Raw genomic sequence first — 45,085 nt, forward strand, 5'->3', positions numbered from 1 at the left:
GGCGGTGGGGTTTGGGGTGGGCGCGGCCGGCCGCCAGCGCGGGCCCGCCTATATCACAACCCTTGGGGGGGGTGGGGGGGGCCCGCGCCCCCCACCACCCACCCGTTCACCTGAAGGACGAGGAATGACCACCACCACGACCACTGACACTCCCGCGCTCTCCCAGCGCCTGCGCCAGGTCTCCTTTGGAGGCCACACCGACTCGGGCGACTCAGGACCCTCGCACTACTACGACGCGTACACGCGCGGCGGGCTCACCCCCGAGGGCGCCGCGGCGCAGGCCGTGCATCACTACTACATCTACCGCTCCCTGGAGCAGACGGCCGAGAAACAGCGCGAACGTCTCGGCGACGACTTCGCCTTCTGGCTTCCTGAACTGCATCGTCTGCCTTCGCTCCGAGCAGATCTGGAGCACTGGCTCGGAGACGGCGCCGTTGACCGCATCGAATTCCCGGAGGGCCTGCGCCCGTACACCGATCGCATCGACGAGAACGCCGGCGACTCTCTGCCGCACTACGTCGCACACCAGTACACCCGCTACCTGGCCGACCTCTCGGGCGGGCAGCAGATCGGCGAGATGCACCGCCGCGCATACGGCCTCGAACGAGGTGCCGGAGCGACGTTCTACGAGTTCTCCGAGATCCCCGACCCCGCCGCCTTCAAAGTGCGCTACCGAGAGCTGCTGGATGCCGCATCGTTCAGCGAGGACGAGATCCGTCTCATCGAAGACGAGGTCCGACTTGCGTACCGGATGAACAATCAGGTGTTCGCCGATCTCGACGCACGCTTCGAGGAGTACCGGGCATGACGCGCCTGCGCCCAGCAGCAGCCGCTTCCCTTGTCGTCCTGCTCGCGCTGACCGGTCTCCTCAGCGCCTGTGCACCGGGCGATGACGCATCGACCGCGTCGCCGACGGCATCCGAATCCGTCGAGACTCCCGGCATCTCTCTCGCGGAGCTCGAAGTCGCTGAGGTGGATCTCGCCGTCGGCGATGTGCTGACCGTGCTGGTGGACACTCCCGGTGTGTCATGGCGCGCGGAGAGCTCCGATCCGCTGGTGCTCGAGGTCGATGACCCGGGCAGCGGTGACGCGACCAGGAACGTATCGATCACCGCCGTCGCCGAGGGAAGCGCATCGCTCGTCTTCACCGGCGATGGCGATGAGGCGTACGAGGTCATTCGCGAGCTGGACGTCTCGGAATGAGACGCGGTGGGATGCTGGGGGCGGCAGCACTCGCGGTCGTGCTGATGCTGTCGCCCTCGGCGGCCTTCGCAGCGGATGACGGGGCGGCTGATGACGGGGTGACTGAGGCGATCGGCACGGGGGTCCAGGTGGCGTTCCCGGTGCAGGGCGACACCGCCGTCTACCTGCTCGGCCGGGCTGCTCCGGTCTCGGCGACGGTCACGCCGGCAGGGGCGACCGGAATAGTTGAGTTCTACGACGGCGAAGTGCTGCTGGGATCGGCCCAGGTCGACGGCGAAGGGCGCGCCGCGATCGAGACCGATGACTGGGCCGGTTCCGGCGCGAGGTCGGTGACGGCGCGCTTCCTGCCCGATTCGAGCACCCACCTCCCGTCGGCATCCGCATCGATGACCTACCGTGTCGTCGACACGGATCGCATGGTGCCGGATGTTGTCGTGGGGGAGCCCGTCGCCGAGATCACCGGCGCGACCCTCGATTGGAGCATCGCGAACATCTGGTTCAGCAATTTCTCGGTGGGCTTCGAGCGCCAGGTCCTCTCCGGCGACATCACGCTCCCCGAGTCGTCACCCGGCAGCACCCTCGACGAGCTTCGCGCGTACTACAGCCGGCCGTTCACCTTCCATGGCGGCATCGGGAGCACGGATGCCGCCGGCGCCAGCACCATCTCCTTCAGCGGATCCGCGCAGCTGACCAGCGGATCCGCGAACACCTGGGTCTTCACCGATCCCCAGGTGCTCATCGGCGCCGACGGCGACGGGTACATCACCGCAGAGTTCTCCGGCTTCTACCGGATCGGCAGCCTCGATCAGGCCTACGGTCCCGTGCGAGTTGCGATCGCCACCTTCTCGGGCGCGACCTCGCACCCCGGGGCGGACGGAACGACGGTGCTGCAGACACCCCTGAACTGGGAGGGGCAGGCAGGCGGAGCGGGAACGTGGGCCAACGGCTTCGACTCATCGTTCCCGAACGAGTTCGTCGCGCTGCTGAACCCCGGCATCAACCTGTTCTTCGCGGGCAGCGGGGTCTCCACCGATTCCTCGAAGGAGCCGTTGCCGATCACACTGTCGTACCTGTCGGAACAGATCACGGCTGCGCCGGTCATCGCCTCTTCTCCGCAGAGCATCCATGTCGCCGAGGGCGCGGATGCCGCGTTCACGGTTGATGTCGCAGCGAGCGCGCCGTACTCGGTGCGCTGGCAGCGGTTCAGCGACGGCGACTGGGCCGATATTCCCGGTGCCATCGGAGAGCGTCTGGTGATCGCGGAGGTCAACGCCGTCCAGGATGGCGAGAGGTATCGGGCCGTGGTCACCGGAGACGGATTCGAGCTGTTCTCGGAGCCGGCGGTTCTCACCGTCGCCCTCGCGGCCGAACCGCCCGTGTCCTCCGACGAAGACGGCGGTGACGCCATCGAGGTCGCCACGGGAGGCGCCGCGGATCCTGCTGGCCATGCTTCGGGCTCACGCGACGCGGCTCTCGCGACGACGGGGGCGGAGCCCGCGACGGCGCTGATCGTGGCGGGGATCCTCGGTCTCATCGCAGGAGGCGTTCTTCTCATGCGCCGACGCTCCGCACGAGGATGACGGCACGATGACGACGGCACGATGATGACGGAGGGCGCTCTGATGACAGGCATCCGGGAGGATGACGAGTTCACCGCACTGTGGGAGAGCGCCCCCGATGCCGCGCAGGAGGAGGACCTCCTGCCTCCTGTGCCGGGTCGTCGCAGTGCGGGGCTGATGGCACTCGTGGTGCTCTGCGGATGCGGCGGATTCATCACCATCGCCCTGGCCGTACTCCTTCTCGTCACTGGCCAGGACTCACCGGCGCCGGCCGTCGATCCGTCTCCGGCCATCATCAGCGTCCCCGTCGAGTCGGCACCGACCGATGCACCGTCACCGACCCCGGATCCGGCATCCATGACACCTGCCCCCGTCACCGGGCTGGCGGATCCGCGCTGGGTCGCGCGAGTGTCCGATGCCTCCGGCATCCCGGCACGCGCGCTCGACGCGTATGCGGGAGCCGCGATCGCCGTCTCCGACGTGTACCCGCGGTGCGGACTCGGCTGGAACACGCTCGCCGCGATCGGACTGGTGGAGTCCGACCACGGCGCCGCGCAGGGCGCGGTGCTGGGCGGCGACGGCGTCGTGTCTCCGTCGATCGTGGGCATCGCGCTGGACGGCACGGCGAGCGCGCACATCGCCGACACGGACGGCGGTCGCCTCGATGGCGACCAGGTCTGGGACAGAGCCGTTGGTCCGATGCAGTTCATCCCCGGCACCTGGGAGATCTACGGGCGGGACGGCAACGCGGATGGACGGCGCGACCCCGATCAGATCGACGATGCGGCACTGGCCGCCGCTCACTATCTGTGCGATGTGGGCGGCGACCTCACCGTTGCGCAGAACTGGATCACGGCCGTCGCCGACTACAACCCGAACATCGACTACAACCATCGTGTCGCCGAAGCCGCCGACGTGTACGCCGCGTACGGCTGAGCCTCGCGCGGGGTCGCCCTTCCCGCTGGATCAGAGCGCCCGGCGGGGAATGATGATCGGACGCCCGGTGTCCTCGTCGCGGAACACGCGGACGGGCGTGTCATAGACGTCCTCGACGCGTTCCGCAGTGAGCACCTCGTCCGGGCTGCCGTGGGCGACCAGGCGGCCGTCCGCGAGGATCGCCACCACGTCGGCGTACGCGGCGGCGAGCGACAGATCGTGCAGCACGACGATCACGGCGCGCCCCTCGATCGCGAGGCCCCGCGCGATGCGCAGCACGTCCTCCTGGTGCCGCAGGTCGAGCGCGGCCGTCGGCTCGTCGAGCAGGACGATGCGGGAGTCCTGTGCGAGCACGCGGGCGAGCGAGACTCGTGCCTTCTCGCCTCCGGACAGCGTCGGAAACGCCCGCGAGGCCAGGTGCCGCACGTCCGTGGCGGCGATCGCGTCTTCGATGGCGCGTGGATCGTCATCCGAGCGATCGGTGCCGATCCACGGAGCCCTTCCCATCTCGATCACCTGCTGCGCGGTGAACGAGAACGCGACCTGGTTCGACTGCAGCAGGACGGCCCTGGCTCGGGCGAGTTCCTTCGGGTTCCACTCGCCGAGAGCGCGGTCGTCCAGATTCACGACCCCTGCTGTCGGCGCCAGGTCGCCCGCGAGCAGCCCCAGAAGCGTTGATTTGCCGGCGCCGTTGGGTCCCACGAGAGCGAGCACCTCGCCATAGCGGACGTCCATGCCGACGTCCTCCACGAGGGTGACGCCGCCTACTCGATAGCTCACGGATTCGAGACGCTGGGCGCACCCCAGGCTCAGCTGACGGGTCATCCCCAACCTCCGGCCTGGCGCCGGCTGCGCCGGATCAGCCAGTAGAAGAACGGTCCTCCGATGAGCGAGGTGAGCATGCCGATCGGCAGATCGGATGCGACCACGAGTGTCCGGGCGAGCAGATCGGCCCACACGAGCAGAGCAGCGCCGCCGAGTACTGACACCGTGAGCAGCCAGCGATGGGAGGGGCCGAGGAGCATGCGCACGAGATGGGGCACGACGAGTCCGACGAATGCGATGATGCCGACGAAGGCGACGCCGACGCCGGTCATGAGCGCGACGATCACGACCGAGACGATCCGCAGGCGCTCCACCTTGATCCCGAGGTGGGCCGCGGTGCGGTCGCCGAGCGAGAGCAGGTCGTACTGCGGCGCCAGCAGGAGGGCGACCGCGATCGCCGCGAGTCCGACGACGGCGACGATGAAGACCTCGTCCCAGCGGGATCCGTTGAGGGAGCCGAGCTGCCAGAAGACGATCTGCTCACGACTCTGCGTGTCGCCGAGGAAGGTGATGAGGGCGAGACCCGCACCCGCGAAGGCGTTGATCGCGATGCCCGTGAGCAGCAGTGTGACGACCTCGGTGCGTCCTTGCGCGCGGGCGGTCGCGTACACGACGAAAGTCGCGGCGAGTCCTCCGAGGAAGGCGAAGGCAGCGACGGTCCAGCCGCCGAGGAATGACAGCCCGAAGGTGATCGCCGTGGCAGCGCCCAGCGCCGCACCGGAGGACACTCCGACCACACCCGGCTCGGCGAGGGGGTTGCCGAACACCGCCTGCATCACGCCTCCGGCGACGGCGAGGGCTGCGCCGACGAGCAACGACATGATCACGCGGGGGAAGCGGATCTGCCACAGGGTCTGCTCGATGAGCGGGTCCTCCGGCGCCCACGCGTTATCGATCCCGACGCCGCGCAGGAGAGATCCGATCACCTGGCCCGGGCCGATCGGCAGCTGCCCGAGGCTCGCGGACAGCAGGATGCCGACGGCGAGCAGCACGATCATCACCACGATGACGATGACACGTCTGCTCCAGCGCGATCGGACGCTCGGCCCAGCTTCGATCTGGGTGAGGTCGCGGTTCATTCGTCGTCGGTGCCGGCCGAGTCGGTGCCGACGGAGTCCGGTGCATAGATCGCTCGCGCGAGTGCGTCGACCACCGCTGCCGAACGGGGGCCGAAGGAGAGGATCGCGCCGTCTTCCATATCGACGATGCGGCGTTTCTCACCTGCCGTTGTGAGAGCGACGGCAGGTTTCTCCTGCAGCAGGCCGTCTACGCCGCCGACGGACTCGATGCCGCCCGTCATGGTGAGGATCAGATCGGGGTCGGCTGCGACGAGCGCCTCATCGGTCATCGGCCGCATACCCTCCCAGCCGAGCTCGCCTGCGACGTCCACGCCGCCGAGCGCGGAGATGAGATCGTCCGCCCCGGATTCGGAGCCGAACAGGTAATAGACGCCGGCGTTGCCGCGCAGGTAGAGGAACAGGATCCGCAGGCGGTCCGCCTCGTCGTCGGGGACGAGTTCGGCCACCTCGGCGATGGTCGCATCGATCTCCTGCCCGATCCGTTCGGCCAATTTCTCGCCGGCCTCGGGCGCACCGTAAACGCCTGCCACCTGGCGCACCAGATCCTGGGCGCCCTGGAACGAGGGGTCGTTGTCCACGAACACGACAGTGATGCCGACATCCCGCAACTGCTCGATGACATCGCGCGGGCCGACGGTGCCGTCGGTGATGACGACGTCGGGAGCGAGGGCGATGATCGATTCGGCGTTGACTGTGTGGCCACCGGAGGTGACCCGTTCGAGGTCCTCCGTGCCGGAGAACGTCGTCGACTGGTCGACGCCGACAAGAGTCTCGCCGAAGCCCAGCGCCCAAACGCTCGCCGCTATCGACCCGGCGAGATCCACGGCGACCACGCGCTCGGTCTCGGTGATCTCGAACTGCTCTTCGTCGCCCGTCTGGGTGTAGGAGGTGACGGTCGTGGGCAGCTGCTGCTCAGGATCCGCGGTGATCGGCTCGATCGCCGCGTCGAGCAGCACAGCCGTGGAGGGGCCCTCGTGGGCATGCGGATCCTCGAGCGCCGTGATCTCCGACAGTGCAGGCTGCTGTGACGTGCCCTCTTCGACGGAGCCGTGCACGGTGCCGGAGCATCCGGCCATCAGCACCAGGACGGCGGCGAGGCCTGCGACCAGCGCGACGCGACGCCGCCGGGGCATGACAGTCACTGCGCGTCCGCCGGAGGATCGACGGGGGTGCGGTCCGCGTCCGAAGCCGACTCTGGGGCAGGCCGGGGCCGGCGACCGCCGAGCAGCAGCCCGGTGGTCAGCCCGATGACGATGAGGGCCACGCCGCCGATCACGATCGGCAGCCACGGGATGTCGGTCTCCTCTTCGGCGATCGGTGCGGCAGCGACGGGCTCCTCGGCAACGGGCTCCTCGGAGATCGTCGACACCCCGGTGTCGCAGCCGTCGAGCTCGAGCGTGACGCTCACGGGATCGAGCTCGACCCCGGCCTCGTAGAAGCCCGCGAAGGCCGCAGCGCCTGAGTTCGTCAGCGTCGTCGGCTGCTCGGCGATATCGAGCACGCCGTCTGAAGGGATGAGATCCCCGTCGAGGGTGATATCGCCGACCCACTCCTGGGCGGTGTCGACGGCGACCTCGCCCTCCATGTCGGTGCTGCGGGCGTCGAGCAGGAGAGCGGCGCTGCCGCCGCTCTCGAACTCCACGGTGGGGTTCGCCAGCGTGAGGTCGAGAACGCCGTCGTGTCCCGTGAAGTGCACGGTTCCCACGAAGGACACTGATCCCGTTCCCGTCTCGGGATCGAAGGTTCCGGTGCCGCCGGTCCACACGAACTCGGGCGTCTCGTAGTCGGCGCCGTCAGACGTCTCCCACGACCCGTTCGCGATCGATCCGCTGATGTAGGCCCGGAAACTCTCCTTCACGCCCCAGCTCAGCGTGCTGCCGGTCACCTCGCACGCGGCATCGGAGGTCTGAGCGGATGCTGCGGTCGGAGCGACCAGCAGCGCCGAACCCGCAAGGGCGGCCGCGGCCGCCAGTACGCCGATGCGGGAGACGAGATTCGAGTTCATGCGAAGTCCTTCTGCTGTGTCTGGTTGGAGCGCCGTTGCCGGATCGCCAGCACGCTGGTGCATCCGGCGATGGAGACGAGGCTCAGCGCGATCACCCACCACTCCCAGAGCGCCATGCCGCCCGATGGCAGAGGAAGCAGCGCGGCCGCGGCGGGCGTGGCCACCTCGGGAGCGGCGGAGGAGAACGTCGTCGACGCGGACTTCTTCTCCAGGATGTCGATCTCGGCCCCGGCATCCGCACTTCCCTGCAGAGTGAGGACATGGTCGCCCGTGCCCGAGTCGGGGAGCGTGCCGGACCAGTGCACCTGGCCGTCCTCATCGGCGCTCGCGGCGTCGTCGAGCACGATGGGCTCCGCGTCGGCGCCGCTCGGGTAGAGGACGACGAGTACGCCGCTGTCACCGGGGTCGAAGCCCGACGCCTGCACCTGGATGCGCCCGCCCTCGCGGATCCGGTCGGCGGGCGTGAGCACTTCGAGACCGTCCGTGCTCGGCGGCGTCGCCGCGGCTTCGTAACCGCTCTCGGAGTCGCCCGCCGAGGTGGTGCCGAACGTCTGGCTGCTCGGGGTGCCCACGGTGAAGCTGAGGTCGTTGAAGGTGATGCTGTTCTGGCTGCCGCCTCCGGGGCCGCCGGTGAGCGATCCGCGGACGGCGACTCCCGACCAGGTGACCTCGCCGTTCTCGCCGACCGACTTCGTCGCCGACGACAGGTCCAACGCGTAGGACGAAGAGCCGAAGCTCGCCGTGTTCCCGGTGTGGAGCGTGGCGGAGCCGGGGCCAGATACCGTGATCGACGGATTCGACACGCTGAACATCGTCATGCCGTAGCCCTGGAAGCTGACCACGCCCGAGTAGTTCACGGTCCCCGTCTGCGTCTCGGCGTTCCAATCGCCGCCTTCAGCCTGCGGGAACAGGTAGCCGTCCCCCACGCCGCTGGAGGAGATGGATCCCTTCGCGCAGTGCGAGTATCCGAAACGCTCGATGCCGGCGCAGGTCGTGTAGGCGACGAACGCGCTGGAGACGCCCCAGGTCAGTGAACCGGCGGATGCTGTGCTTCTGGCGCTCGCGGGTGCTGCCTGCTGCTGCGAATCGTTCGTCTCGTTCCCCGCTGGTGTGGTCGGAGGCTCGCTGGTGTCGATGTCGCTCGGCGCGCCGATCGTGAACGTGACGCGATCCAGCGCTTCGCCGGGACTGTAGAACTCGTGCCCCTGATAGGAGAAGAACTGCGCACCGGCACTGGTCAGCGTCGTGGCGGCGCTGCTGAATCGCACGGCGTCCCCGTCCAGCTGCTGCTTCGTGGCGGTGGACAGGTCGATGGTCGCGAACGTGATGGTGGAGCCTCGGTAGTCGATCCGCAGGTCGGCACTGGATGCGCTCGTCACCCGGATCTGCGGGTTCGCGACAGTGTGGTTCAGTGCGCCGCTGTGTCCGTAGAAGGTCGCCTGTCCGGCGTACTGCACGGTGCCGGTCTGCCCGTTCCAGTCGGTGCCGGATGAGGCCTGCGGGAAGGTGAAGACACCGTTGCCGGCAGCCTGCTGCGCTCCTTCGGCCACCGTGATGCGGCCGTTCGCGATGTTCCCGGTGACATAGCTGCGGAAGTTGCTCTTCACGCCCCACTGCAGGCTGCCTTCGGTCGATCGCTCCGTCACGGTGATCGCCACCGGATCGGATGTCGAGTCCGCATACGCTTGGTCATCGGGTGCGAAGTACGCGGTGATGCGGTGGTCGCCGACCGGCAGTTTCGTCCGTAGCGCGGCAGTGCCGTCGGCCGTGCGCACGGCGGCGTCGAGGGGGTCGGCGCCGCGCAGGAACGTGACCGTGCCTGCGATGTCCGGGGTGACCGTCGCGGTCAGCGTGATCTCCTGGTCCGCATATGCCGAGGCGGTGTCGGCGGAGAGCGTGACGATGGCCCTGTCCGGCGCGCCGGTGGGGAACAGCGCATCCCAGTCGATCACGATGTCGGCACGCGCATACAGATTCTCGTCGGTCGGGAACGACCGCGACGGCCATGAGATGACCTCGTACTCGGTCCCGGTGTTCAGATCGGCGGCGGGGACGGCCAGCGTTTCGCTGACCCTGCCGTCGGCGTCGATGTTCGCCGAGATCGCGGCCTGTGTGTCCTCCACTGCCGCCAGATCCGACCCCTTCTCGATCACCGTGAAGTACGCGTGCGGGCCGTCCTGGCCGGGCAGCGCCTCCACATCGCCGTATCCGGCGCCCTCGATCGCGATGTCGATCCGCTCGTTCGGAACCTCGGTCACCCCGGTGGTGAACGACGGGGTCTCGGCCGCACTGGCCGCCGGTGCGGAGGTGATCGGGATGCCGATCGCGACGGCTGTCGCGATGACGAGGGCGAGGGTCTTGCGGGACCACGCGGATCGGGCCACGGAAATCACTTCCTACGGTTCTCGGGGACGTTCTCTCGTACAGCGGGTCGGATGCCTCTCCTCGCGATGAGAGAGGCATCCGACCCTTGGATCACAGCTCGCGTCAGACCTGATCGGCCGTCGCTGAGCGGCGTCGCGCCATCACGAGCACTCCCGCGCCCAACAGCATCAGCAGTGCCGCGGCCGAGAGTGCGATACCTGCTCCGTCGGTGCCGGTCACGGCGAGCTGGCCGTTCGCGGACCCGCCGTCGCCCGTCGCTGCGGTGTCGTTGCCGCCTGCGGTGCTGTTGCCGCCTGCGGTGCTGCCGTTGTCGTCCGCACCGTCGCCGTTGTCGTCGCCGCCTGCGCCGTTGTCGTCGCCTTCGTCGTCGGACCCGCCGGACTCTCCGTCCGCGGCGAGCACCTCGAAGACCGCGCTGTACGACGCGGAGGCGGATGCGAAGGTCACGGTGTGCTCACCGGGCTCGAAGTCCTCGGCGACGGTCCAGGTCGCCTGGGCGATGCCGTCCGCGTCGGCGACCGCAAGGTCCGGGAGCGTGATCGGGTCGGACTCGATCGTGACCTCGAACTCCGTGCCGGCCTCGACAGGGCTCAGCGAGAAGGTGACCTCGTCGCCCTGCGTGACCGAAGTGAGGGCCTCGCCGTCAGCACCGGTCACCGTCAAGACCGGCTCCTCCGGCTGCGGCGCCTCGGGGAAGAGGGCGTCCCAGTCGATGGTGATGTCGGCGCGGGCGTAGAGGTTGGCGTCGGTTGGGAAGGAGCGTGAGGGCCAGGAGATGACCTCGTAGCTCTTCGTCTGGTCGAGCTCCTCAGAGGGGATCGGCAGGACGTCGCTGACGTTGCCGTCTGCGTCGATCGTCGCGGAGATCGCCGACTGGGTGTCGGTCACATCCGAGAGGTCTGCGTCCTTCTCGATCAGCGTGAAGTACGCGTGCGGCTCGCTCTGACCGGGCAGCGCCACGACGTCGCCGTACCCGGAGCCTTCGATCGCGATGTCGATCCGGTCGTTCGCGACCTCGGTCACATCGGTCGTGAACGACGGGACGGCGGGCTGCGGCTCGACCGGCTCGGCGAACGCGAGGGTCGCCTTGGCATCCTGCGTGCGATCGGTCTGCGCCGTGTGGTTCGCTGCCGTGTACACGGCGGTAGCGCCATCGTTCAGCTGCTTGACGGTGTACTCGAGCTCGAAGGTGCCGTCCTCAGACGGCGTCACCAGCGCGGCGCCGTCGCGGCAGCCCAGAGCGAGCTGCCACAGGTCTGCGGGAAGATCGACATCCTCGCAGAGGAACACGTAGAGACCCTGCGCCGGGTTGTAGCCCTCGCCCGAGACGGTGACCGTGTCACCCTCCGGGTCCAGGTCCGTCGCGGGGGCGACGCTCAGCTGCGGGTCCCAGGTCGGCTCTTCCTCGGGGAAGAGTGCCGCCCAGTCGATCGTGATGTCGGCGCGGGCGTAGAGGGTCGCCTCGGTGGGGAAGGAGCGTGAGGGCCAGGAGATGATTTCGTACTCGGCTGTCGCGTCGAGCTCGTCGGCGGGAACGGAGAGCGTGTCGCTGACCGTGCCGTCCTCTGCGATGGAAGCCGAGATGGCGGTGTCGGCCTGGCCGACGTCGGCGAGATCCGAGCCCTTCTCGATCAGGGTGAAGTATGCGTGCGGCTCAGACTGGCCCGGCAGCGCCGGGACATCCTCGTAGCCGCTGCCCTCGATCGCGACATCGATCCGCTCATCGGGGACCTCGGTCACCTCGGCCGTGAACGACGGCACAGCGGGTGCCGGCGGCGCCTCGGGGAAGAGGGCGTCCCAGTCGATGGTGATGTCGGCGCGGGCGTAGAGGTTGGCGTCGGTTGGGAAGGAGCGTGAGGGCCAGGAGATGACCTCGTAGCTCTTCGTCTGGTCGAGCTCCTCAGAGGGGATCGGCAGGACGTCGCTGACGTTGCCGTCTGCGTCGATCGTCGCGGAGATCGCCGACTGGGTGTCGGTCACATCCGAGAGGTCTGCGTCCTTCTCGATCAGCGTGAAGTACGCGTGCGGCTCGCTCTGACCGGGCAGCGCCACGACGTCGCCGTACCCGGAGCCTTCGATCGCGATGTCGATCCGGTCGTTCGCGACCTCGGTCACATCGGTCGTGAACGACGGTGATTCCGCAGCCTGCGCGACAACCGGCAACGCCACACTTCCGAGTGCGAGTGCCGTTGTCGCGACGAGACTGAGAAGACGCCTTCTACCGCGTGCGCTGCGCGCCCGGGCGGGCACCGCCGCAACTGATGATTTTGCCATGTGATTGGTGATCCTTGCCGAGTAGACTCAGCGTGGCCGCACGGCCGCGCTGTTTTCAGGCGCGCCAATGGCGCGTGTCAGCCCGAGGCCGGCGGCCGGGAGCGGGCGCTGCTTCTTGGTAGGGAGGGCGCTCGCTCCGTCACACGACTCTGGGTAGAGTCTCGATCTCGGGTGGTCGGTGGGCCCGCATCCGCTCCTGTCTGAGCACGTTCACGGCTAAGGCCTACCTAACTTAGGCAATACTAAGCCATGCCGGTTGAATCTCACAACAGCGCACATGCCATACGGAACGAAGGAAACACATGACCAGCCCAGAGCGTCCCCGCCGCCCCCAACGCCCGCAGATCGTGCTCGAGGTCATCGAGCGCATCCGGCTCACCCCGCACCTGGTGCGGATCGTCGCCGGCGGCCCCGGCATCGCCGCCGTCGAGGAGAACGGCTTCACCGATGCGTACACGAAGATGCTGTTCGCGCCGGCCGAGGCAGGGCTCACGCCGCCGTACGACATGGAGCAACTGCGCGAAGAACTGCCGATCGAACTGCTGCCCTCGACGCGCACGTATTCGATCCGCCGGTTCGAGCTCGATGCCGGCCGGGTCTGGATCGACTTCGTCACCCACGGGGACGAGGGCGTCGCCGGGCCCTGGGCGACGAACGCACAGCCCGGTGATCCGGTCGTGCTCGGCGGGATCGGCGGCGGTTACGCTCCGGATGCCGCGGCCGACTGGCACCTGCTCGTCGGCGACGAGTCATCGATCCCGGCGATCGCGGCGGCTCTGGAGGCGATGCCGGCGGATGCCGTCGGCACGGCGCTCCTCGAGGTGCAGAACGAGTCCGAGCAGCTCGATCTGGTCGCCCCGGACGGGATCGAGGTGCGCTGGCTGCACCGCGGTGACAGCCAGGCGGGCACGACCGATCTGCTGGTCGACGCGGTGCGCGCACTGGACTGGCGAGACGGGCGGGTGCAGGTCTTCGCGCACGGCGAGCGCGGCGCGATGAAACAGTTGCGTCCGCACCTGACCGAGGAGCGCGGTCTCGACCGCACGCAGCTGTCGCTGTCGGCGTACTGGGCGCACGGGCGTCGTGAGGATGCGTTCCAGGCTGAGAAGCGCGAGACCGTCGGGCAGATCTGAGAGCGTGGGACAATGGAGGCATGTCCTCCCCCGAACCCCGTGAGACCGTCGAAGCGACCGTGCGGCGCGTGCCGCGCTACGGCGTGCTCATGGCGATCGGGGTCGTGCTGGGCATCATCGCTGCCGGCATCCTGACGATGGTCGGCAGCTACGAGCCGTCCGCGACGCTCGACGTCGTCTACCCGCCCGGGCAGGTCTTCGGGTTCACGCTGCTGTGGACGGCTCCGATCGGCCTGGCGCTCGGCGGCGTCGTGGCCATGGTGCTCGAGCGCATCGCCCGTCGGCACGACCGCGTCGTGCGCGTCGACCACGAGACGATCATCCCCGAGGACTGACCCGCTGCGGCATCCGTCGTTTCGGCTCGCCTCCGGCTCGCTCAACGCGTTTCGTCTCGCTTCGCTCGCTCAACGACCCGCAGGGAGTGCCACCGCTGGTCGTTGAGCGTAGGCGGCGAAGCCGCCGAAGACGAAACGCACTGAGCGAGCGAAGCGAGTCGAAGTGTCCACGCGGCCGCTCAGGCGAGCTCACCGATGATCGGGCGGATGGCGCCGTCGAACGCGACGACATCTCGCCGCAGACCGTCGGTCACGGCCACCGTCAGCGCGCCGATCCACCAGATCCCGCGCTGCGAGAACGGCAGCACCTGCACGTTCAGCTCGAAGGAGTGCGCGCGCCGGCCGACTTCCCGCTCGAACTCGGCGATCGCGCTGGCGTAGGCGCGGTACGCCCCACCACCGGTCGCCGTCTTCATGGCCTCGAAGTAGCGGTTGCGTGCCGCCTTCGCATAGGCCATCGCCGATGCCGCGAGCGGTGAGATCGCAGCACGCAGCTCTTCGGCGCCGCTGGCCGGCAGGGCGACGAGGGTCTCGAAGCCGTCGATGAGTTCCAGCGGACCCTCCGCCGGGTGCGTGCGCGGTTCGATCGTCATGTCCCAGTAGTTCCGCCACTGCTGCTCGAGCGCGGGGGTGGCGTCCACAGCATCCGGAGCGCGCACGTCCAGTTCGCGCAGCGCAGGCAGGTCGTCGGGCTCACGGATGCCGAGCATCTGCCGCAGCGCGAGCGCGACCAGCACCGGCACTGCGGCGTCCTCACGGATCAACCACTGGGGCTTGTCGGCCATGGCCCCATCCTAGGGAGGTCCTGCGAGCGGGGCAGGAACCGGATATCCGACTGTCCGCGCGGCGGTAGTCTTGTCTGGTGGCTGCCTCCTCCACCAATCCCTATTCCGAAGCCGGTGTCGACACCGCTGCCGGTGACCTCGCTGTCGAACTGATGAAGTCGTCCGTGCGCTCGACGCATGGCCCCGAAGTGCTCGGCGGTTTCGGCGGTTTCGCCGGACTGTTCGACGCCTCGTCGCTGCTCGGCTACACCAAGCCGCTGCTGGCGACCAGCACCGACGGCGTCGGCACGAAGGTCGCGATCGCGCAGGCCATCGACAAGCACGACACGATCGGTCAGGACCTCGTGGGCATGGTCGTCGACGACATCGTCGTGGTCGGGGCGAAGCCGCTGTTCATGACCGACTACATCGCCTGCGGCAAGGTCGTCCCCGAGCGCATCGCCGACATCGTCCGCGGCGTCGCCGACGCCTGCGCCGCCACTGGGACGGCCCTCGTCGGCGGCGAGACCGCAGAGCACCCGGGTCTGCTCGGACCGCGCGATTACGACGTCGCCGGCGCCGCCACCGGTGTCGTCGAGGCGGATGCTGTGCTGGGCTCCCACCGCGTCCAGGACGGCGATGTCGTGCTAGCCCTGGCATCGAGCGGCCTGCACTCCAACGGCTACTCGCTCGTGCGCCACATCGTCACGAACGCGGGCATCGGCTACGGCGACGCCGCAGCAGAATTGGGCACCACCTGGGGCGAGGCGCTCCTCGAGCCGACTCGTCTGTACACGCAGCCGCTGCTGCGTCTGATCGACGCGCTCGCCGATGGCAGCATCCATTCGCTCAGCCACGTCACCGGCGGCGGTATCGCCGCCAACCTCGCCCGCGTGCTGCCCGTCGGCAGTTGGGCAGAGGTCGACCGCTCGACCTGGTCGCCGAGCACGGTCTTCCGGGTGCTCGGCGACATCGCCGGCACCCCCCTCGAAGACACCGAAGGCACCTGGAACCTCGGCATCGGCTTCCTCGCCGTGATCGACCAGACCCAGAAAGATGCCGCGATCGCCGCTCTCGCGGTCGAGGGCATCGACGCCTGGCAGGTCGCGACGGTCTCCACCGGCGCGCGCCCCGCCGGCGAGTTCGAAGAGGGCGCCAAGGGCGTCGACGGCGGTGCGGTGCGCCTGGTCGGCGCATATGCGAACGGAGCGAAGTAACACCCCATGTGCGGAATCGTCGGAGTGGTCGCAGGCGGCCCGGTCAACCAGGACATCTACGACGCCCTCCTGCTTCTGCAGCACCGCGGGCAGGATGCCACGGGCATGGCGACCGCGGAGGCCAATGGCGTCATGCATATGGCCAAAGCCGAGGGCCAGGTGCGCGAGGCGTTCCGCACCCGCGACATGCGGTCCCTACTTGGCAACGTCGGTCTCGGGCATGTCCGCTACGCCACCAAGGGCACGGCATCCAGTGAGGAGGAGATGCAGCCGTTCTATGTGAACGCACCGTACGGCATCGTTCTCATTCACAACGGCAACCTCACGAACACACGCGAGCTCACCGCCGAGATGGCCAAGCGCGACCGGCGCCACCTGAACTCCTCCAGTGACACCGAGCTGCTCTTGAACGTGCTCGCCGGCGAGCTGCAGGCGACGACCTCCGATGTCGACCTCGACCCCGAGCGCATCTTCGAGGCGGTCAGCCGGACGCATGAGCGCATCGAGGGCGCGTATGCGACCATCGCCGTGATCGCCGGGTACGGTCTGTTGGCGTTCCGCGATCCCCATGGCATCCGCCCCCTGATCCTCGGCCGGCGCGACGGTGTCGAGCACGATGAATGGGTCGTCGCCAGTGAGTCGCTCGTCCTCGAGAACGGCGACTACGAGGTGGTCCGCGAGGTCGCACCCGGCGAGGCGGTGTTCATCACCGACACGGGCGAGCTGTTCACGCAGCAGTGCGCCGCGAACCCGACGCTCACCCCCTGCGCCTTCGAATACGTCTACCTCGCCCGCCCCGACTCGACCATGAACGGCATCGCCGTCTACGAGTCGCGTCTGCGGATGGGGGAGCGCCTGGCCGACACGATCGCCAAGCACGTGCCGCGCGAGAAGATCGACGTGGTCATGCCGATCCCCGACTCCGCCCGGCCCTCGGCGATGGAGGTCGCCCGCAAGCTCGGCATCGAGTACCGCGAGGGCTTCTACAAGAACCGCTACGTCGGTCGCACCTTCATCATGCCGGGCCAGGCCGTGCGCAAGAAGAGCGTTCGTCAGAAGCTCAACGCGATGTCGACCGAGTTCCGCGGCAAGAACGTGCTGCTGATCGACGACTCGATCGTGCGCGGCACGACGAGCAAGCAGATCATCCAGATGGCGCGGGATGCCGGTGCCCTCTCCGTCACGTTCGCATCCGCTGCACCGCCCGTGCGGTACCCGCACGTGTACGGCATTAACATGCCCTCCAAGCACGAGCTCATCGCGCACGGCCGGACGATCCCCGAGATCGCTCAGGAGCTCGGCGTCGACTACCTCGTGTACCAGGAGGTCGAGGATCTCAAGGCGTCCATTGTCGAGGGCTCCGACATCACCGACCTCGACATGAGCTGCTTCGACGGCCGCTACGTCACCGGCACCGTCACCGAGGAGTACCTCGACTGGGTGGAGAGCTCGCAGACGTCGTGACTGCCCCGCAGCCGCTCTGGCGAGGACGCGTGCTCGCCGTCCTCGGCATCCTGCTGTGCGCGTTCTCGCTGCGCTCGGCCGTCGCGTCGCTGTCGCCGCTGCTCGACTACGTTGCCGCAGACTTCGCGGTGCCCACGGCGATCGTCGGGCTCATCGGGACGGCCCCTCCGGTGTGCTTCGCGATCTTCGGACTGGCGACGCCGCTGTTCGAGCGACGATTCGGCATCGAACGCGTCACGGCAGTCGCGCTTCTCGTGATCACCGCAGGGCTCGTGCTGCGTGGGGTCTCCTTCGGAGCCGTCCCGCTGCTGCTCACGTCGGCGCTGATCTTCGCGGGCGTGGGGATGGGGAACATCCTCGTTCCGCCCCTGGTGAAGAAATACTTCCCCGATCGCATCGGCATGATGCTCACGCTGTACACGACGGCGATGGCGCTGTCGACGTTCCTGCCTCCGCTGGTCGCGGTGCCGATCGCGGATGCCGCCGGATGGCGCCTGTCGCTCGGGTTCTGGGGTGTGTTCGCGCTCGCTGGGGCGCTGCCGTGGATCCTGATGCTTGTGACCGGTCGGACCGCGGCGCAACCGGTTCCCTCCGCCCGGCCGACCGAGCCCGCATACCGCGACGCTGCGGACAGTGCCGACCCCGCTGAGCTGTCCACCGGACCGATCGTGACGACACCGGCGAGCTCGCGCGTGTTCGCCCGGCTGGTGCGGCTGCCGCTCGCGTGGGCGATCGCCGTCGTCTTCGGCACGTCGTCGACGATGGCCTACGTCTCGTTCGCGTGGCTCCCGGCTATCGTCACCGATGCCGCCGGGGTGTCACCCGCTGTGGCAGGGCTCCTGCTCTCGCTGTTCGCAGTCATGGGGCTGCCAGCCTCGCTGCTCGTGCCGGTGCTGGTGGTGCGCTTCCAGGCGACGCGCGCGCTGTTCGCGGTAGCCGTGTCCTGCGGTCTCATCGGGGTCGCCGGGCTGCTGTTCTGGTCCGACGCGGTCACGATCTGGCTGTGGACCGGACTCTTCGGGCTCGTCGGCATCCTGTTCCCGCTCGCGCTCGTGCTCATCAGCATCCGTGCCCGCACCCCCGAGAGTGCCGTGGCGCTGAGCAGCTTCGTGCAGAGCTCCGGCTACGTCTTCGCCGCGGTGTTCCCGCTGCTGATGGGCGTGCTGCACGAGACCACCGGCGGATGGACGATTCCGCTCCTCGTCATCGCAGCCGTCCTCGTGGTGGCGATCCCGTTCGGCCTGGTCGCCGGTCGACGGCGCACGGTCGAAGACGAGTGGGAGCGTCGACACGGGCGCTGGTGACGGCTGACCGTCGCCGGCACTTCCTCGTAGGTCCTACGAGGAGAAGTCAGGCCGTTTCGAGTTCGTCCTCGTCTTCGTCTGCGTATTCGTCGGCCCACTTGTCGACGTAGGCGTCCTCGTCATCTGACGGGTGAGCCAACTCTCGCTCAAGTGCGGACGTGTTCAAGGACGGACTGTATGCCTTGAGTTCGCGGGCGATTTTGGTGTGCTTCGCTTTTTGACGGCCACGGCCCATGCGCGAGACCCCCTTACGAGTTGGGCCCCGGGGTTTGGAAGCCCGGAGCATTTCACGACACCGGCGTGCGGCCGGTAAGAGTAGCATTTAGAATAGCACGAGGGCCAGGTCCTCTGGCCTTCGCCGGCAGGTGAAGGGAACGAAATCCATGACTGACCAGGCCTCCTCCTCGTCCGACGAATCGGCCCAGAACGCCGCACTCCAGAAGGCCGTGATCGTGGGCATGCAACCCGAACAGTCTTCTCACGTGTTGGAGGAGGCCGCGCGCTACGCGAAGCTGCTGAGCGCTCCGTTGATCGTCGTCCACGTCGATGTGACGCGCTTCGTGACGTACGAGGATCCGGACGGCTACGTGCACTCCGCCCCGATCGATCTGAACGTCGAGGCCGGGGCCGCCGAGTTCGACGAGGTGCAGGCCGCCGCAGCATCCGCCCTCGAGGGGAGCGGGCTCGAATGGACGGCCCGCCAGCTGGTCGGAGACCCGGCCCTGGCGATCAAGCAGCTCGCGAACAAGGTCGACGCGCGGCTCATCGTCGTCGGTACCCGCAAGCGGGGTCTCGGCGAGTCCATCCGCGAGTTCTTCACCGGCTCGGTGGCCGCCCGGCTCGCCCACCGTCAGCACCGTTCCGTGCTGGTGGTGCCGCTGGAGGAGGCCGTCTCCGACGACCAGTCCGAGATCTGGACGGAGTAGCCAGCGCGGCTTCGTCTCGCCGCGCTCGCTCAACGACCCGCGGATTCTCCTGAGTCAGTCGTCCTTCGAACTCAGAGCGCGTGTCACGGCGCGGGCCGCTGTATCCAGAGCTGACTCGAGTTCTGTCACAACAGATTCCGCGAGCACCCCGCCACGGGCGACGTGAGTCCGCAGATCCGTCCGCACCCTGGCGCGGAACGCGTTGACGGCGGCATCCGCCCGGTGCAGTTGCTCACGACTGGAGACCCGTTCGTCGGGCACGGGTCGCGCGGTCGACGGGCGAGCCTTGGCGGCCGTGCGTTCGTCGTTCGCGGCGGCGGCGAGATCGGCGCGCAGGCTCTTCATGGCGTCCTGCACGCTCTGGCGCACCTCGTTCGCGATGAGCCGCACCGAATCGGCGAGGCCGGACTCGATGCCGGCGAGGTCGCCCTCGCGGCCGGCGAGCTCTGCGCGCCCGGCATCCGTGATCGCGTAGATCGTGGTGCGGCCGTCGACGGTCTTTGTGACCAGGCCCTCCTCTTCGAGCTTCGCGAGTCGCGGATAGATCGTGCCGGCGCTCGGCGTGTACGTTCCGCCGGTACGGTCGGTGAGCGCCTGGATGATGCCGTAGCCGTGCTGCGGCGTCTCGGCGAGCAGCGACAGCAGGTACAGGCGCAGGTCGCCGTGCGAGAAGACGGCGGGGGTCATGAGTCCCACTCCTCATCGTCGGCAACGGTGGTCAGCGGCCGGCGCAGCACCGTGGTGTCGCCGGAGACCGAGTTGGTGCGCACGTCGACGAATGAGCCCGCGAGTTCACCCGTCGAGCCGGTGTAGTTGGTCGGCCCGGAGTTGCGCCGATCGATGCCGTCGATCATGACGCCGCCGCTCATCGAGCGCACGACGTAGTTCGCCGGCAGCGTCTCCTCCAGGCGGATCGTGCTGTTGCCCGAGACGGTGTTGAGGTTGATCGTGTTCAGGGCGCCGGTGGCGTCCACCCAGATGCTGCCCGAGACCGTGTCGACGGTGGCCTTGCGCACCGAACCGGTGAGCGCGACGTCTCCCGAGACGCTGTTGGCGTGCGCCGATCCCGTGAGGGCGCGCACCTGCACATCTCCGGAGACCGAGTTCAGCGTCAGGTCACCGGTGTGGGTGTCGACGATCACGTCGCCCGAGACGGTGTTGAGTCGGGCGTCGTTCGTGAGGCCCGAGATGAGGGCGCCGGCGCTGACGACGCCGAGGTTGAGGGCGATGCTGCGGGGGACGGCGACGCTGACTTCGGCACGGGGGCCGCCAGAGCCGAAGTTGCGGAACACCTCGAGGAAGTTGTCCCACCCGAGCTGCGGGTGGTCGATCTCGATCTGCGTTCCGTCGGATTCGACACGCAGGTCTTTCACGGTCACGCCGCTCACTTCGATGCGGATGCCGGGTTCGTCGTGGGCGATGACGTCGACCTGTCCGCCGACGAGGCCGATTTTGAGTCGGGTCGCCTGGGCGATGTCGATGACGCGTTCCTCGCCGGGGGCGATGAGCCACTTCTCGGTCATGAGGTTCTCCTTATAGATGGGTCGCGATATATCGCGTTGGAACGAGAGTAACACGATATATCGCGAGATGATCAAGAACGTTTTCAGAATCGGCTTGACCTTGACGTAACGTCAACTTTTACGGTGGAGAAATCGAGAACGGAAGGAGGATGCCGTGAGTGCACACGACTGGTCGATCCAAGAGATCGCACGGTTGGCGGGAACCACGAGCAGAACGCTGCGTCACTACGACGACATCGGGCTGCTCGCCCCGTCGCGCATCGCGCACAACGGCTACCGGCACTACGACCAGGCGGCCCTCGTGCGACTGCAGCGGATCCTTCTGCTGCGGGAGCTCGGACTCGGGCTGCCGCAGATCGGTGAAGTGCTCTCCCGCGAGGGAGCGCACGAAGCATCCGCTCTCGAGACGCACCTCGCGTACCTGCGCGAGGAGCAGAACAGGCTGACGCGGCAGATCGCGTCGGTCGAGACAACCATCAACGCATTGAAAGCAGGTGAATCTCTCATGGCAGAGAACATGTTGGACGGGTTCGATCACACTCAGTACAAGGACGAGGTCGAAGAGCGCTGGGGTAAGAAGGCGTACGCCGACGGCGACCGCTGGTGGCGGAACCTTTCCGCCGCCGAGAAGGCCGAGTGGCAGCAGCGCGTCACCGATCTCTCCAGCGACTGGGTGGCCGCCGCCGAAAGCGGCGTCGCTCCGGAATCCGATGAGGGTCAGGCTCTCGCCAAGCGCCACGTGGACTGGCTGACCGGAGTGCCCGGCACGCCGGCATCCGTCCCCGGCGGCGACGCGAAGGCTTACGTGCTCGGGATCGGCGACATGTACGTCGCCGACACGCGCTTCGGCGCCAACTACGCCACGGCCGATGGCGGCACCCGCGGCGCGGAGTTCGTCCGCGACGCGCTGCGCATCTACGCCGAGGCGAACCTCTGATAGCGGGTGAAACCGCCCCACCGATGGGCGGAGTTCTCGCCGATGGGCGAAGGGATGATCAGCATCCCTCCGCCCATCGCTGTTTTCTCCGCCCGAATGGATGCCGCGGCTAGAGTTGCCGCGTGACATTCCGCCGCCTGATTCTCGTCGTGCTGGGCGGGATGCTGGGCACCGCCGCTCGACTCGGCATCGGGCTGCTTGTGCCCGATGCGGGCGGCTTTCCCCTGGCGACACTCATCGTCAATGTCGCCGGTGCTCTGCTCATCGGGGTGCTGGCCGCACGGCTTCCGAGGTCTTCTGAGGTGCGTGTGTTCCTCGGCACCGGCATCTTGGGCGGGTTCACCACTTACAGTGCGTTCGCGGTCGGGTCGGTCGAGCTGTGGGCGGATGTTCCGCTCCTCGCCGCGATCTACGCTGCGCTGACCCTGGGGCTCGGCATCGCTGCGGCCGTGCTCGGCCTGCGGCTGGGCAGGAGGCGCCGCGCATGACGCCGCTCCTCTTTCTGCTCGCGTCTGTCGCCGGCGGCATCGGCGCCGGTCTGCGCTACGTCGTCGACGCCGGAGTTATGACGCTGACACGGGGTCGATTCCCGTGGGGGATCGTCGTCGTGAACGTCACAGGCGCGTTCGCACTCGGGGTGCTAACGGCATCCATCCCCGATGCGGTGACCATCGTCGGCGCGGGTCTCCTCGGCGGGTACACGACCTTCAGCACGGCGATGCTCGACGCTCTCGCGCTGTGGCGGGATGGCGAGCGACCGGCCTCGATCGGGCATGTGATCGGGACCTTCGCGGCATCCATCCTCGCCGCGATCGGCGGGCTCGGCGTCGGCATGATGCTCTGACGACGACGTCGTTCAGCCGCCCCACAGCAAGCATTCTGTACAAATGTACATGTACAGATGTCCAGGAGGATCATGTCGGATTCCCCGCGACGCCGCCGCGATCCGGAGGCTCGCCGCAACGCGATCGTGCGCGCGGCCGCCGAACTGATCGTCGAGGTCGGCGTCAACGCGATCACGCACCGCATGGTTGCCGCGCGCGCCGAGGTGCCGCTCGGGGCGACGACACAGTACTTCGACACGCTCGATGACCTGCGCGAGGCCGCCGTGCAGCTGCTCGTCGCACACGTCGATGTTCAGCTGCAGCGGATGCGCGACACTCTCGCCGCTGAGGGCGCGACACCGGCGGCGATCGCCGCCTTCCTGGCAGAGGCTCTGAGCGATGCGCCAGCGGCGCAGGCCGACCGAGCCGTCGTCACCGCTGCGGTGCACGATCCGAAGATCCGTGAGCTCGCCCGCACGATGTCACGCGATCTCGTCGCCGTGCTCGAGCCGGTGCACGGCGCGGAACGGGCAACGGCAGCGGCCGTCTTCATTGACGGCGTACTCTGGCACTCGCAGATCAATGACGTTCCGCTGCCTCGCCACATCATCGAAACAGCACTCGCCGGGATCCTCGGCGACGACAGCCGCAACACCTGATCCGAGAGAGAACAATCGTGTCGAACCTCGCCGTCCTGAGTCTGCGCAACCGTGCGTTGATCGCCCTCATCACGATCGTTGCCGCCATCTTCGGCGGGCTCGCTCTGACGAACCTCAAGCAGGAGCTCATTCCGTCGCTCGAGCTCCCCTCGCTCGTGGTGATGACCAACTACCCTGGCGCTTCGCCCGAGGTCGTCGAGAACGACGTCTCCACGCCGATCGAGACCGCGATCCAGGGGGTTCCGGGGCTCGAGTCGACGAGTGCGACGAGCACGACGAATGCGTCGATCATCCAGGCGACGTTCGCCTATGGTGAGAACCTCGCCACCGCCGAGCAGAAGATGCAGCAGTCGATCAACCGGATCTCTTCCGAGCTGCCCGACGACGTCGAGCCGCAGGTGCTGTCGGTGTCGATCGACGACTTCCCCGTCATCCAGGTCGCCGTGACCGGCTTCGACGATGCCGAGACCGCGCAGGCAGACCTCGAGAACGTCGCCGTGCCGGATCTGGAGGATGTCGACGGCGTCAACGCCGCCGAGATCGTCGGCGGGCTCGGTCAGCAGATCACCATCACGCCCGACCAGGCGGATCTGACCGCGGCCGGAGCCAGCAACCAGTCGATACGTGACGCGCTGGAACAGAACGGCACGCTGTTCCCGGGCGGTGACATCACTGAGAACGATGAGACGCTCACGGTCCAGACCGGGGCGAAGATCACTTCCGTCGATGAGATCGCCGCCCTCCCCTTGGTCGGAACGGATGCCACGATCGGCGACGTCGCGACCGTGTCGCTGGATTCCGAACCGGTCTCGTCGATCTCTCGCGTCAACGGCGAGGACGCCCTGTCGATCTCGATCACCAAACTTCCCGCCGCCAACACCGTCGAGGTGTCGAACGGCGTCATCGCGGCGATCGATGAGCTCAGAGAGAGCTTCCCCGACGCGGAGTTCACGATCGTGTTCGATCAGGCGCCGTTCATCGAGCAGTCGATCGAGACGCTCGCCACCGAGGGTCTGCTCGGCCTCGTCTTCGCGGTGCTCGTCATCCTCGTCTTCCTGCTTTCGATCCGTTCGACTCTGGTCACGGCGATCTCGATCCCGACCAGTGTGCTCATCACGTTCATCGGGCTGCAGGCGTTCGGCTACTCGCTGAACGTACTCACCCTTGGCGCGCTGACGATCGCGATCGGGCGCGTGGTCGACGACTCGATCGTCGTGATCGAGAACATCAAGAGACACTATGTCGGCGATGCCGACAAGGGGGATGCGATCCGGCTCGCGGTGCGCGAGGTGGCCGCGGCAATCACGGCATCCACGATCACGACGGTCGCGGTATTCCTGCCGATCGTCTTCGTCGGAGACATGGTCGGCGAGCTGTTCCGACCGTTCGCGATGACCGTGACGATCGCCATGGTCGCTTCGCTCCTGGTGGCGCTGACGATCGTGCCAGTGCTGGCGTACTGGTTCCTCAAGCCCGGCAAGGAGCTGAAGAACGCCGACGGCGAAGTCATCGATCCCGAGCACCCGGATGCTCCGCCCACTCCGCTGCAGCGCGGATACCGCCCGATCCTGAACTGGACGCTCAAGCACTCGGGCCTCACCGTGATCCTCGCCGTCGTCGTGCTCGGCGGCACGCTCGCGGCGGCACCGCTGATGAAGATCAACTTCCTCAGCGACACCGGCCAGAACACCATGACCGTCACACAGGACCTCGGCCCGACCGCGAGCCTGGAGGCGAAGGATGCCGCGGCCGCCGTCGTCGAAGATGCCATCGAGGGCATCGATGGCATCGAGAACGTGCAGGTGTCGATCGGATCCAGCGGATCATCCCTGATGGACGCTTTCTCCGGCGGAGCGGGTGTGACGTACTCGATCATGACCTCGGCCGACGTCGACCAGGAGCAGCTGCGCGCCGATGTGCTGGATGCCACCGACGACCTCGAAGATGTCGGGGAGATCAGCGTGAACGCCGCCGCCGGGTTCGGCTCGACCGACATCGAGGTGAACATCACCGCCCCGAACGGCGAGGCACTCACCGAAGCGACCGCGGCCGTGAGCGACGAGCTCGACGGACGGGACGGCATCGGTCAGGTCACCGACAATCTGGCAGCATCCCTGCCCTACATCGCCGTGGTCGTCGACCGTGAGGCCGCCGCAGAGCGCGGGCTTTCGGAAGTCGCAGTCGGCACGCTCGTCTCGAGCACGATGCGGCCGCAGCAGATCGGCTCGGTCGAGCTCGATGACACCGCGCTGACGGTGAACCTCGCAGCATCCGAGCCGCCGGCCACCGTCGACGAGCTGCGTGCGCTGGAGATCCCGACCGCTGCGGGAATCATTCAGCTCGAGGATGTCGCGACCGTCGAACAGGCCGAGGGGCCGACCTCGGTCACGACCGAGCAGGGTCGACGCACGGCGACCGTCACGGTGCCGCCCTCGTCGGACAACCTCGCCACCGCGACCGCCTCGGTGACGGCGGCCCTTGAGGCCGTCGACCTGCCCGATGGCGCCTCGGCCGAGGTCGGCGGCGTCGCATCGCAGCAGGCGGACTCGTTCTCGCAGCTCGGGCTCGCGATGCTCGCGGCGATCCTGATCGTCTACGTCGTCATGGTCGCGACCTTCAAGTCGCTGCGGCAGCCGCTGCTGCTGCTGGTGTCGGTGCCGTTCGCGGCGACCGGGGCGATTCTGCTGCAGATCGCGACGGGCGTCCCGCTCGGCGTCGCATCGCTCATCGGCGTGCTGATGCTCATCGGCATCGTGGTCACGAACGCGATCGTGCTCGTCGACCTGGTGAACCAGTATCGCGCGAAGGGACTGCCGACTGCCGAAGCCGTGATGGCCGGTGGCGAGAAGCGTCTGCGGCCGATCCTCATGACAGCTCTCGCGACGATCTTCGCGCTCACACCGATGGCGCTGGGCATCACCGGTCATGGCGGGTTCATCTCGCAGCCGCTCGCGATCGTCGTGATCGGCGGATTGGTGTCGTCCACTGTGCTGACGCTGGTGGTGCTGCCGACGCTGTACAACCTCGTCGAGGGGGCGCGCGAGCGTCGTCGGGCACGCAAGGCTGGGCCGGATGCTGGGAATGCCGGGGACGCTGGGGGCACGGACACGCCGCCGCGCACACCGGACGGCGATTCCGGTCCTGCCGAGGCGTTGCCTGCACCGGTCGCGTTCGTTGATGCGCCTTCGGATGAAGCTGAGGCACCGTCGACGGCGGGTACCGGGACGACCGTCGAGCGCAGGGAGAACATGCGGGACGCGGAACTGGTCTACGAGGCGGAGTCGCGGATGCGGGACAACAGCTCGGCTGCGCTCGCCGCGGCGGCTGCCGCGGCCTCGGCCGCAGCTTCGGCAGCAGCGGCGGCGGCAGCGGCCGTCGCGACCTCGAACGACCATGCCCTGACTCGCCGCGAGATCAGGGAACGCGGGCTGGGGCCGGACAACGACTGACGCTCCCGCAGTCGCCGCAGAGCTGTTGCCGTGCGGTGTTCTGCGGGGCGTTGAGTGAGGCGCAGTTCTGCGGGGCGTTGAGCGAGCGCAGTTCCGCGGGGCGTTGAGCGAGCGCAGCGAGACGAAACGGGTTGAGCGAGCCGCAGGCGAGTCGAAACCTCGAGACTCGAGACCCTCGAAACCAGCGCTAGTCAGCCGAGCTCGATCCCCCAGGACAGCGTCCACGTCTCACCGGTTGCGAGGCGGCGCAGGCCGAGGCGGCTGTTGAACGCGTCGGCCGGTGCCGTCATGGGTTCGATCGCGACCGCGAGCTGCTGACCGGGATAGTTCGTCGTCGTGTAGACCTGCACGAAGTCGAATCCCTCGCCCTGCCACAGCGTGACGCGTCGGCCGTCCGGCGCGGTGAGCGTGTGTCGCACGCGGCCGTCCGTGTCGCGGGTGAGCCTGGTGAATCCCGTGTCGAGGGTGATGCCGCCCAGGCGCACTCCGCTGCGCAGCTCTTCGGGGGCCGCGACGGCTTCAGTCGGCAGCATCCGCTCGTCTGTCTCGAACTGGGCGGCGGCAGGAATCCGCAGCACGAGATTTCGAGGGTCCACATCGCCGATGGTGACGAAGGGGTGCGTTCCGAGGGCGACGGGGGCCGCGGCATCCGACCGGTTCGTCAGCGTGTGGGTGACCTCGATGCCGGTGTCCGTCAGCGTGTATGTCACCGCTGTCGCGATCTCGTACGGGTAGCCGGTCTGCGGGTGGATCGTCGCGCAGAGGGTGGCCGCGGCACCCGTCTGCTCGATCTCGTACGCCGTGAACCGCAGCAGTCCGTGGCTGGCATTGCGCAGCTTCGGCTCGGTGATCGCGAGCTGGCGGACGTCGTCACCGTCGCGCCAGGCGCCGTCGCGGATCCGATTCGGCCACGGCGCGAGCACGACCCCGGAGCAAGACGGCGCCGGGATCTCCTCCGGGTAGCGGGCGACGAGATCGACACCGCCGACGGTGAGGCCGCGGAGGGATGCGCCGACCTGGGCGATCTGCGCCGTGACGCCGCCGCGCGTCAGATGGGTCTGGATGCCGGTGGGGGAAGGAGAGGTCACAGTGCCATGTTACGAGGCCCATCGCGGCTCTCTCCCAGGCGTCTCGGGTAGAATCGTCGGGTCGGCTTCGGGCACCCGCGATGTGCGGGATGAGCGTGAGTGTGAGCCCAGGGCCGATGGTTCATAAACCATCACATGAATGGCCCCGGCCGACGGATGCTCGGGTATGACTGCCGCGCGCTGATCTCTGTGCGCGCGAGCGGCGCTGTTCTCGTGTCAGAGACAGTCAGGAAACACCATGCCCAAGAATGGCAAGCCCAAGGGCGGTCGTCCGTCCCGTAACTTCGAGCCGCGCTACGCGAAGAAGACGTCGTTCCACGACCGTCACGCCGGTGGCCGGCCCGGTGCCGGTCGCCCGGAGGGCGGTCGCAACGAGCGATCGGATGCTGGCGAGCGCGGCTTCTCATCGGATCGGCCCCGCACGTCGGACCGCTCCCGCACGTCGGACCGCGGCTACGACCGTCGCCCGGGCAGCAAGAGCCCGAACCATCGCGGCTATCGCCCCGCCGAAGAGGGAACCGGCGCGCCCAAGCGGCGCTGGACCGACCAGGAGCGTGCCGGTCGTGACGAGGCCCGCGGCATCCGTGGTCGTGCCGAGTCCGGCCGTCGGGAAGCGCCCCATCACCGCGACGAGCGCGGCTCGTACGGGGAGCGTTCGCGCTCCGGTGGCGATCGTCCTGCCGGTGAGCGTCGCTACGGTGAGCGGCGTTACGACGACCGTCCGCGTCGCGACGAGCGCGGCGGGGATCGTCCTCGGTTCCAGGGCGACCGTCCGCGGTTCAACCGTGACGAGCGTCCGAACCGCGACGACCGTGGGGGCGAGCGTCCTCGCTTTGATCGTGACGAGCGTCCGCGTCGGGATGACCGTGCGAGTGAGCGCCCGAACCGCGACGACCGTGGAGGCGAGCGTCCTCGCTTCGATCGTGACGCGCGTCCGCGTCGGGATGACCGTGGAAGTGACCGTCCGCGTCGGGATGACCGTGGAGGCGACCGTCCTCGGTTCAATCGTGACGAGCGTCCGCGTCGGGACGACCGTGGGGGTGACCGTCCACGGTTCAACCGTGACGAGCGTCCGCGTCGAGATGATCGTCCCTCGTACGGTGACCGCCCCCGGCGTGACGACCGTCCGCGACGCGACGATCGCGCCCAGCGTCCGAGCCGCGACGACTGGAACAAGACCGCCCCGGCAGGCCGTTTCGAACCGACCGAAGACGTCGTGCACGAGCGGCTCGAGGCGAAGGTCGTCGCCGCCCCCGAGGTCGAGGGCACCACGTTCGCTGATCTCGGGCTCGGCTCGAACATCGTTGAGACGCTGAAGAGCCTCGGAGCCGAGTCTCCGTTCCCGATCCAGGGGGCGACGATCCCGTCGATCCTCGAGGGCCGCGACGTGCTCGGCCGTGGACGCACCGGATCCGGCAAGACCATCGCGTTCGGAGCTCCGCTCGTCGAAAGCATCCTGAAGTCGCAGGCCGGCAAACGGCGGGAGTTCGGGCGCTCTCCGCGTGCGCTCATCCTTGCCCCGACGCGCGAGCTCGCGCTGCAGATCGACCGCACTGTGCAGCCGATCGCCCGCAGCGTCGGACTGTTCACCACACAGATCTACGGCGGCGTTCCGCAGGGGCGTCAGGTCGGTGCGCTCAAGAAGGGCGTCGACATCGTGATCGGCACCCCCGGTCGCGTCGAGGACCTGATCAACCAGGGCAAGCTCGACCTGTCGGACTGCCGCATCGCCGTGCTCGACGAGGCCGACCACATGTGCGAGCTCGGCTTCGTCGAGCCCGTGCAGCGCATCCTGCGGCACACGGCCGACGGCAGCCAGAAGCTGCTGTTCTCGGCGACACTCGACCGCGAGGTCGCAGCCCTCGTCGAGGAGTTCCTCGTCGACCCGGCCGTCTACGAAGTCGCCGGGGAAGACCAGGAGTCGAGCACGATCGACCACCGCGTGCTCGTGATCGACCACCGCGACAAGGCCGAGATCCTCACCTCGATGGTTGACCGTGCGGGCAAGACGCTCGTGTTCGCGCGCACGCGTGCGTACGCGGAGATGCTCGCCGAGCAGTTCGACGACGCCGGCATCCCGGCCGTTTCGCTGCATGGCGATCTGAACCAGGCCAAGCGCACACGCAACCTGCAGCGCATGGCGTCGGGTCGCGTGAACGTGCTGGTGGCGACGGATGTGGCTGCCCGCGGCATCCACGTCGACGACATCGATCTGGTGATCCAGGCCGACGCTCCCGACGAGTACAAGACGTATATGCACCGCTCCGGGCGCACCGGCCGCGCGGGTCGTGCGGGCCGCGTCGTCACACTCATCACGCGGCAGCGGCAGCGGCGGATGACCGAGCTGCTCGACCGCGCCGAGATCGACGCGCCGTTCGAACAGGCCCGCGTCGGCGACGACATCATCGAGGAGGTCGCCGGCCGGATGCCGAGTGCGGCCGAGCTCACGGCCTGATCGAGCGGCTCACACGGCGGGCTGTGCGTGCACGGTCGAGGTCAGGGTCGTGCCGTTCAGATCGAGGTACAGCTGCCCCTCGGTGACGGTCAGCGTGACGGTGCTTCGCCGCTCGAGCAGCCGGACGGCGTCGTCGATGAACCCGGGGTCGAAGCTGAACACTTCGATGGCCTCGACGTTGTGTATGCGCTTGCCCGCCCAGGGGGCCGTGACCTTCGCGGGGTCGCGGTGCGTGTACACGGCGACGCGGTCGGCGAGCCTGCTGCCGTGATGCAGGCGTTCGGCGTCGGGTGCGCCGACTTCGATCCAGGCTGTGATCGCCCCGGTGAGATCGCGAACGATCACGGCGGGTACCTCGGTCGACGAGATGCCCTCGCCGAACGCGATGCCCTCCGTATATTCGAGACAGTAGGCGAGCAGTCGCGTCACCATGTAGGCGTCGGTCTCTGACGGATGCCGCGCCGCGCGGAGCGTGAAGTCGTCGTAGACGCCGCGATCCGTGTCTGCCAGCTGCACTGCGAACGTGTAGATCGTCGACCCGATTGCCATAGTCCCTGAGCCTACGGCGCGGCGCACCACCGTCAGAACAACGTCGGCTGCTCCGGCGGAGCCGCGGGTGTGAGCACGGCCGGCTTGGTCAGCTTTCGCGACGGGTACGCGTCGTCGGAGTGCCGGGCGTCGAGCCCGTGTGCACGGATCAGCGGTTTGATCCTCTTCGCCAGCCACTGCCGGTAGGCCTTCGGCGCGTCTGCGGCCGCGCCCGGATACAGTCCGCGATACGACGACATGAGTTCGGGATGCTCGCGCTCCAGCCACTGCATGAACCACGGCTTCACGCCGGCGCGCAGATGCAGAGCGCCGTAGATGACGTGGTCGGCGCCGGATGCTCGAATGCGCTGCAGCGCATTGTCGATGGCGTGGACGGAGTCGGTCAGATGCGGCAGAACCGGCATGAGGAAGACGCCCACGCGGAACCCTTCATCAGCCAGGGCCCGCACGGTGTCGAGGCGAGCCTGGGTGGACGGCGTTCCCGGCTCAATCGCCCGCTGCAGTGCGTCGTCGTACATCGCGATCGACATCGAGATGTCTACGGGAACCGATTTCGCTGCTTCTACGAGCAGTGGAACATCGCGGCGGATCAACGTGCCCTTGGTGAGGATCGACATCGGTGTGCCGGAAGCGGCCAGGGTGCGGATGATCTCGGGCATCAGCCGATACCGGCCCTCTGCCCGCTGATACGGATCGGTGTTGGTTCCGAGCGCGACGGTCTCGTGCGCCCAGCTGCCGCGCCGCAGTTCGCGCTGCAGAACCTCGGCCACGTTCGTCTTCACGACGATCTGCGCGTCGAAGTCTCCGCCGCCGTCGAGGTCGAGATACTGATGCGTGCCGCGAGCAAAGCAGTAAACGCATGCATGACTGCATCCACGGTAGGGATTGATCGTCCAGCTGAACGGCATGCGCGACTCGCCCGGCACGTGATTGAGTGCCGACTTCGCCAGGACCTCGTGGAACGTCATGCCGGCGAATTCGGGCGTCGTCACCGAGCGGACGATTCCGCTGCGGTTCTCGAGACCGGGCAGCGCTGCTGCATCGGTGTCTTCGAGTGTTTGTCCCTGCCATCGCATAGCATCCATTCGAACAAAGAATCGATACTCTGTCAACCAGGAGGGTGAACTATGTTCGATAGCAGTTAAGCAACAATAGATGGATGAGCGGCGCCCTGATTCCCCGGCACGCGTCGCGCCCATCCCGCGTTTTCCCGATCGCGCTTCCGATCGGGTTGGCCGTCACGGCTCTTGGTGCGTTGTGGGCGCTGACCGACGTGCCTCCGGTGGCGGACGCCGTCGTGCCGCCGGCCCCGGCCGTCGCAGCCCAGCTTCCCAGCATCGATGTCGCCACCGTTGCAGCGACCGATCCGTGCTCCGAGCCGACCGTGATCGACGCGCTGGCCGCCGGTGACGACGAAGGCACGATTGCGGCCTTCGGCGGCGGTGCGGCGTTCCGCGAGGCCGTGGTGGCAGGCAGTGCGCCATGCATCTCGCTGACCGACCCGTCGCGGCAGTGGGTGGTCGTGAACAAGGAGCGTGGGCTCACCCCCTCCGACTACGAACCGGCGGGATTGGTCGAGGCGCCGATTCAGATGACGACGGCGTCGACTCTGATCGATGAAGATGCCGCGACCGCCCTGGGCGACATGGCGTCGGCTCTGAGCGCCGCGGGCATGGGTGAGCTCGGGATGAACAATTCCTATCGCTCGTACCGGTTGCAGGTCACGAACTACACCGGACAGGTGGCTGAGGTCGGGCAGGACGCTGCCGACCGGGGCTCGGCACGACCCGGGTTCAGCGAGCACCAGACCGGGTTCGCGGTCGACGTCGTCGCCTGCAGCAGCGGGTGCGGCGGGATCGACGCATTCGCCAGCACGTCCGAGAGCGACTGGGTCGCCGCTCACGCCTGGGAGCATGGCTTCATCGTCCGCTACCCGGCCGGCGCGACCGGCACGACGGGCTACGAACCAGAGCCGTGGCATCTCCGCTATGTCGGCCCCGAACTCGCGGCGGCGTACCACGGCGGCGGCTTCGACACGCTCGAGGAGTTCTTCGGGCTGCCTGCGGCTCCCGACTACGCGCACTGACGCCGTAGCATCCAGCCGGGCCGACGGTTCGACCGCCGATCTGTGGCTTCCCACAAACGCGATACGCGGTGCCACGCATGGTGGGATGCATTCTCACAACGCCGTACCGCGGCATCCGCCCTCCGGCATAGACTCACCGGAGCAACGACGCCAGACACGTTCGGGAGGACGGCATGGAACGCGACATCTACGACGAGGACCACGAGGCATTCCGTGACCTTGTGAAGGACTTCGTGAAGCGCCACGTGAGCACGGAGAGCATCGAGAAGTGGGATGCCGCGGGCGAGATCGACCGCGACACGATGCTCGCTGCGGGCGAGGCCGGGCTCATCGGGCTCTCCGTTCCCGAAGAGTTCGGCGGCGCTGGCATGCTGCAGGACTACCGCTTCCGCACGATCGTGATGGAAGAGGTCATCGCTTCCGGTGCGGGGTCGCTTGCCGGCGCCTTCGGCATCCAGGACGACCTCGCGGTGCCCTATCTCGTGCACATGGGCACGCAGGAGCAGAAGGAGAAGTGGCTGCCCCGCATGGCCACCGGTGAGGTGCTCGGCGCCCTCGCGATGACCGACCCCGGTGCGGGCAGCGACCTGCGCGGCATCAAGACCAACGCGAAGAAGGTCGACGGCGGGTACATCGTCAACGGCGCGAAGACCTTCATCTCATCTGGAACCACGGCCGACATCGTCGTCACGTTCGTGAAGACCGGCGAGGGCAACCGTCCCGACGCGTTCAGCCTGCTCATCCTCGAGAAGGGCATGGAGGGGTTCGACCAGGGTAAGAAGCTCAGCAAGATGGGCTTCCACGGTTGGGACACCGCTGAGCTCAGCTTCACCGACGTGTTCGTCCCCGAAGAGAACCTCATCAGCGGCAAGGAGGGCCAGGGCTTCATCCAACTGATGATGAACCTGCCTCTTGAGCGCCTGTCGATCGGCGTCGCCGCCGCGGCCGCAGCCCAGGCCGCCACCTACTGGACCATCACCTACACGAAGGACCGCGAGGCTTTCGGCGAGCGGATCGCCGACTTCCAGAACACGCGCTTCCGTCTGGCCGACATGGTCACCACCACCGAGGTGATGTGGGCATACATCGACCAGGCGCTGCGGGCGTACAAGGACAAGAAGCTCACCGCCGAAGATGCGGCGAAGGTCAAGTTCTGGGCCACCGATCGCGAGTGGGAGGTGCTCGACATCGGTGTGCAGCTGCACGGCGGCTACGGCTACATCATGGAGTACCCGATCGCGCGCGCCTTCACCGACGCCCGTGTGCACCGCATCTACGGCGGCACGAACGAGATCATGCGCGACCTCGTCGGTCGTCAGATCGCCGGCAAGCGCTGACGCCTCACTCAGGTCGCAGATTCTGCCGTTGTGACAGGTTCAGAGCGGCGAGATCTGCGACCTGAACCCGGTTCTCAGCGGCGCCCGACGCCGGCCTTGCGCAGGCGATCGGCGATGAGGATGCCGAGGGCGGTCGCCCCGAGGCAGCTGGCGATCGTCGCCGTGAAGAACAGGATCTGCGCCCACAGCGGCTGCGACGCCATGTTGAAGAACGTCCAGGCGAAGATCGGGTACACGATGCCCAGCGCTGCCGCGCCGGCGTAGTGCATCCAGGTCTTCCAGAAGCGCCACAGCACGAGCAGGAACGGCAGCTCGGCGAACAGCGCCCACGACGCGTTGGTCACGACGCTCATGAATCCGTACCCCGAGAAGGGCACGATCACGAGGCCGGCGATCACGCCGACGAGGATGCCGACGAGAGGTGTGCGCAGCAGGCGAAGAGCGATCACGGACGGGAGCACCCACAGTCCGGTGATCGCGACGGAGAGGATCGGCGAGCCGAGCCCCAGCAGCACGGTCGAGAGCCAGTTGGCCGGAGCGAGCAGCAGCCCGCCGGCGACACCGAGGGCGGCGCAGGTCAGCAGCAGCGATGTCGAGATGCCGGGTCGGCGTCGAACACTCTGCGCGTCGCTCACTGCACCTGCTCCGAAGCGTTCTCGCGGGCGGACTTCGAGGTCGGAGACGCGGCCCCGATCTTCCAGTAGCCGCAGAAGCTGACGGTGTTCTTGTCGACACCGCGTTCGCCGACGAGGTGCTTGCGCACGCCCGACGCGAGCGCCTGCTCGCCGGCCGCGTACGCGTGGAAGGGCGCATCCGGCAGCCTCAGCTCGCGCAGCGCCGACACCGCGAGTATCCCCGGAGCCGAGGAGGCCGGGCGCACGATCCACTCCACGGAGACGTCGGCCGGATGCGAGAACAGGAGCGCATCTTCTTCGGAGGGGACCTCGATGATCACGGCGCCGGACGCGGACTCCGGCAGCGACGCGCAGATCGAGGCGATCGCGGGCAGGGCGGTCTCATCGCCGACCAGCACGACGCGGTCGGTGCCGCGCTCGGGGTTGAAAGTGAGCCCCTCGTCGATGATCAGCACCCGGTCGCCCGGCTTGCAGGTCTCGGCCCACCGGGATGCCGGACCGGCTGTGCCCTCGGCGGCAGAGCCGTGCAGGACGAAGTCGATGTCGATCTCGGCGCCGCGGTCGGCGGTCGCCGGCCGGTGTGCGCGAACGGTGTAGTTGCGCATCACGGGTCGCTCGCCGTCGGGGATCCGCAGGAACTTTAGGTAGCCGAAGAGCTTGTGCGCCTTCGCCGGCACGCGTTCGAGTCCCGCTTCGCCGGCGACCGGGATGAACAGCCGGAACCACTGGTCGTGGCCCATCGGTTGGAACTTCTGGATCTCACCGCCGCCGAGCGTCACCCGCACCCAGTGCGGCGCGAGCTGCTCGGTGCGCAGCACTTCGAGGGGGAGGAGGTCGGTCGTTTCGGGCTTGACCATCTTGCTGTATGCCATAGCGCTGCCTTTCAGACGGGGGACCACGGAGACGTGAATACAAGGATCAGAGCGGATGCCGCGACGAATGCCGCGATGAACACCCAGTCGCGCGTGCGGAACGGCACGAGGTGCCGCTCGGTGCGGGTCGGGTGGGCGCCGAAGGCGCGAGCATCCATCGCCAGAGCGACGCGCTCGGCATGCCGGATCGCCCCGGCGAGCAGTGGCACGATGTACCCCCAACCGCGGGCGATCGCGGCGAACGGTCCGCGACCGCCGTGCGATCCGCGTACGCGGTGCGCCGCGCGGATGACGCCCAGCTCATACCCGAATCGCGGCACGAACCGGTAGGCGGCCAGCGCCGTGTAGCCGATCCGATAGGGCACGTGAAGGTGCTGGATGCTCGCGCGCACGAGGTCGGGGCCGGTCGTCGTGAGCCCGCCGATCAGCGCGAGGGCGAGGATCGCGGCCAGCCGCAGGGCGGTCGCGAAGCCGATCTGCAGGGCGCCGGTGAACAGCGTCCAGCCGCCGATCTGCATGAACGGCGCGGTGGTGTCGACGCCGGATGCATCCACCCACAGTGCGAATCCGAACCCGATGGCGACGACGCCGATCGGCACCGCGAGGAACAGCAGGGCAGCGGTGCGCGAGGTGATCCGTGTGCCGGTGAGGATCAGCGCGTACGCGAGGATCACGAAGCACAGCGGCGCGATGAGGTCGCGCACGAACACCAGCAGCACCATCGCGGGCACGACGGCGCCCACTTTTGACAGCGGGTTGAGATGGTTCAGGAAGTGCCGGGAGGATGCCGGTACACCCGGCGCGTACGGATCGATCGTGGCTGTGGGAGAGGTGATCGCGGTCATCGCGTCCCCTCGGCGAGGATGCCGCGCAGCTGCGGGTCCAGCGCGCGGTGCAGCGCGGGGAGGCGGAGTCCCGCCGACTCGAACAGGCCCTCGGTGGCGAACAGTTCGCCGGTCTTGCCCGCGGCGTGCACGCGGCCGTCGTCGAGGATGATCGTGTGCGTGGTGTGGTCGGCGACGAGCTGCAGATCATGGGTGACGATGAGGATCGTCGTGCCTTCAGCGCGGAGGTCGGCAAGCAGGCGCAGGAGTTCGTCCGCGCGGGCGCGGTCCTGACCGAAGGTCGGCTCGTCGAGCGCCAGGACGCCCGGGCGGGTGATGAGTGCGGTGCCGACGGACAGGCGCCTCTTCTCGCCGCCGGAGAGGAGGAACGGATGCACGTCGGCCTTGTGCTCCAGCCCGAAGCGGGCGAGCATCGCTCCGACGCGCTCGGACACCTCGGCATCGCCCGTGCTGCGCAGCCGCAGCCCGTGCGCGAGTTCATCGAAGACCGTGTGCGTGATGAACTGGTGCTCGGGGTTCTGGAACACGAAGCCGATGCGTGCCGCGAGGTCGCGGGGTGAAGCGCGGCCCGGGTCGACGCCGTCGATCGAGACCTGATTCCTCGGTGGTGGCACGACGCCAGCGAGCGACTGGATGAGCGTCGTCTTGCCCGCGCCGTTCGCGCCGACGATGGCGGTGAGCGAACCCGCAGAGATGTCGAGGTCGACGCCGTGCAGGATCTCGCTGCGCCCGCGCTTCACCGTGAGGCCGCGGGCGGTCACGATCGGGGGGCGTGCGTCGGTTTCGACTCGACGCTGCGCTCCTCGCTCAACCCGTTTCGTCTCGCTCCGCTCGCTCAACGACCGGACAGGTTCGGCCTCTCGCCGGTCGTTGAGCGCAGGCTGCGCAGTCGCCGAAGACGAAACAGGCTGAGCGACCGAAGGGAGTCGAAGCCTACCCTCACCCGCAGCATCCGCGAGTTCCTCCGGCGTTAGGGGGAGTGGGGCGTCGCCGGGCAGGATGCCCCGTGCGCGCAGCATCCGTCCGGCGAGGGTGGCAGCCGGCAGCCAGACGCCCATGTCGATGAGCTCATCGGTGTGCCCGCGCAGCACGTCTTCGACCGGACCGTCGAACGCGACTCGGCCCTGCTGGTCGAGGACGATCGTGCGGGTGGCGAAGCGCATCGCGGCATCCAGGTTGTGCTCGACGAGGACGATGGCGCGATCACCGGAGGCGACGAGGTCAGTGAGTGCGTCGTAGACGTCGTCGATCCCCTGCGGGTCGAGGTTCGCGGTCGGCTCGTCGAGCACGATGACAGACGATCCCATGGCCAGGGCGCAGGCGATCGCGAGGCGCTGGCGGCCGCCGCCGGAGAGCCGGTCGGGGTTCCAGCTGCGGCGTTCCCACAGCCCGACGCGGCGCAGCGCCTGCTCTGATCGCCCGAGCACGTCGCCGACCGGCAGCAGCAGATTCTCGAGGGCGAAGGCGACTTCGTCGAGCAGGGTGCCGGTGACCAGCTGCGCATCGGGGTCTTGGAAGACCATCGCGACATCGGCGCTGAGCTCGGCGACCGGGGTGCTCACGGTGTCGCGGCCGTTGACCTCCACGGTGCCCGAGATCTCGGCGGGGACGGATTGCGGGATGAGGCCGTTCAATGCGAGCGTCAGGGTCGACTTGCCCGATCCGCTCGGCCCGAGCACGAGCACGACCTCCCCCGGGTGCAGCTCGAAGCTCACGTCGCTCGGTGAAGCGTGCGTGGCGCCAGCGTGCGTGAGCGATAGATCACGCACGCGAAGCAGGGGCGCGGATGAGCGCACGGCGGTCCTTCGATCGGGTACCGACCCAGGTTAGCTGAGCCTTACCTGAATCGCATCCGCCGAGAAAGATCAGGTGCGGGTGACCACGCCCGCTCGCCGCAGCGCCGTGCCGATCCGCACGCCGATGAACGTCCACACGATCGGGCCGACCACGAACATCACGAGGTACAACACGCGCGCCCACGGCGCGAACTCGTCGAGGTTCACGGCGAAGCCGATCGGTACGGCGAGAATGACGCCGACGATCACGGCCGACACCATGAACCGTCCTGTACCCCAGTACCGGTAGCGTCCGATCGCGGTGATGCCCTCCTGGATCACGCCGATCAGCAGCGCGGTGCCGATGTAGCGCAGCACCCAGGCAGGGGCGAAAGCGCTCGAGACGAGGGCGGCGAGCACGTGCGCGATCAGCGCGACTCCCGGGACGCGCAGCAGCGACTGCGCCACGATCCCCGGCAGCACGTGCGAACCGAGCACGAGTCCGTAGAGCACAGGAGCGGCTGCCGAGACGGGGATGCTGAGATACCCCGCACCCGCAGAGACGAGGCCCGTGGCGACGCCGACCGCGGCGCAGATCAGCAGCACGCGGGTCGACAGCACACGGTTCTTCGGCACCAGATCAGCTTAGTCGCGCGGCTGGGGCCGGGTGCGGGTCAGATCCGCCGGCGGCGCGGCTTCAACGTGACGCGCGGAAGTTCGGGAGCGGGGATCCGCTCATCCCCGTGGTTCACGACCCGTCCGAATCGAGCGGATGCCGTCTCCGGCGTCTCCCAGTCGGTGCGGGCGCGCGCGATCTCGTCGTGGGAGCGCGCGGCGAAGTTCCACCACATCACGAGGTCCTCGTCGAACGGCTCGCCGCCGAGCACGAAGATCTGCGCGCCCTCCTGGCTGGACACCGTGGTGCCGGTGCGGGAGTCGCCGAGGTAGAGCATGTCGTCGCGTGCCAGCATCCGGTCATCGACCGTCACGTCGCCGTCGACGAGGACGACGGCGTGCTCCCACGCTGGGTTGAAGGGGAGTACCACCCGGGTGCCCGCCGAGAGGGCGATCTCGACGCCGACGATCGGTGTGTGCACGGTCGCGGGCGAGCGGATGCCGGCGAACTCGCCGAGTACGACGGTGCCGGTGGCATCAGCGCCGCGGTCGGCGGGCAGCGTGACCGTCGGCAAAGACGTGTGCTGCTCGAATCCCGGCTCGCCGCGGCGGGCGGAGTCGGGCAGCACGACCCAGAACTGCAGGGCGTCGAGCGGAACGGGGCCGTCGCCGATCGAGTACTCGGAGTGCGAGATGCCGTTCCCGGCTGTCATGAGGTTGAGCTGCCCGCGCTTGAGGGTGACGTCGCTGTCGAGAGAATCGCGGTGACGCTGCTCGCCGATGAGCGGCCAGGTGACGGTCTGCAGACCGATGTGCGGATGCGGTTCGACGCGCATGCGCACCTCGTCGGGTCCGAAGCGGTCGAGGAAGCACCAGGCGCCGACCGTGGGAAGGTCGCGATTGGGCAGGGTGCGCAGCACGCTCATGCCGCGTACGCCGCCGAGCGGCACCTCGCGCGGTTCGAGCAGAATGCTGCGTCGCCCGATTACGGTGCCCTGGTCGCTCATCAGGTGTCGGCCGGGTCGTCGGGCAGCTGGGGCCAGCGGATGTTCGCGCCCTCGACCTCGTTGCGCTTCAGATAGCGGGCGATGTACGGGCAGTACGGGACGAGCGTCGCGCCGGATGCTGCGGCATGCGTGAGCGCCTCGGATGCGAGCACGGGGGCGAGCCCCTTCCCCTGGAACGCGGGGTCGATCTCGGTGTGCGTGAACAGGATCTCGCCCGGCCGTTCCTTGTACTCGGCGAAGCCGGCGAGGACGTCGCCGAGGTGGATCTCGTAGCGCGACGCCCCGGTGTTGCGGGTGACAGTGGGCTCATCGGTCATAGCTGCTCCCTTGCTCTGCGCCGCGACCGGCGCGTTACCACCACCCTAGGACGGACGGTGTCTGCTCGGGTCGTTACGCTGGGGGGATGCCGCAGTCTTCTGGTGACCCGCTTCCCGGTGACCCGTACGAGGATCTGCCCTGGCCGGATGCGCCGTGGGATGATGCGCCGCCGCCTGAGGAGATGGACTGGGAGCCGCAGGGCGCCGGCTTCGAGCCGCCGCTCGACTGGGGCGACGGGCCGCAGACGCCGGTGACCGCGGCGGCCCCGGCATCCGCTCCGCCGAAGGCTACGCCGTCGCGATTCCCGACGGCGGGCGAGGCGCTGCACACCGTCTTCGGGTACGACGCCTTCCGCGGTGATCAGGCGGCGATCGTCGAGCAGGTGGTCGGCGGTGGGGATGCTGTCGTGCTGATGCCGACCGGTGCCGGAAAGAGCATCACTTACCAGGTGCCAGCGCTCGTGCGCGAGGGCACCGGTCTCGTGATCAGTCCGCTCATCGCGCTCATGCACGACCAGGTCGACGCGCTTCGCGCCAACGGCGTGAATGCTGCGTATCTGAACTCGACCCAGGCGGCGGGTGAGCGCGCCGAGGTGGAGCGCGCGTACGTCGCCGGCGAGCTCGACCTCATTTATATCGCCCCCGAGCGGTTGTCGTCGCCGGCGACCACGAGGTTGCTGCAGCGTGGCGTGCTCAGCGTCATCGCGATCGACGAGGCGCATTGCGTATCGCAGTGGGGGCACGACTTCCGCCCCGACTACCTCGCGCTCGGCGACCTCGGCGAGCGGTTCCCCGGGGTGCCGCGCATGGCGCTGACGGCAACGGCCACTCGCGCCACGCACAAGGAGCTCACCGAGCGCCTGCACCTCGATCGCGCTGCGCATTTCGTGGCGAGCTTCGACCGGCCGAACATCCAGTACCGGATCGTGCCGAAAGTCGAGCCGCGCAAGCAGCTGGTGCAGTTCATCCGGTCGCTCGAGGCAGACACCGTCGGGTCGTTGAGCGAGCGCAGCGAGACGAAACGCATTGAGCGAGCGCAGCGAGACGAAACGTCGACTTCCGCACCCGCCGGCATCGTCTACGCGCTCAGTCGCAAGTCGGTCGAGCAGACCGCGACCTATCTCGCGGCGCAGGGTTTCGACGCCTTGCCGTATCACGCGGGGCTTCCCGCCGAGGTGCGGGCCGCGAACCAGTCGCGGTTCCTGCGTGAGGACGGCGTCGTCATGGTGGCGACGATCGCGTTCGGCATGGGGATCGATAAGCCCGACGTGCGGTTCGTCGCGCACATCGACCTGCCGAAGTCTGTCGAGGGCTACTACCAGGAGACCGGTCGCGCAGGTCGCGACGGCGAACCCTCGGTGGCGTGGATGGCGTACGGCCTCGGCGATGTCGTGCAGCAGCGCCGCATGATCGACCAGAGCCCGGGCGATCGTACGTACAAGATGCGCCTGGGCCAGCATTTGGATGCCATGCTCGCACTGTGCGAGACGGTCGAGTGCCGACGACAGAATCTGCTCGGCTACTTCGGGCAGGAGTCGGGGCCGTGCGGCAACTGCGATACCTGCCTCGAAAAACCCGACACGTTCGACGGGCTCGTGCCGGCACAGAAGCTGCTGTCCACGATCGTCAGGCTCAAGCGCGAGCGTAACCAGGCGTTCGGCGCCGGGCACCTCATCGACATCTTGCGCGGATCGTCGAACGACCGCATCCGTCAGCAGCGCCACGATGGGCTTGCGACCTACGGCATCGGGGCCGACCTGTCCGATCAGGATTGGCGCAGCGTCGTTCGGCAGCTGCTGGCCCGGCGCATCCTCGTCGCCCAGGGTGATTATGGAACGCTCGCCCCCGGCGAGGTGGCTGGCGGGGTGTTGCAGGGTGAGACGCCGGTGCCGCTGCGCAAGGACACCATGGGGCGTGTCAGCGCGGGCCGCGCGCGCAAGGCGTCGGCGGCGTCGGATGCTGTGGCAGAGGGTGACCGGTCGCTGTTCGAAGCGCTGCGGGTGTGGCGCGCGGAGACCGCTCGTGAGATCGGCAAGCCGGCGTACATCGTGTTCGGTGACGCAACCCTGCGGGCGCTCGCTGAGTTGCGGCCAGCATCCATCGGGGACCTCGACGGGATCACCGGGATCGGCGAAAAGAAGCGCGAGGCTTACGGTGACGCCGTGCTCGCGGTCATTGCCGCGAACTGATCGGCGCCGGCTCGTCGTTACGAGATATTCACCCTGTGTTCGTCGCGAAACTGTGAGCCCGCTGGACATTTCCTGAACGTTTTCGCCATACTGGGGGCACATGCGCTCTATCGCTGGTAGTGGGGCACGTGATGGGGGCTAACGCCGCCTTCGCAGCGCCAGGCGATCACTCGGAGGCACGATCTCAGTTCCTGAGCGGATCGGTCCTCACGGGAATCGATCTTGATTCGGTCGCGGGTCTCGCTGGCACGGAAGCCGTCAACGAGGGCAGTGAAACAGTCACCGACACCACCGACCTGGATCTCACCGCAGTGAGTGCGTTGCGGGTCAACATTCCGAGCGGAGTTTCCGTTCCTCTCGGAGACCTGCTCGCCCTCGGAGCTGTCAACCAGTTCTCGCAGGCTGAAGACGCTGGTGTGTCGCAGGCAGCCTCGGGTGCAGTCAGTGACGCTGGCATTGTCGACACTTCGGGAACCGGCGAGTTCCCGGCGAGTGCGACGCTCGACCTGATGGCGCTCCTTCCTGAGACCCCGTTGCTGACGGAGGCCAACCTCTCGTTGGCTGGCGTCACGGGTGTCGCAGCACTGGACGCTTCGGTAGACGGAGGCCCGGCTGAGAGCTGTGGCGACCTCTCCGCTCCTGAGAATTGCCGTGACTACACGATCGCTGGCGCGACGACGAACGTGACGTCGCCCGCAGTCGGAGCAATCAGCACGACCGCAACGGCAGCGCTCACGACACTGTCGAACACGCTGAACGGTCTGTCTGACACGATCCTCGAGGGACTTCTCGATGGAGTGCTCGGTTCGCTCGGCGAGATCGGGGACCTGCTTCCCGGTGTAAGCATCGTGTCGAACGACCTTGAGATCTCCGTCACGGCGGATCTCGCGGCAGCGCTTGACCCACTTCTCGCCGAGGACATCTCCGTCGCGGGGGTGACCCTCAACGCAGCGGCAGGTACGCTCACCGTCGACTGGGAGAACATCGTTGGGCTGAACGGACTCGCCCCGAATACGCCACTGCTGAGCCCCGACACGCTTTCGACAGTCGCAGGAAACGCTGCGCTTGCGCTGGCCGAGCTTCAGGGTGAGATCAACACTGTTGTCGCGGGACTTCTGGACAACGTAGGTGTGACGATCAGCGGCGGAGTTTGCCTCCTTGAGGGGACTTTGGTCGGCTGCACCGCGGGTCTGGACATTTCGTTCGACGGCTCGCTGCACGACCTTCTTGACGCGTCGTCTACTCTGACGGTTTCGGGTACTGGACTTGCTTCCGTCCTTAGCCCGATCTTGGGGCTCCTCACGGGCACGATCCAGACGGCAACCTCCGAACTGGTGCTCCCGCTGGTGAACACCGCAGTGGAGACGGCCGGAACGGCGATCTCCACCGTTGTAACCGAGGCCAGCACGGCGCTCTCTGATGCCTTCGCGCTGATCGGCACGGTCGCGAACGTCGTTGTCAACGTGCAAGAGGAGGGCAGCGCGGGCGAAGGAAGCTATGCCGAGGTCGCCACGCGCATCACTCTTCTGGGCGGCAGCGCCGTCACCATCGATCTCGGCCGCGCCGAGGTCGGTGTCAACGAAGTCGTGGTCACCGAGGTCGCTATCACTTCGCCGGCCGATGGCGAGGAGTACACCGTCCCGAGCGAGGACGACACGAGTGAAATGCCGGTTACCGGCACGGGCGAGCCCGGTGCGACAGTGACCGTCACCATCCCTGGTGTCGACAATTCGCAGACAGGCGTCGTCGGCGACGACGGGACGTGGGAGGTCACTTTCCCGGCGGTTCCGGTCGGCGATCACACGATCTCCGCTACGCAGACCGTTGGCGATGACACCACGACCGACACGGTCGATGTGAGCGTGGTTTCCGAGGCCGCGACGGATGCTGAGGCGACGGATGCTGAGGCGACGGACGCTGAGGCGACGGACGCTGAGGCAACCGATGCTGAGGCGACGGATGCTGAGGCCACTGACGCTGAGGCCACGGACGCTGAGGCAACCGATGCTGAGGCGACGGATGCAGAAGCGACGGACGCTGAGGCTGCTGACGCTGAGGCAACCGACGCTGAGGCGACGGATGCTGAGGCGACGGACGCTGAGGCTGCTGACGCAGAAGCAACGGATGCTGAGGCAACGGACGCAGAAGCAACGGACGCAGAAGCCACGGACGCAGAAGCCACGGACGCAGAAGCAACGGACGCTGAGGCGACGGACGCTGAGGCAACGGATGCTGAGGCAACCGATGCTGAGGCAACGGATGCTGAGGCAACGGACGCTGAGGCCACCGATGCTGAGGCAACCGACGCAGAAGCCACCGATGCTGAGGCAACGGACGCAGAAGCCACCGATGCTGAGGCAACGGACGCTGAGGCGACGGACGCTGAGGCGACGGACGCTGAGGCGACGGACGCTGAGGCTGCTGACGCAGAAGCAACGGACGCTGAGGCAACCGATGCGGAGGCAACGGATGCTGAGGCAACCGATGCAGAAGCGACGGACGCTGAGGCTGCTG

General features: G+C 67.9%; 40 protein-coding genes. 20 read left to right on the forward strand and 20 right to left on the reverse strand.

The annotated features are described in order from the left end of the window. Positions 1 to 124 precede the first annotated feature (124 nt). From ACTICP_RS05470 to ACTICP_RS05485, 4 genes are read left to right on the forward strand one after another with little or no spacing between them, the layout of a single operon-like run. Complete coding sequence (locus tag ACTICP_RS05470) at positions 125 to 808, forward strand: heme oxygenase (biliverdin-producing) (RefSeq protein ID WP_441890295.1); 684 nt, start codon at positions 125 to 127, stop codon at positions 806 to 808. Then, on the forward strand, positions 805 to 1,203 hold the full coding sequence (locus ACTICP_RS05475) for a hypothetical protein (protein ID WP_441890297.1): 399 nt from the start codon (positions 805 to 807) through the stop codon (positions 1,201 to 1,203). The genes ACTICP_RS05470 and ACTICP_RS05475 overlap by 4 nt, the downstream gene beginning before the upstream one ends. An 11-nt stretch (positions 1,204 to 1,214) precedes the next feature. Continuing rightward, complete coding sequence (locus tag ACTICP_RS05480) at positions 1,215 to 2,783, forward strand: Ig-like domain-containing protein (RefSeq protein ID WP_441890299.1); 1,569 nt, start codon at positions 1,215 to 1,217, stop codon at positions 2,781 to 2,783. 42 nt (positions 2,784 to 2,825) lie between these two features. After that, positions 2,826 to 3,698, forward strand: a complete 873-nt coding sequence (locus ACTICP_RS05485) for a lytic murein transglycosylase (RefSeq protein ID WP_441890301.1) — start codon at positions 2,826 to 2,828, stop codon at positions 3,696 to 3,698. A 30-nt stretch (positions 3,699 to 3,728) separates the two neighbouring features. On the opposite strand, the gene ACTICP_RS05490 is transcribed toward ACTICP_RS05485, so the two are convergent. From ACTICP_RS05490 to ACTICP_RS05515, 6 genes are all read right to left on the reverse strand, one after another. Beyond that, the gene (locus ACTICP_RS05490) at positions 3,729 to 4,523 is read right to left on the reverse strand and encodes a heme ABC transporter ATP-binding protein (protein ID WP_441890303.1); all 795 of its coding nucleotides are present in this window, start codon (positions 4,521 to 4,523) and stop codon (positions 3,729 to 3,731) included. Beyond that, the gene (locus ACTICP_RS05495) at positions 4,520 to 5,602 is read right to left on the reverse strand and encodes a FecCD family ABC transporter permease (protein ID WP_441890305.1); all 1,083 of its coding nucleotides are present in this window, start codon (positions 5,600 to 5,602) and stop codon (positions 4,520 to 4,522) included. The genes ACTICP_RS05490 and ACTICP_RS05495 overlap by 4 nt, the downstream gene beginning before the upstream one ends. Then, on the reverse strand, positions 5,599 to 6,735 hold the full coding sequence (locus ACTICP_RS05500) for a heme/hemin ABC transporter substrate-binding protein (RefSeq protein ID WP_441838864.1): 1,137 nt from the start codon (positions 6,733 to 6,735) through the stop codon (positions 5,599 to 5,601). The genes ACTICP_RS05495 and ACTICP_RS05500 overlap by 4 nt, the downstream gene beginning before the upstream one ends. Positions 6,736 to 6,740: 5 nt before the next feature. Beyond that, on the reverse strand, positions 6,741 to 7,607 hold the full coding sequence (locus ACTICP_RS05505; RefSeq protein WP_441838860.1) for an HtaA domain-containing protein: 867 nt from the start codon (positions 7,605 to 7,607) through the stop codon (positions 6,741 to 6,743). After that, positions 7,604 to 9,991, reverse strand: coding sequence for an HtaA domain-containing protein (locus ACTICP_RS05510; RefSeq protein ID WP_441838862.1), 2,388 nt, complete (start codon positions 9,989 to 9,991; stop codon positions 7,604 to 7,606). The genes ACTICP_RS05505 and ACTICP_RS05510 overlap by 4 nt, the downstream gene beginning before the upstream one ends. Before the next feature lie 103 nt (positions 9,992 to 10,094). Then, a complete protein-coding gene (locus tag ACTICP_RS05515; protein ID WP_441890308.1) occupies positions 10,095 to 12,266 on the reverse strand; it encodes a hypothetical protein in 2,172 nt (723 codons plus the stop codon). A 302-nt stretch (positions 12,267 to 12,568) separates the two neighbouring features. Between ACTICP_RS05515 and ACTICP_RS05520 the strand changes: the two genes are divergently transcribed. Together ACTICP_RS05520 and ACTICP_RS05525 are read left to right on the forward strand one after the other, a co-directional pair. After that, positions 12,569 to 13,399 carry a siderophore-interacting protein gene (locus tag ACTICP_RS05520; protein ID WP_441890310.1) on the forward strand — a complete coding sequence of 277 codons (831 nt, stop codon included), beginning with the start codon at positions 12,569 to 12,571 and terminating at the stop codon, positions 13,397 to 13,399. Between the two features lie 20 nt (positions 13,400 to 13,419). After that, positions 13,420 to 13,734, forward strand: coding sequence for a potassium transporter Trk (locus ACTICP_RS05525; RefSeq protein ID WP_441890311.1), 315 nt, complete (start codon positions 13,420 to 13,422; stop codon positions 13,732 to 13,734). Positions 13,735 to 13,913: 179 nt separating this feature from the next. Here ACTICP_RS05525 and ACTICP_RS05530 read toward each other — a convergent pair whose 3' ends face one another. After that, complete coding sequence (locus ACTICP_RS05530) at positions 13,914 to 14,519, reverse strand: zinc-binding alcohol dehydrogenase (protein WP_441890313.1); 606 nt, start codon at positions 14,517 to 14,519, stop codon at positions 13,914 to 13,916. Positions 14,520 to 14,596: 77 nt separating this feature from the next. On the opposite strand from ACTICP_RS05530, the gene purM reads away from it, so the two are divergent. Genes purM through ACTICP_RS05545 form a run of 3 tightly spaced genes read left to right on the forward strand, consistent with a single transcriptional unit; the run spans position 14,597 to position 18,483 of the window. After that, complete coding sequence (purM, locus tag ACTICP_RS05535) at positions 14,597 to 15,715, forward strand: phosphoribosylformylglycinamidine cyclo-ligase (protein ID WP_441890315.1); 1,119 nt, start codon at positions 14,597 to 14,599, stop codon at positions 15,713 to 15,715. A gap of 6 nt (positions 15,716 to 15,721) precedes the next feature. Then, positions 15,722 to 17,179 carry an amidophosphoribosyltransferase gene (purF, locus tag ACTICP_RS05540; protein WP_441890317.1) on the forward strand — a complete coding sequence of 486 codons (1,458 nt, stop codon included), beginning with the start codon at positions 15,722 to 15,724 and terminating at the stop codon, positions 17,177 to 17,179. Continuing rightward, complete coding sequence (locus ACTICP_RS05545; RefSeq protein WP_441890319.1) at positions 17,176 to 18,483, forward strand: MFS transporter; 1,308 nt, start codon at positions 17,176 to 17,178, stop codon at positions 18,481 to 18,483. The genes purF and ACTICP_RS05545 overlap by 4 nt, the downstream gene beginning before the upstream one ends. A gap of 46 nt (positions 18,484 to 18,529) precedes the next feature. On the opposite strand, the gene ACTICP_RS05550 is transcribed toward ACTICP_RS05545, so the two are convergent. Continuing rightward, a complete protein-coding gene (locus ACTICP_RS05550; RefSeq protein ID WP_441890320.1) occupies positions 18,530 to 18,718 on the reverse strand; it encodes a DUF3073 family protein in 189 nt (62 codons plus the stop codon). 148 nt (positions 18,719 to 18,866) lie between these two features. On the opposite strand from ACTICP_RS05550, the gene ACTICP_RS05555 reads away from it, so the two are divergent. Then, a complete protein-coding gene (locus ACTICP_RS05555) occupies positions 18,867 to 19,409 on the forward strand; it encodes a universal stress protein (protein ID WP_441890322.1) in 543 nt (180 codons plus the stop codon). A gap of 54 nt (positions 19,410 to 19,463) precedes the next feature. On the opposite strand, the gene ACTICP_RS05560 is transcribed toward ACTICP_RS05555, so the two are convergent. Beyond that, the gene (locus ACTICP_RS05560) at positions 19,464 to 20,096 is read right to left on the reverse strand and encodes a PadR family transcriptional regulator (protein WP_441890324.1); all 633 of its coding nucleotides are present in this window, start codon (positions 20,094 to 20,096) and stop codon (positions 19,464 to 19,466) included. Beyond that, on the reverse strand, positions 20,093 to 20,932 hold the full coding sequence (locus tag ACTICP_RS05565) for a DUF4097 family beta strand repeat-containing protein (protein WP_441890326.1): 840 nt from the start codon (positions 20,930 to 20,932) through the stop codon (positions 20,093 to 20,095). Before ACTICP_RS05565 ends, ACTICP_RS05560 begins: the two co-directional genes overlap by 4 nt. A gap of 154 nt (positions 20,933 to 21,086) precedes the next feature. Here ACTICP_RS05565 and ACTICP_RS05570 point away from each other — a divergent pair, with 154 nt between their 5' ends. The 5 genes from ACTICP_RS05570 (at position 21,087) to ACTICP_RS05590 (ending at position 26,801) form a co-directional block, all read left to right on the forward strand. After that, the gene (locus ACTICP_RS05570; protein ID WP_441890328.1) at positions 21,087 to 21,869 is read left to right on the forward strand and encodes a MerR family transcriptional regulator; all 783 of its coding nucleotides are present in this window, start codon (positions 21,087 to 21,089) and stop codon (positions 21,867 to 21,869) included. A 122-nt stretch (positions 21,870 to 21,991) separates the two neighbouring features. Then, positions 21,992 to 22,357 carry a fluoride efflux transporter FluC gene (locus ACTICP_RS05575; RefSeq protein WP_441890330.1) on the forward strand — a complete coding sequence of 122 codons (366 nt, stop codon included), beginning with the start codon at positions 21,992 to 21,994 and terminating at the stop codon, positions 22,355 to 22,357. Beyond that, positions 22,354 to 22,713, forward strand: coding sequence for a fluoride efflux transporter FluC (locus tag ACTICP_RS05580; protein WP_441890332.1), 360 nt, complete (start codon positions 22,354 to 22,356; stop codon positions 22,711 to 22,713). Before ACTICP_RS05575 ends, ACTICP_RS05580 begins: the two co-directional genes overlap by 4 nt. 72 nt (positions 22,714 to 22,785) lie before the next feature. Beyond that, a complete protein-coding gene (locus tag ACTICP_RS05585; protein WP_441890334.1) occupies positions 22,786 to 23,352 on the forward strand; it encodes a TetR/AcrR family transcriptional regulator in 567 nt (188 codons plus the stop codon). A gap of 17 nt (positions 23,353 to 23,369) precedes the next feature. Next, positions 23,370 to 26,801, forward strand: a complete 3,432-nt coding sequence (locus tag ACTICP_RS05590) for an efflux RND transporter permease subunit (protein ID WP_441890336.1) — start codon at positions 23,370 to 23,372, stop codon at positions 26,799 to 26,801. A gap of 191 nt (positions 26,802 to 26,992) precedes the next feature. Here ACTICP_RS05590 and ACTICP_RS05595 read toward each other — a convergent pair whose 3' ends face one another. Next, on the reverse strand, positions 26,993 to 27,889 hold the full coding sequence (locus ACTICP_RS05595; protein ID WP_441890338.1) for an aldose 1-epimerase family protein: 897 nt from the start codon (positions 27,887 to 27,889) through the stop codon (positions 26,993 to 26,995). 238 nt (positions 27,890 to 28,127) lie between these two features. Here ACTICP_RS05595 and ACTICP_RS05600 point away from each other — a divergent pair, with 238 nt between their 5' ends. Next, positions 28,128 to 30,344, forward strand: coding sequence for a DEAD/DEAH box helicase (locus tag ACTICP_RS05600; protein WP_441890340.1), 2,217 nt, complete (start codon positions 28,128 to 28,130; stop codon positions 30,342 to 30,344). A gap of 9 nt (positions 30,345 to 30,353) precedes the next feature. Here ACTICP_RS05600 and ACTICP_RS05605 read toward each other — a convergent pair whose 3' ends face one another. Both ACTICP_RS05605 and ACTICP_RS05610 read right to left on the reverse strand, forming a co-directional pair. Beyond that, on the reverse strand, positions 30,354 to 30,893 hold the full coding sequence (locus ACTICP_RS05605) for a YaeQ family protein (RefSeq protein WP_441890342.1): 540 nt from the start codon (positions 30,891 to 30,893) through the stop codon (positions 30,354 to 30,356). A 32-nt stretch (positions 30,894 to 30,925) separates the two neighbouring features. Continuing rightward, positions 30,926 to 31,969: an Rv2578c family radical SAM protein gene (locus ACTICP_RS05610; protein ID WP_441890344.1), complete on the reverse strand. Its 1,044-nt coding sequence runs from the start codon at positions 31,967 to 31,969 to the stop codon at positions 30,926 to 30,928. Positions 31,970 to 32,052: 83 nt separating this feature from the next. Between ACTICP_RS05610 and ACTICP_RS05615 the strand changes: the two genes are divergently transcribed. Next, positions 32,053 to 32,979 (forward strand): M15 family metallopeptidase, encoded by a 927-nt coding sequence (locus tag ACTICP_RS05615; protein WP_441890346.1) that lies wholly within the window; start codon positions 32,053 to 32,055, stop codon positions 32,977 to 32,979. 173 nt (positions 32,980 to 33,152) lie between these two features. Next, the gene (locus tag ACTICP_RS05620) at positions 33,153 to 34,316 is read left to right on the forward strand and encodes an acyl-CoA dehydrogenase family protein (RefSeq protein WP_441890348.1); all 1,164 of its coding nucleotides are present in this window, start codon (positions 33,153 to 33,155) and stop codon (positions 34,314 to 34,316) included. Between the two features lie 74 nt (positions 34,317 to 34,390). Here ACTICP_RS05620 and ACTICP_RS05625 read toward each other — a convergent pair whose 3' ends face one another. The 7 genes from ACTICP_RS05625 to ACTICP_RS05655 form a co-directional block, all read right to left on the reverse strand. After that, entirely contained in the window at positions 34,391 to 34,951 is a 561-nt protein-coding gene (locus tag ACTICP_RS05625) for an ECF transporter S component (protein ID WP_441890350.1), read from the reverse strand. After that, positions 34,948 to 35,823 carry a siderophore-interacting protein gene (locus ACTICP_RS05630; protein WP_441890351.1) on the reverse strand — a complete coding sequence of 292 codons (876 nt, stop codon included), beginning with the start codon at positions 35,821 to 35,823 and terminating at the stop codon, positions 34,948 to 34,950. Before ACTICP_RS05630 ends, ACTICP_RS05625 begins: the two co-directional genes overlap by 4 nt. Before the next feature lie 11 nt (positions 35,824 to 35,834). Further along, complete coding sequence (locus tag ACTICP_RS05635; protein ID WP_441890353.1) at positions 35,835 to 36,668, reverse strand: energy-coupling factor transporter transmembrane component T family protein; 834 nt, start codon at positions 36,666 to 36,668, stop codon at positions 35,835 to 35,837. Beyond that, a complete protein-coding gene (locus ACTICP_RS05640; protein WP_441890355.1) occupies positions 36,665 to 38,437 on the reverse strand; it encodes an ABC transporter ATP-binding protein in 1,773 nt (590 codons plus the stop codon). The genes ACTICP_RS05635 and ACTICP_RS05640 overlap by 4 nt, the downstream gene beginning before the upstream one ends. A 96-nt stretch (positions 38,438 to 38,533) precedes the next feature. Beyond that, the gene (locus ACTICP_RS05645; protein WP_441890357.1) at positions 38,534 to 39,079 is read right to left on the reverse strand and encodes an ECF transporter S component; all 546 of its coding nucleotides are present in this window, start codon (positions 39,077 to 39,079) and stop codon (positions 38,534 to 38,536) included. Positions 39,080 to 39,117: 38 nt separating this feature from the next. Next, a complete protein-coding gene (locus ACTICP_RS05650) occupies positions 39,118 to 40,065 on the reverse strand; it encodes a pirin family protein (protein ID WP_441890359.1) in 948 nt (315 codons plus the stop codon). Continuing rightward, on the reverse strand, positions 40,065 to 40,382 hold the full coding sequence (locus ACTICP_RS05655) for a GNAT family N-acetyltransferase (protein WP_441890361.1): 318 nt from the start codon (positions 40,380 to 40,382) through the stop codon (positions 40,065 to 40,067). The genes ACTICP_RS05650 and ACTICP_RS05655 overlap by 1 nt, the downstream gene beginning before the upstream one ends. Positions 40,383 to 40,468: 86 nt before the next feature. Here ACTICP_RS05655 and ACTICP_RS05660 point away from each other — a divergent pair, with 86 nt between their 5' ends. Both ACTICP_RS05660 and ACTICP_RS05665 read left to right on the forward strand, forming a co-directional pair. Further along, positions 40,469 to 42,571: a RecQ family ATP-dependent DNA helicase gene (locus tag ACTICP_RS05660; RefSeq protein WP_441890363.1), complete on the forward strand. Its 2,103-nt coding sequence runs from the start codon at positions 40,469 to 40,471 to the stop codon at positions 42,569 to 42,571. 131 nt (positions 42,572 to 42,702) lie between these two features. Then, the coding region (locus ACTICP_RS05665) for a choice-of-anchor G family protein (RefSeq protein ID WP_441890365.1) at positions 42,703 to 45,085 on the forward strand (2,383 nt) is incomplete at its 3' end.

Source organism: Microbacterium sp. (assembly GCF_052102115.1).
GTDB lineage: Bacteria > Actinomycetota > Actinomycetes > Actinomycetales > Microbacteriaceae > Microbacterium.

Coding starts and splice junctions, on each gene's coding strand:
- ACTICP_RS05660 (WP_441890363.1), top strand. CDS start 40,469: ATGCCGCAGTCTTCTGGTGACCCGCTTCCCGGTGACCCGTACGAGGAT.
- ACTICP_RS05520 (WP_441890310.1), top strand. CDS start 12,569: ATGACCAGCCCAGAGCGTCCCCGCCGCCCCCAACGCCCGCAGATCGTG.
- ACTICP_RS05615 (WP_441890346.1), top strand. CDS start 32,053: ATGAGCGGCGCCCTGATTCCCCGGCACGCGTCGCGCCCATCCCGCGTT.
- ACTICP_RS05485 (WP_441890301.1), top strand. CDS start 2,826: ATGACAGGCATCCGGGAGGATGACGAGTTCACCGCACTGTGGGAGAGC.
- ACTICP_RS05620 (WP_441890348.1), top strand. CDS start 33,153: ATGGAACGCGACATCTACGACGAGGACCACGAGGCATTCCGTGACCTT.
- ACTICP_RS05655 (WP_441890361.1), bottom strand. CDS start 40,382: ATGACCGATGAGCCCACTGTCACCCGCAACACCGGGGCGTCGCGCTAC.
- ACTICP_RS05505 (WP_441838860.1), bottom strand. CDS start 7,607: ATGAACTCGAATCTCGTCTCCCGCATCGGCGTACTGGCGGCCGCGGCC.
- ACTICP_RS05550 (WP_441890320.1), bottom strand. CDS start 18,718: ATGGGCCGTGGCCGTCAAAAAGCGAAGCACACCAAAATCGCCCGCGAA.
- ACTICP_RS05630 (WP_441890351.1), bottom strand. CDS start 35,823: ATGGCATACAGCAAGATGGTCAAGCCCGAAACGACCGACCTCCTCCCC.
- ACTICP_RS05635 (WP_441890353.1), bottom strand. CDS start 36,668: ATGACCGCGATCACCTCTCCCACAGCCACGATCGATCCGTACGCGCCG.
- ACTICP_RS05610 (WP_441890344.1), bottom strand. CDS start 31,969: ATGCGATGGCAGGGACAAACACTCGAAGACACCGATGCAGCAGCGCTG.
- ACTICP_RS05600 (WP_441890340.1), top strand. CDS start 28,128: ATGCCCAAGAATGGCAAGCCCAAGGGCGGTCGTCCGTCCCGTAACTTC.
- ACTICP_RS05500 (WP_441838864.1), bottom strand. CDS start 6,735: ATGCCCCGGCGGCGTCGCGTCGCGCTGGTCGCAGGCCTCGCCGCCGTC.
- ACTICP_RS05555 (WP_441890322.1), top strand. CDS start 18,867: ATGACTGACCAGGCCTCCTCCTCGTCCGACGAATCGGCCCAGAACGCC.
- ACTICP_RS05515 (WP_441890308.1), bottom strand. CDS start 12,266: ATGGCAAAATCATCAGTTGCGGCGGTGCCCGCCCGGGCGCGCAGCGCA.
- ACTICP_RS05475 (WP_441890297.1), top strand. CDS start 805: ATGACGCGCCTGCGCCCAGCAGCAGCCGCTTCCCTTGTCGTCCTGCTC.
- ACTICP_RS05490 (WP_441890303.1), bottom strand. CDS start 4,523: ATGACCCGTCAGCTGAGCCTGGGGTGCGCCCAGCGTCTCGAATCCGTG.
- ACTICP_RS05525 (WP_441890311.1), top strand. CDS start 13,420: ATGTCCTCCCCCGAACCCCGTGAGACCGTCGAAGCGACCGTGCGGCGC.
- ACTICP_RS05470 (WP_441890295.1), top strand. CDS start 125: ATGACCACCACCACGACCACTGACACTCCCGCGCTCTCCCAGCGCCTG.
- ACTICP_RS05585 (WP_441890334.1), top strand. CDS start 22,786: ATGTCGGATTCCCCGCGACGCCGCCGCGATCCGGAGGCTCGCCGCAAC.
- ACTICP_RS05580 (WP_441890332.1), top strand. CDS start 22,354: ATGACGCCGCTCCTCTTTCTGCTCGCGTCTGTCGCCGGCGGCATCGGC.
- ACTICP_RS05650 (WP_441890359.1), bottom strand. CDS start 40,065: ATGAGCGACCAGGGCACCGTAATCGGGCGACGCAGCATTCTGCTCGAA.
- ACTICP_RS05530 (WP_441890313.1), bottom strand. CDS start 14,519: ATGGCCGACAAGCCCCAGTGGTTGATCCGTGAGGACGCCGCAGTGCCG.
- ACTICP_RS05565 (WP_441890326.1), bottom strand. CDS start 20,932: ATGACCGAGAAGTGGCTCATCGCCCCCGGCGAGGAACGCGTCATCGAC.
- ACTICP_RS05605 (WP_441890342.1), bottom strand. CDS start 30,893: ATGGCAATCGGGTCGACGATCTACACGTTCGCAGTGCAGCTGGCAGAC.
- ACTICP_RS05495 (WP_441890305.1), bottom strand. CDS start 5,602: ATGAACCGCGACCTCACCCAGATCGAAGCTGGGCCGAGCGTCCGATCG.
- ACTICP_RS05480 (WP_441890299.1), top strand. CDS start 1,215: ATGCTGGGGGCGGCAGCACTCGCGGTCGTGCTGATGCTGTCGCCCTCG.
- purF (WP_441890317.1), top strand. CDS start 15,722: ATGTGCGGAATCGTCGGAGTGGTCGCAGGCGGCCCGGTCAACCAGGAC.
- ACTICP_RS05560 (WP_441890324.1), bottom strand. CDS start 20,096: ATGACCCCCGCCGTCTTCTCGCACGGCGACCTGCGCCTGTACCTGCTG.